The 56,157-nt window shown below is 56.7% G+C and carries 58 protein-coding genes, 1 pseudogene and 1 riboswitch (1 of these 60 only partly in view); of the genes and pseudogenes, 15 read left to right on the top strand and 44 right to left on the bottom strand.

Annotated elements, in window-relative coordinates; translation table 11 throughout:
- Positions 1-488 (top strand): integrase core domain-containing protein (locus MHM85_RS10915; RefSeq protein ID WP_239377730.1); only part of this gene is annotated, 488 nt, incomplete at its 5' end.
- A gap of 70 nt (positions 489-558) precedes the next feature.
- Here the strand turns inward: MHM85_RS10915 and MHM85_RS10920 are convergent.
- The 4 genes and pseudogenes from MHM85_RS10920 to MHM85_RS10935 form a co-directional block, all read right to left on the bottom strand.
- A pseudogene (locus MHM85_RS10920) lies at positions 559-1,308 on the bottom strand (Hpt domain-containing protein); the annotation flags it as partial.
- The gene (locus MHM85_RS10925; protein WP_139528150.1) at positions 1,295-1,687 is read right to left on the bottom strand and encodes a response regulator; all 393 of its coding nucleotides are present in this window, start codon (positions 1,685-1,687) and stop codon (positions 1,295-1,297) included. The pseudogene MHM85_RS10920 and the gene MHM85_RS10925, both read right to left, overlap by 14 nt.
- Positions 1,684-4,866 carry a response regulator gene (locus MHM85_RS18495; RefSeq protein WP_239285924.1) on the bottom strand — a complete coding sequence of 1,061 codons (3,183 nt, stop codon included), beginning with the start codon at positions 4,864-4,866 and terminating at the stop codon, positions 1,684-1,686. The genes MHM85_RS10925 and MHM85_RS18495 overlap by 4 nt, the downstream gene beginning before the upstream one ends.
- Positions 4,853-6,586, bottom strand: coding sequence for a GAF domain-containing protein (locus MHM85_RS10935; protein WP_217352986.1), 1,734 nt, complete (start codon positions 6,584-6,586; stop codon positions 4,853-4,855). Before MHM85_RS10935 ends, MHM85_RS18495 begins: the two co-directional genes overlap by 14 nt.
- 177 nt (positions 6,587-6,763) lie before the next feature.
- Here MHM85_RS10935 and MHM85_RS10940 point away from each other — a divergent pair, with 177 nt between their 5' ends.
- Complete coding sequence (locus MHM85_RS10940) at positions 6,764-7,528, top strand: SDR family oxidoreductase (RefSeq protein WP_239285926.1); 765 nt, start codon at positions 6,764-6,766, stop codon at positions 7,526-7,528.
- A 74-nt stretch (positions 7,529-7,602) separates the two neighbouring features.
- Here MHM85_RS10940 and MHM85_RS10945 read toward each other — a convergent pair whose 3' ends face one another.
- Together MHM85_RS10945 and MHM85_RS10950 are read right to left on the bottom strand one after the other, a co-directional pair.
- Positions 7,603-8,679 carry a 2,3-butanediol dehydrogenase gene (locus MHM85_RS10945; protein ID WP_275443462.1) on the bottom strand — a complete coding sequence of 359 codons (1,077 nt, stop codon included), beginning with the start codon at positions 8,677-8,679 and terminating at the stop codon, positions 7,603-7,605.
- Between the two features lie 31 nt (positions 8,680-8,710).
- A complete protein-coding gene (locus MHM85_RS10950) occupies positions 8,711-10,525 on the bottom strand; it encodes an NAD(P)/FAD-dependent oxidoreductase (protein WP_153843834.1) in 1,815 nt (604 codons plus the stop codon).
- A 287-nt stretch (positions 10,526-10,812) separates the two neighbouring features.
- Between MHM85_RS10950 and MHM85_RS10955 the strand changes: the two genes are divergently transcribed.
- The 3 genes from MHM85_RS10955 (at position 10,813) to MHM85_RS10965 (ending at position 14,913) form a co-directional block, all read left to right on the top strand.
- Positions 10,813-12,786, top strand: a complete 1,974-nt coding sequence (locus MHM85_RS10955) for a sigma-54-dependent Fis family transcriptional regulator (protein ID WP_239285928.1) — start codon at positions 10,813-10,815, stop codon at positions 12,784-12,786.
- Between the two features lie 90 nt (positions 12,787-12,876).
- Positions 12,877-13,731: a MoxR family ATPase gene (locus MHM85_RS10960; RefSeq protein WP_139528155.1), complete on the top strand. Its 855-nt coding sequence runs from the start codon at positions 12,877-12,879 to the stop codon at positions 13,729-13,731.
- Between the two features lie 3 nt (positions 13,732-13,734).
- Positions 13,735-14,913, top strand: coding sequence for a VWA domain-containing protein (locus MHM85_RS10965; RefSeq protein WP_239285930.1), 1,179 nt, complete (start codon positions 13,735-13,737; stop codon positions 14,911-14,913).
- Positions 14,914-14,991: 78 nt separating this feature from the next.
- On the opposite strand, the gene MHM85_RS10970 is transcribed toward MHM85_RS10965, so the two are convergent.
- Complete coding sequence (locus MHM85_RS10970; RefSeq protein WP_239285932.1) at positions 14,992-15,519, bottom strand: cytochrome b; 528 nt, start codon at positions 15,517-15,519, stop codon at positions 14,992-14,994.
- Positions 15,520-15,632: 113 nt separating this feature from the next.
- On the bottom strand, positions 15,633-16,193 hold the full coding sequence (locus MHM85_RS10975) for a hypothetical protein (RefSeq protein WP_159341883.1): 561 nt from the start codon (positions 16,191-16,193) through the stop codon (positions 15,633-15,635).
- A 182-nt stretch (positions 16,194-16,375) separates the two neighbouring features.
- Between MHM85_RS10975 and MHM85_RS10980 the strand changes: the two genes are divergently transcribed.
- The gene (locus MHM85_RS10980; RefSeq protein WP_139528159.1) at positions 16,376-16,762 is read left to right on the top strand and encodes a RidA family protein; all 387 of its coding nucleotides are present in this window, start codon (positions 16,376-16,378) and stop codon (positions 16,760-16,762) included.
- Between the two features lie 83 nt (positions 16,763-16,845).
- On the opposite strand, the gene MHM85_RS10985 is transcribed toward MHM85_RS10980, so the two are convergent.
- From MHM85_RS10985 to MHM85_RS10995, 3 genes are all read right to left on the bottom strand, one after another.
- Positions 16,846-18,789 (bottom strand): tripartite tricarboxylate transporter permease, encoded by a 1,944-nt coding sequence (locus tag MHM85_RS10985; protein WP_239285934.1) that lies wholly within the window; start codon positions 18,787-18,789, stop codon positions 16,846-16,848.
- Between the two features lie 77 nt (positions 18,790-18,866).
- Positions 18,867-19,973: a tricarboxylate transporter gene (locus MHM85_RS10990; protein WP_239285936.1), complete on the bottom strand. Its 1,107-nt coding sequence runs from the start codon at positions 19,971-19,973 to the stop codon at positions 18,867-18,869.
- Positions 19,974-20,025: 52 nt separating this feature from the next.
- Complete coding sequence (locus MHM85_RS10995; protein ID WP_239285938.1) at positions 20,026-21,150, bottom strand: 4-oxalomesaconate tautomerase; 1,125 nt, start codon at positions 21,148-21,150, stop codon at positions 20,026-20,028.
- 148 nt (positions 21,151-21,298) lie between these two features.
- Between MHM85_RS10995 and MHM85_RS11000 the strand changes: the two genes are divergently transcribed.
- Positions 21,299-22,204, top strand: coding sequence for a LysR family transcriptional regulator (locus MHM85_RS11000; RefSeq protein WP_139528162.1), 906 nt, complete (start codon positions 21,299-21,301; stop codon positions 22,202-22,204).
- Here the strand turns inward: MHM85_RS11000 and MHM85_RS11005 are convergent.
- From MHM85_RS11005 to MHM85_RS11020, 4 genes are all read right to left on the bottom strand, one after another.
- The gene (locus tag MHM85_RS11005; RefSeq protein WP_239285940.1) at positions 22,201-23,673 is read right to left on the bottom strand and encodes a cobyric acid synthase; all 1,473 of its coding nucleotides are present in this window, start codon (positions 23,671-23,673) and stop codon (positions 22,201-22,203) included. The genes MHM85_RS11000 and MHM85_RS11005 overlap by 4 nt on opposite strands.
- 10 nt (positions 23,674-23,683) lie before the next feature.
- Positions 23,684-25,876, bottom strand: coding sequence for a S8 family serine peptidase (locus MHM85_RS11010; protein ID WP_239285942.1), 2,193 nt, complete (start codon positions 25,874-25,876; stop codon positions 23,684-23,686).
- Positions 25,877-26,009: 133 nt separating this feature from the next.
- Positions 26,010-26,963 carry an alpha/beta fold hydrolase gene (locus tag MHM85_RS11015; protein ID WP_239285944.1) on the bottom strand — a complete coding sequence of 318 codons (954 nt, stop codon included), beginning with the start codon at positions 26,961-26,963 and terminating at the stop codon, positions 26,010-26,012.
- 14 nt (positions 26,964-26,977) lie between these two features.
- Positions 26,978-28,348 carry a cytochrome P450 gene (locus MHM85_RS11020; protein WP_239285946.1) on the bottom strand — a complete coding sequence of 457 codons (1,371 nt, stop codon included), beginning with the start codon at positions 28,346-28,348 and terminating at the stop codon, positions 26,978-26,980.
- Between the two features lie 216 nt (positions 28,349-28,564).
- Here MHM85_RS11020 and MHM85_RS11025 point away from each other — a divergent pair, with 216 nt between their 5' ends.
- Entirely contained in the window at positions 28,565-29,485 is a 921-nt protein-coding gene (locus MHM85_RS11025; RefSeq protein ID WP_139528167.1) for a glutaminase, read from the top strand.
- Positions 29,486-29,506: 21 nt separating this feature from the next.
- Here the strand turns inward: MHM85_RS11025 and MHM85_RS11030 are convergent, their stop codons facing one another.
- A complete protein-coding gene (locus MHM85_RS11030; RefSeq protein ID WP_239285948.1) occupies positions 29,507-30,361 on the bottom strand; it encodes a methylated-DNA--[protein]-cysteine S-methyltransferase in 855 nt (284 codons plus the stop codon).
- A gap of 166 nt (positions 30,362-30,527) precedes the next feature.
- Between MHM85_RS11030 and MHM85_RS11035 the strand changes: the two genes are divergently transcribed.
- Positions 30,528-31,121: a LysE family translocator gene (locus MHM85_RS11035; protein ID WP_139528169.1), complete on the top strand. Its 594-nt coding sequence runs from the start codon at positions 30,528-30,530 to the stop codon at positions 31,119-31,121.
- Here the strand turns inward: MHM85_RS11035 and MHM85_RS11040 are convergent.
- Together MHM85_RS11040 and MHM85_RS11045 are read right to left on the bottom strand one after the other, a co-directional pair.
- Positions 31,107-31,937, bottom strand: a complete 831-nt coding sequence (locus MHM85_RS11040; RefSeq protein ID WP_239285950.1) for an AraC family transcriptional regulator — start codon at positions 31,935-31,937, stop codon at positions 31,107-31,109. The genes MHM85_RS11035 and MHM85_RS11040 overlap by 15 nt on opposite strands.
- Before the next feature lie 45 nt (positions 31,938-31,982).
- Positions 31,983-32,441 (bottom strand): hypothetical protein, encoded by a 459-nt coding sequence (locus MHM85_RS11045; RefSeq protein WP_239285952.1) that lies wholly within the window; start codon positions 32,439-32,441, stop codon positions 31,983-31,985.
- 201 nt (positions 32,442-32,642) lie between these two features.
- On the opposite strand from MHM85_RS11045, the gene MHM85_RS11050 reads away from it, so the two are divergent.
- Positions 32,643-33,452: a DUF1206 domain-containing protein gene (locus MHM85_RS11050; RefSeq protein ID WP_219863426.1), complete on the top strand. Its 810-nt coding sequence runs from the start codon at positions 32,643-32,645 to the stop codon at positions 33,450-33,452.
- An 11-nt stretch (positions 33,453-33,463) separates the two neighbouring features.
- Positions 33,464-34,066, top strand: a complete 603-nt coding sequence (locus MHM85_RS11055) for a VTT domain-containing protein (protein ID WP_239285954.1) — start codon at positions 33,464-33,466, stop codon at positions 34,064-34,066.
- Positions 34,067-34,118: 52 nt separating this feature from the next.
- On the opposite strand, the gene MHM85_RS11060 is transcribed toward MHM85_RS11055, so the two are convergent.
- Complete coding sequence (locus MHM85_RS11060; RefSeq protein ID WP_153843850.1) at positions 34,119-34,529, bottom strand: DUF4019 domain-containing protein; 411 nt, start codon at positions 34,527-34,529, stop codon at positions 34,119-34,121.
- A gap of 220 nt (positions 34,530-34,749) precedes the next feature.
- On the opposite strand from MHM85_RS11060, the gene MHM85_RS11065 reads away from it, so the two are divergent.
- On the top strand, positions 34,750-35,505 hold the full coding sequence (locus tag MHM85_RS11065) for a class I SAM-dependent methyltransferase (protein ID WP_239285956.1): 756 nt from the start codon (positions 34,750-34,752) through the stop codon (positions 35,503-35,505).
- Here MHM85_RS11065 and MHM85_RS11070 read toward each other — a convergent pair.
- Together MHM85_RS11070 and MHM85_RS11075 are read right to left on the bottom strand one after the other, a co-directional pair.
- The gene (locus MHM85_RS11070) at positions 35,502-35,972 is read right to left on the bottom strand and encodes a DUF1456 family protein (protein WP_219863421.1); all 471 of its coding nucleotides are present in this window, start codon (positions 35,970-35,972) and stop codon (positions 35,502-35,504) included. The two genes, MHM85_RS11065 and MHM85_RS11070, sit on opposite strands and share 4 nt — an antisense overlap.
- 9 nt (positions 35,973-35,981) lie before the next feature.
- Positions 35,982-36,404 carry a tetratricopeptide repeat protein gene (locus MHM85_RS11075; RefSeq protein ID WP_239285958.1) on the bottom strand — a complete coding sequence of 141 codons (423 nt, stop codon included), beginning with the start codon at positions 36,402-36,404 and terminating at the stop codon, positions 35,982-35,984.
- Between the two features lie 215 nt (positions 36,405-36,619).
- On the opposite strand from MHM85_RS11075, the gene MHM85_RS11080 reads away from it, so the two are divergent.
- Positions 36,620-37,819 (top strand): DEAD/DEAH box helicase, encoded by a 1,200-nt coding sequence (locus tag MHM85_RS11080; protein WP_239285960.1) that lies wholly within the window; start codon positions 36,620-36,622, stop codon positions 37,817-37,819.
- Positions 37,820-37,878: 59 nt separating this feature from the next.
- On the opposite strand, the gene rho is transcribed toward MHM85_RS11080, so the two are convergent.
- The 3 genes from rho to MHM85_RS11095 form a co-directional block, all read right to left on the bottom strand.
- A complete protein-coding gene (gene rho / locus MHM85_RS11085) occupies positions 37,879-38,835 on the bottom strand; it encodes a transcription termination factor Rho (RefSeq protein ID WP_239285962.1) in 957 nt (318 codons plus the stop codon).
- Positions 38,836-39,071: 236 nt separating this feature from the next.
- The gene (locus MHM85_RS11090) at positions 39,072-39,335 is read right to left on the bottom strand and encodes a Txe/YoeB family addiction module toxin (RefSeq protein WP_239285964.1); all 264 of its coding nucleotides are present in this window, start codon (positions 39,333-39,335) and stop codon (positions 39,072-39,074) included.
- Positions 39,332-39,574, bottom strand: a complete 243-nt coding sequence (locus MHM85_RS11095) for a type II toxin-antitoxin system Phd/YefM family antitoxin (RefSeq protein WP_239285966.1) — start codon at positions 39,572-39,574, stop codon at positions 39,332-39,334. Before MHM85_RS11095 ends, MHM85_RS11090 begins: the two co-directional genes overlap by 4 nt.
- A 176-nt stretch (positions 39,575-39,750) precedes the next feature.
- On the opposite strand from MHM85_RS11095, the gene MHM85_RS11100 reads away from it, so the two are divergent.
- The gene (locus MHM85_RS11100) at positions 39,751-39,990 is read left to right on the top strand and encodes a type II toxin-antitoxin system ParD family antitoxin (RefSeq protein WP_016914150.1); all 240 of its coding nucleotides are present in this window, start codon (positions 39,751-39,753) and stop codon (positions 39,988-39,990) included.
- Complete coding sequence (locus MHM85_RS11105; protein ID WP_239285968.1) at positions 39,990-40,283, top strand: type II toxin-antitoxin system RelE/ParE family toxin; 294 nt, start codon at positions 39,990-39,992, stop codon at positions 40,281-40,283. The genes MHM85_RS11100 and MHM85_RS11105 overlap by 1 nt, the downstream gene beginning before the upstream one ends.
- 75 nt (positions 40,284-40,358) lie before the next feature.
- Here MHM85_RS11105 and MHM85_RS11110 read toward each other — a convergent pair whose 3' ends face one another.
- The 20 genes from MHM85_RS11110 to cobD all read right to left on the bottom strand — a co-directional run.
- Positions 40,359-42,023, bottom strand: coding sequence for an RNA-directed DNA polymerase (locus tag MHM85_RS11110; protein WP_239285970.1), 1,665 nt, complete (start codon positions 42,021-42,023; stop codon positions 40,359-40,361).
- 65 nt (positions 42,024-42,088) lie between these two features.
- Complete coding sequence (locus tag MHM85_RS11115; protein WP_239285972.1) at positions 42,089-42,436, bottom strand: hypothetical protein; 348 nt, start codon at positions 42,434-42,436, stop codon at positions 42,089-42,091.
- A 1-nt stretch (position 42,437) separates the two neighbouring features.
- Entirely contained in the window at positions 42,438-43,118 is a 681-nt protein-coding gene (locus MHM85_RS11120; RefSeq protein ID WP_239285974.1) for a DUF4062 domain-containing protein, read from the bottom strand.
- Positions 43,119-43,221: 103 nt separating this feature from the next.
- Positions 43,222-43,770 (bottom strand): nucleotide-binding protein, encoded by a 549-nt coding sequence (locus tag MHM85_RS11125; RefSeq protein ID WP_239285976.1) that lies wholly within the window; start codon positions 43,768-43,770, stop codon positions 43,222-43,224.
- Between the two features lie 78 nt (positions 43,771-43,848).
- Positions 43,849-43,980, bottom strand: a complete 132-nt coding sequence (locus tag MHM85_RS18405; protein ID WP_275443467.1) for a hypothetical protein — start codon at positions 43,978-43,980, stop codon at positions 43,849-43,851.
- Between the two features lie 93 nt (positions 43,981-44,073).
- Positions 44,074-44,631, bottom strand: a complete 558-nt coding sequence (locus MHM85_RS11130; RefSeq protein ID WP_239285978.1) for a hypothetical protein — start codon at positions 44,629-44,631, stop codon at positions 44,074-44,076.
- A gap of 107 nt (positions 44,632-44,738) precedes the next feature.
- Positions 44,739-45,041, bottom strand: a complete 303-nt coding sequence (locus tag MHM85_RS11135) for a hypothetical protein (protein ID WP_239285980.1) — start codon at positions 45,039-45,041, stop codon at positions 44,739-44,741.
- The gene (locus MHM85_RS11140; RefSeq protein ID WP_239285982.1) at positions 45,028-45,606 is read right to left on the bottom strand and encodes a hypothetical protein; all 579 of its coding nucleotides are present in this window, start codon (positions 45,604-45,606) and stop codon (positions 45,028-45,030) included. The genes MHM85_RS11135 and MHM85_RS11140 overlap by 14 nt, the downstream gene beginning before the upstream one ends.
- Before the next feature lie 511 nt (positions 45,607-46,117).
- The gene (gene cobO, locus MHM85_RS11145) at positions 46,118-46,729 is read right to left on the bottom strand and encodes a cob(I)yrinic acid a,c-diamide adenosyltransferase (protein WP_239285984.1); all 612 of its coding nucleotides are present in this window, start codon (positions 46,727-46,729) and stop codon (positions 46,118-46,120) included.
- A 40-nt stretch (positions 46,730-46,769) separates the two neighbouring features.
- Positions 46,770-47,210, bottom strand: a complete 441-nt coding sequence (locus MHM85_RS11150) for a YtoQ family protein (protein WP_239285986.1) — start codon at positions 47,208-47,210, stop codon at positions 46,770-46,772.
- Between the two features lie 111 nt (positions 47,211-47,321).
- A complete protein-coding gene (locus MHM85_RS11155) occupies positions 47,322-48,632 on the bottom strand; it encodes a cobyrinate a,c-diamide synthase (RefSeq protein WP_239285988.1) in 1,311 nt (436 codons plus the stop codon).
- Positions 48,633-48,646: 14 nt separating this feature from the next.
- Entirely contained in the window at positions 48,647-49,435 is a 789-nt protein-coding gene (locus MHM85_RS11160) for an ABC transporter ATP-binding protein (protein WP_239285990.1), read from the bottom strand.
- Positions 49,435-50,406 carry an iron ABC transporter permease gene (locus MHM85_RS11165; RefSeq protein ID WP_239285992.1) on the bottom strand — a complete coding sequence of 324 codons (972 nt, stop codon included), beginning with the start codon at positions 50,404-50,406 and terminating at the stop codon, positions 49,435-49,437. The genes MHM85_RS11160 and MHM85_RS11165 overlap by 1 nt, the downstream gene beginning before the upstream one ends.
- Positions 50,406-51,314, bottom strand: a complete 909-nt coding sequence (locus tag MHM85_RS11170) for a cobalamin-binding protein (RefSeq protein WP_239286076.1) — start codon at positions 51,312-51,314, stop codon at positions 50,406-50,408. The genes MHM85_RS11165 and MHM85_RS11170 overlap by 1 nt, the downstream gene beginning before the upstream one ends.
- 4 nt (positions 51,315-51,318) lie before the next feature.
- Positions 51,319-53,127 (bottom strand): TonB-dependent receptor, encoded by a 1,809-nt coding sequence (locus tag MHM85_RS11175; RefSeq protein ID WP_239285994.1) that lies wholly within the window; start codon positions 53,125-53,127, stop codon positions 51,319-51,321.
- A gap of 142 nt (positions 53,128-53,269) precedes the next feature.
- Positions 53,270-53,519: riboswitch (cobalamin riboswitch) on the bottom strand.
- A gap of 20 nt (positions 53,520-53,539) precedes the next feature.
- Positions 53,540-53,983, bottom strand: a complete 444-nt coding sequence (locus MHM85_RS11180) for a bifunctional adenosylcobinamide kinase/adenosylcobinamide-phosphate guanylyltransferase (protein ID WP_139528191.1) — start codon at positions 53,981-53,983, stop codon at positions 53,540-53,542.
- Positions 53,935-54,588 (bottom strand): histidine phosphatase family protein, encoded by a 654-nt coding sequence (locus MHM85_RS11185; RefSeq protein ID WP_239285996.1) that lies wholly within the window; start codon positions 54,586-54,588, stop codon positions 53,935-53,937. The genes MHM85_RS11180 and MHM85_RS11185 overlap by 49 nt, the downstream gene beginning before the upstream one ends.
- The gene (cobS, locus tag MHM85_RS11190) at positions 54,525-55,301 is read right to left on the bottom strand and encodes an adenosylcobinamide-GDP ribazoletransferase (RefSeq protein ID WP_239285998.1); all 777 of its coding nucleotides are present in this window, start codon (positions 55,299-55,301) and stop codon (positions 54,525-54,527) included. The genes MHM85_RS11185 and cobS overlap by 64 nt, the downstream gene beginning before the upstream one ends.
- Complete coding sequence (locus MHM85_RS11195) at positions 55,298-55,861, bottom strand: bifunctional adenosylcobinamide kinase/adenosylcobinamide-phosphate guanylyltransferase (RefSeq protein ID WP_239286000.1); 564 nt, start codon at positions 55,859-55,861, stop codon at positions 55,298-55,300. The genes cobS and MHM85_RS11195 overlap by 4 nt, the downstream gene beginning before the upstream one ends.
- Positions 55,845-56,157: the end of a threonine-phosphate decarboxylase CobD gene (gene cobD / locus MHM85_RS11200; protein WP_239286002.1), read on the bottom strand. 779 nt of this gene lie beyond the right edge of the window; the window shows 313 of its 1,092 coding nt (coding positions 780-1,092); the start codon falls outside the window, past its right edge; its stop codon occupies positions 55,845-55,847. Before cobD ends, MHM85_RS11195 begins: the two co-directional genes overlap by 17 nt.

Here is a 56,157-nt window from a genome sequence, read left to right on the forward strand (position 1 = left end):
TGCGCGAGGGCTGCATCAATCAGCCACTGGTATTGCATGCCGACAACGGCTCCGCCATGAAGGGCTCGACGCTCCAGGCGACGCTGCAGCGGCTGAACATCACCCCGTCGTACAGCCGCCCCCGAGTCTCCAATGACAACGCCTTCTCGGAGTCGCTGTTCCGGACATGCAAGTACCGGCCCGACTACCCGGTGGATGGCTACGAGAACCTGACAGCGGCGCAGCAGTGGGTGACCGGCTTCGTTCACTGGTACAACCACGAGCACCGCCACAGCGCGATACGGTTCGTTACCCCGGGTGAGCGGCATGCTGGCCAGGATGACGAAGTGCTAGCCAGGCGAGACGCCATCTATGCCGAGGCGAAACGACAACATCCCGGTCGGTGGAGCGGTGCCACTCGGAACTGGACACCGCGCCGGACGGTCTGGCTGAACCCGGACCGGGAAGACCCGCTGGTTCAACGCGATCAGCGATTAGAAGCCGCCTGATTCCAGGTTCCAACAAGCTTGACAGGCATCGCGATTGACGCTCTTGAAGAAGCTGCTCCAGACGGTTCACCAATTGCGGTATGTTCAGTGGCTTCAAAAAATAGCCATGCGCATTTAACTGTGCCGCTCGCATACGTGCATCGAAGGAGTCACAGTCGCTGATGAAAAGTAGTGGGCAAGAGAGCGCTTGCAACGGTGCAAGGTGTCCCACGCCTGCCATGGCGTCTACGATCAAAATATCGGGAGACTGATTGGCGATCGCTTGGCACGCCTCTGGCACAGAGTCGAAAAGACGGACGTCATAACTGAAGTTCATCAACTGTTCACGGATATGCTTACCGAGCTCGTCATCTTCTTCGATCAGCCAAATCTTAGCGGATGTGCCGTTGATTTCTTGAGGCCCATCAACGCTAGGCGCCTGCTGCAAACTAGGCACGAGCTCGATTTGCATCGACTGTAATTGGCTACTCACCACGTTGACGAGCTGAAGATCGATGGCTTGATCGCTCTCCTCCAGCCAGCGCTTAAGGCCATTTTCCAACAGCCTTGCTTGGCTGCCGATCGTATCGAAACCAAACGTCCCTGCCGACCCTGCCAGTTTGTGTAGTCGATGGTAGACATCGGTCAACGTATTCCGAGGGGCTTGTGGGTCGCCACTGGACAAGGACTCGGTGGTGACCATTAGCTGAGCACGTAACGTTTGCTGCAAACGCGTGAGCACACTGCACAACGATGCCAATTCGGCTTGCAGATTATGCTGATAGGTTTGTTTGAGCAGTGCCAGTTTGTGCTCTAGCGACTGTTGATCATGATTTGCCACACGCCTGCTCCCAAAGAGTGCGAACTTGATTAGCCAGGGTCATGGGATCGAACGGTTTGGCAATCACGCTTTCGGCACCGAGTGCGATGAGTTGATCCACCTCGTGGGGTTGTACTTTGGCGGTCATGAACGCGATAGGCACTTTCTCGAGACTCGAGCGTTGACGCAACGCCGCTAGAGTCGATGGCCCATCCATACCAGGCATCATGACATCGAGTAGAATCATGTCTGGGGCGAACGCTTCGGCTTCTTCCAATGCCTGCTCCCCTGAAGCACAGACTTTGACGTTAAAACCACCGACGACTTCGAGAGCAAGTGTCGCTACCGTTTGGATATCAGGATCATCTTCTACATACAAAATACGCTCTAAGCTGCTCATTCGTTATCCACCATCTGGACCAGTTGGGTTCGTTGTTGAATTGCCTCGAGCAACTCTGTCGGACTAATACGCGATTTCAAGAACACCGTCTCGACACGATGTTGATCTGCTTCACTGATGGACTGCCCAGATAGGATAATGATTCGCGCGTGGGGCTGCTCTTCACGAATCTGCTCTAGTAAATCCCAACCTTCGCCGTCAGGCAGACCAATATCCAAAATAATGGCATCGTAGCGTCGATAGGCTAAGTGGCGACGTGCCATGGCCACGCTCACCGCGTGATCACACTCTGCATGCTCATCCAGCATGGCGCGTATGACCGCATGGAGGTCGGGGTCATCCTCGATATGCAGCAGCCTCAGGCGCTCTTGATGAGTCTGCATCTGCTCGCTGAGTAGTGCTAGCAGGTGTTCAGTCTGAATGGGTTTTGCCAACCAAGCGATGTCCTCTAAGTGACCTTCCAGAGCGACACCGCCTCGCTCCATGCTCCCCGTCACCACCATGACGGGGGTATGCTTCGACGCCCGCTGCTGTCGCAGCGCATGAATCACATCGAAACCGCTCATGTCGGGTAGTCCAATATCGACGGTGATGGCGTCATAGTGTTGGTTGGCCAGTTTCTCTAGCGCCATGGCACCGTCCAAGCCAGAGTCCACTTCGAAACCGGCTTGAGCCAATGTTTCAAAAAGAACACGCACGACGGAAGGATCATCCTCGATCACCAGCACTCGGCCCGCGTCAGCGCCCCGCGAATCACTATGAGTATCCGAGGGATGAAGAGGCAGGGAGAACCAGAAACAGCTGCCCTTGCCCTCTTCTGAATCGAAGCCCATCTCACCTTCCATGTGCTCGATTAGCTCGCGCGTAATCGCCAAACCCAGCCCCGTTCCCCCTTTCGCCCGCGAGTCGGAGGCATCGACTTGTGCGAACTTACTAAAAATATGGCCTTTGAAGTGGTCAGGAATTCCCGGCCCATCGTCTTTAACGGTCACCATCATCCTATGGTCTTGCTTATCGACACTGATTTGGACTTCCCCACCCTCCGGCGAAAACTTCACGGCATTGGAGAGCAGGTTCGCCATGACCTGACGAAGCCGCTGACCGTCGACACGCACCTGTGTATCGGGATGAGGATTATCCAGCGTCAACGTCACCTGCCGCTCATGGCGATAGTGGCGATTCTCCTCGATGGCACTTTCCAGTAAACGCTGCAGCGGCTGCCACTGCATATCGAACGCCAGTTTACCGGCGGCTATTTTTTCGATATCCAGCAGGTCGTTGATCAAGTGGGTGAGCCGCTGACTATTTTTATGCGCGATGTTGACCATACGCATGACGGTATCCGGCACGCTGCCAAGCGCCCCAGCAGCGACCATACCCAGCGCTCCCGAAATGGACGTAAGCGGCGTACGCAGCTCATGACTCACGGTCGAGACAAACTCGTTTTTCATTTGCTCGACGCGCTTCGATTCAGAAATATCTTCGGCAATGCCCAAGTAACCGGTAATCGTGCCTTGCTGATCTTTAATAGCGGTCACCACCAGCTTGATGGGCACACGATCGCCCGCGCGGGTCAGATAGGTCCACTCGTTGACATCGCGCTTTTCCAGGGCAGCCCGGTGGGTAAACACCTCCAAGGGCGTCAAGGTATGGCCTGCACTCTGGCTCAGTTCGAGGAGCCGCTGTTCGACTTCGTCGGCATCGTGAAACAGCATGGGAGTTTGCAATCCGATGACCTCGCTCGCCTGATATCCCAAAAGGTCTTCAGCACCTTTGTTGAATAGCTTGATCACTCCCTGGGTATCCATGGCGATAATGGCAAAATCCACGGCAGCATCGAGCACCGAGCTCAGCAAATCGTTGCTACTGGCGAGTGCTCTGGTGCGTTGATCGACCTCGCGCTCTAAATTGCTCTGCGTATGGCGAAGGCGTTTGAACGCATCGCTGAGCTCCGCGCTCATCGCACCCAATAAATTAGAAAGCTGCTGGAACTCGACGATGCGACTGTCGGGAAGTTTGGGCGTTTTGCCTTTGGCAATCGAATCGCTCAGCGTCCGCCCTTTTTTGCCGAGACGGGTTAGCGGCTGAGTAATCATACGGCTCAAGAGTTCAGCCGCCACGATGCCAAAGATCAATACTGCCGCTAACATGGCAAACAAAACGGTCCGATAAGCTTCCATGGCACGCACGGTAGGCAATGCCGGCGTCTCTAATAATACGTGATCGACACCTCCTACGCCGCGGGCAGGTAACTGTAGTGTATAAAACCCCTGAGAAAAGCGAACGGCCGGGTTATCCAAATTGCCTGGAAGCCACATACGCATGCGCTCGTCTAGATCGATGAGTTCATCTCCAGATGCCAGCGTTAGTGAGTTGAGATGACCTACCTGTGCCAGCAGCTCACCCTCTGCATCGAGTAGTCCAATATTGACGTTGCTCTCTGCTCTTACTCGGCCAATATGGTAAATGAAACGCTGATCGGCCCCGGGTTCCGACAAACGCCCCACCAGCTCGTTGCCCATGGCATTGAGCGTTTGGTTGACAAAGTTTTCTTGCCCCTGACGCATGGCATGGCCTTCGTACAGAATCAGCGGAATACCCGTCATCAATGTGACCGACAATAGGGCACAAAACAGCAGATGTTTGAGCCTTAATAAAGCCCCTGCCGTCGGCAGCCAAGACCGTTGAGATAGCCCACAAATAATAATGATCGCGCTAGCGATGACCGCGTTGAAAACACCGTTAATGGCTTGTTTTAAATACACCAGCAGCGTTAGCTCTTGGCTCCATCCTAACCACAAAGGCAATAATAGAAAGTCGATCGGGGCGGCGATCGCCGTCCAAAAGATCAGTGCAGCAATGATCAAGTTTTTGACTTTATGGTGGTAAAGCCAAGAGACCACGAGCGCCTCTAGGATGAACACCATGACGGTGACGGGATTTTCCCAAAAGACATAAGTATAAACGCCTGAGGCGACCCCAATCAGTACCGCTGGCCATGTCCCCAGCCAAGCAACGGCTAGCATGACAGCCACCGAGCCAAATACGAAAAAAACGTTAAACAGTACCGAAAGCTGTAGCATATTGCCCGCCACGCCAGCGACGAGCAGACACGCAAACAGAATACCTAGATACCAAGGAGCCCCATTGAAGCGTCCGATTCGTTCAGTGCCGAACACGCGTAGGCACCTCCGCATAAGGGAAAGTTATGTAAAACGTACTACCTTCTCCCTCTGTGGATTGAAAACCGATAGTGCCCCCCATTTGTTCGGTCATCGCCTTACTAATTGAAAGCCCCAAACCCGTTCCTCCTTTAACGCGTCGATCACTCGCATCTGCTTGCGAAAATTTTTGGAAAATCCGTCCCCTAAACGCCTCAGGTATTCCGCACCCGCTATCCTTTACGTTGATGCGTATCTCTTTATCAAACTCGTCACAATATATAACGACGTCACTGTTAAGCCGAGAGAACTTTGCAGCATTAGAGAGTAAGTTGGCCATGACCTGCTGAAAGCGCAATACATCGACGTTAATAAAACGGTCTTTCGATAGCGTTTCCAACCGTAAAGCAACGCCATGCTGATCGGCATAAGGCTGGTTTTCAAGTAGCGCAGCCTTGAGCAGTTCTCCTAGTTCTCTTGGCTGGCAAATAACATTGAGCTGCCCCGCCAAGAGTTTTTCGATATCCAAAAGATCATTGATCAACAGAGACAGCCGCTCGCCGTTTTTCAATGCCATGGAGAGCATCTTGTGGGTGCTCTCGGGTAGCTCTCCAGTAGCACCGCCCAGCACTAGCTTCAACCCGCCGGCCATGGCCGTGAGTGGGGTACGAAGTTCATGGCTCACCGTGGAAACGAACTCGCTCTTCAGTGCATCGACTCGCTGCCGATCTAACGCCGAGCCAATCCAACGGCTCAATAGCTTGATGAAGAGTGTGTCGGTTTCAGCAAAACGGTGCTGGCGAGGATCGGCGGAAGAGAAGCTCACCGTTCCAAAGAGCTGATCACCCAGTTGAATCGACGATCCCATATACGCTTTGAGGCCGAAGGTGTCGTAACACGGATGATGCCTAAGATCGCTCTCGGTCGTATCGTGAACGGCCAATAGACCGCTGGTTTTTAGCGTCATGTCACAGTAGGTATTGGCCAAGGGCAAGCACTGGCCGGCCGCCAGCGTGACATCCTTCGGCGCCGTGACGGCGACGACTTCGAATACCCCTCTATGGATACGGCTAATGATGCCAATTTGAAGATTGAGATAGCGACAGCCCAACGCCAACGCTTCCTGAAATTGCCTATCGATACCTAAATGATTAGAGGTGCTGATATCGTTAAGTGCGGCCAATGCGTCCACCAGTGAACGCTGGCGAGATTCATCGTCAGCCAACTGTCGTTTAACGTCGTTGACCCTGGTAAGCTCATTTTCCAGCCCAATTCGATTGATTTCATCTTCTACGCACGCCGCCAAGTCGGTCAACACCTGACGCTGGGAAGGGCTCAAACGGCGCGGCTCGGGGTGGATGATACACAAGGTGCCTACTCGAAAGCCGTTGGCAGTGGTCAGCGGCACGCCTGCATAGAAGCGAATGCCGCGACGGGCGGTGACCAGCACATTGTCAGCAAAGCGGGAATCTTGGCTGGCATCTTCTATCTCGAAGATGCTCTCTCCTTGAATGGCGTGCGCGCAAAAAGACTCCTTTCTGCAGGTCTGCGTCAGCGAAATGCCCTGACGTGACTTGAACCACTGGCGCTCCTCATCGACCAATGACACTAACGCAATGTCCACGTCAAAAATGGAAGTAGCCAATCGGGTGATCCGATCGAAGCGCTCCTCTGGCGGAGTATCCAAAATGGCTAAACTATGTAACGCCAGCAGCCGCGCTCGTTCACTCTCCACCATGACAGAAACCTCAAAGGTGTCTAACCGCCAATATTATCCATCGGGCATAGCGCCGCTAAGATCGTTTAGTTACTGTCAATGTATGCCTTAATGTGGGTGCTGTCGCTGGCTGTATCGATATTTTACATTTGCACTACTCGCAGCCGGTTACGACTCAACCACTTTGGAAACGCACTCATGACCTCACCCTGCACCTACTACGTTACCGGTGGCGCCCAAGGCATCGGTCTGGGCATTGCCCATACCCTTTTGGCCAAGGGACACCGTGTCGTCATTACCGATATTGATGGCGAAGCCCTCGACGCCGCTGCGCAAAGGCTGCCTCATCCGTCGCAACTGCTGACTCTCACAGCGGATGTCAGCGATGAAGCCCAGGTGATGGCCAGCCTCGAAAAAAGTGTCAACCACTTTGGGCAGCTAAACGGTATCGTGCATAACGCCGGCATTGCCGACCCTTTTCATGGCCCGGTGGAGCAGCTTTCGCTAGAGACATGGCAGGCCTACTTGGACACCAATCTCACCGGTGCCTTTTTGTGTGCCAAACATGGCGCTGTCTACTTACGTCCTCACGGCGGCAGCATGGTGTTGATGGCCTCGTCACGCGCCATCCAATCCGAGCCGGACAGTGAAGCCTACGCCGCCAGCAAAGGCGGCATCGTCGCCTTGACGCATGCGCTGGCGGTCAGCCTGGGGCCTGATGTTCGCGTCAACGCTATCAGCCCCGGTTGGATCGAAGTGGGCGACTGGCAAAAACCCAGCCGACAGCAGTCGGTGGAGCACCGGGATATCGATCGCGAACAACACCCGGCCGGCCGCGTGGGCACCCCCGAAGACATCGCTTCACTCACTCACTTTCTGCTCTCTAAAGAGTCTGGTTTTATTACCGGCCAGAATTTCGTCGTCGACGGCGGCATGACACGCAAAATGATCTATGCCGAATAGCGGCCTGCGCGCGACGTTACCGCATCAAAAAAGGCCATCGAAGGATGGCCTTTGCATGGCAACTCCACGTTGGTTTATGGCGTGACGATGATTTTGACTTGCGCCTTATCGTTCAACAGCGCCTCGAAGCCCTCCTCCACGATATCCGCCAGCGGAATGCGTTGAGTGACCATATCCTCGGCGCGGAAGTAGCCCCGTTGCATCAGCGCCATCACCGCTGGGTACACATGGCGATAGGCAATGATGCCCTTCATGGTGCGCTCTTTGATCACCAAGTCATTAGGCTGAAAGCTGGCCTCTGACTCCCAAATACTCACCACCACCACTTCACCGCCCTCATGGGTGCTGTGCAGCGCTTGATTGAGCACGGCGGGAATGCCGGTCACTTCGAACGCCACGTCCACCCCGCCACTACTCAATGCTTGCAGCTTTTCCACCGCGTTTTCTTGCTGTGGGTCGATGACGATGGCGCCCAGCGCTTCGGCTTTGGCTTTACGCGAAGGCGCGACTTCCACCGCATAGATCTGCGCTGCTCCCGCAGCTTTGAGGGCTTCGATGGTCATTAAGCCAATCGGCCCAGCACCAAACACCACGGCACTATCCCCGGCTTTGAGGCTGCTCTGGCGTACTGCATGCAGCGCGACCGCCGCAGGCTCGACCAGCGCACCTTGCTCGAAGCTAAGGTCATCCGGCAGTTTGTGCACCATATGCTCACCCATCACGGTGAACTCAGAGAATCCGCCGCCACCGCCGGAAAGGCCGTGAAAGCCGAGTAGCGGCGTCAGGTTGTAGCGCTCCATCTGATAAGCGCCATCTTTATTAGGCGAGAGGATCGGCTCAATGGCCACACGGTCGCCTACCTTCACCCGAGTCACTTTCTCACCAACCTCGACCACTTCGCCGGCAAACTCATGGCCCATGATGATCGGTGCCTGCTCGCCGCTGATCGGATGCGGTTTGCCTACCGGAATAAAAATCGGCCCGGCGGCGTATTCGTGTAAATCGCTGCCGCAAATACCGCAGGCGGCGACTTTCACTTTCACCGCATGGGGGTCATCGATGGTCGGCACCGGCACCTGTTCGACGCGCAAATCTTTCGCCGCATACCACACCGCGGCCTGCATCTGTGATTGATCCGTTGACTGGCTCATAGGTTGCCCTTTCTGTTAAGACACATGGCTTTTAAGACACATGGTGAACCGGCTGCAGCCCATAGACGGGGGTATCTAGTCCTTCCATACGCGCCTTCAACTGCAGCGCCAAATAGTGAGAGTAGTGCCGGGACTGGTGCAGGTTGCCACCGTGGAACCACAGCGCCTCTTGTTGGGTGGGCTTCCACATATTGCGCAGCTCCCCTTCCCACGGGCCGGGGTCTTTGGTGGTGTCAGAGCCTAATCCCCAACATTTGCCCACCTTGTCCGCTACCTCTTGAGAAATCAGTCGAGCCGCCCACCCATTCATCGAGCCATAGCCGGTGGCGTAGACGATCAGATCAGCGTCCAATTCGCTGCCGTCGGTGAGCGTGATCGAGCGCGGATTGATCCGCTCGATACCCACACCGCTGCGCAGCTTGATATCGCCATTGGCGACCAGATCGCAGGCCCCCACATCGATGTAATAGCCCGAGCCACGGCGCAGGTACTTCAAAAACAGGCCAGACTCATCGTCACCGAAGTCGAGCATGAAGCCCGCGTCTTCGAGCTTTTGGTAAAATTCAGCATCACGCCGTTTAATGGCATCGAACGCCGGACGTTGAAAATCGGGCAACACCTTGTAAGGAATCGAGGCAAACAGTAGGTCTGCTTTTTCGTGGGTCAATCCGCCCGCGACGGCCTCCTCCGAGTAAAGCGGCCCCAGCACTTCTTCCATCAATGAGTCCGACTTGACGATATGGGTCGAGGAGCGCTGAAGCATGGTGACATCGGCATCATGCTCCCAGAGCGCGGCAGCAATATCGTGAGCCGAGTTATTCGAGCCCACGATCACGCATTTTTTACCAGCGTAGGCATCCGGCCCTGGGTGCTGGCTGGAGTGCTGCTGCTCGCCCTCGAAGCTCTCCGCGCCTGCAAACTTGGGCACGTTGGGCATCCCCGACATCCCGGTAGCCATCACCAGCTGTTTCGGACGTAGCGTGATCTCTTCGCCATTGCGCTTCACGTTCACGATCCACTCACCTGCGGCGTCATCGAAGCGTGCATTCTGACACTCAGTGGAACTCCAATAATTGAGCTCCATCACTTTCGTGTACATTTCCAGCCAATCGCCCACTTTGTCTTTCGGGGCAAACACCGGCCAGTTTTCTGGGAAGGGGATGTAAGGCAGGTGGTCGTACCATACCGGGTCGTGCAAGCAGAGAGATTTATAGCGCTTGCGCCAAGAGTCCCCCGCGCGCTCGTTGCGCTCGATGATGATCGTGGACACGCCCATCTGTTTCAGCCGCGCCCCCAAGCCAATACCGCCCTGGCCACCACCAATGATCACGCAGTAGGGCTGGCGCGTGTAACCAAGCTCGGCTTCCTCACGTTCACGGGCTTCCAGCCAGGTTTCACGCTGTTTGTTGGCACCATGTTCGGCCCCTTTGGGGCGATGGTGATTGCGCGGTTCGGGGAAGTCGTTCAACGCCTGCATGGTAGTGAGCAGTGTCCAACACTTGCCGTTCTTCAAACGCAGGTAGCCTTTGCCGCTGGCAATGGCCGTTTTGAACGTGAACCACGCCTCGATGGTATCGCCGTTTTCGCTGGCCTCCCCATCGAGCTGCCACTGAGAAGGCCGCGTGCGGGCCAGCGTGGCATCGAGCATGGCCTGGATTTCCTCCTTGCCTTCGCACGTTTTTAGGTTCCAGGTAAACGCCAGAAAGTCGCGCCAATAGCACTCGTCGTTGAATAGCGTCAGCACGCGCTGACTATCGCGTGCCTGCAGCGCCTCATCAAACTCCTGTAGCCATGCGTTGACGGTGCTGGTGGCGTGGGATGGGGTTCTTACCTCTGTGTGAGTCATCGCGGGTACTCCAAGGTCGTTGTTATTGTTGAACTGTCGATAAGACACTCAACCCTAAGCACCCGCCGTGCCAAATGTGCAAAATAATCAATAAGCAATTGAAAAATTTAAACAAAAAAGATTTTCGGCTTGCTATCCACCAACGCACCACCTGTACACTTGTCACACCTCGTGTACGGCTAACGTTACAGGTGTAACGCACGACTAACGGCGTAACACAGCCTCGTTGACACGCACGACAAAGCGCATAGTCTGGAGGTACAACAATAATTCTGTATGGATTCGCCATGCCGACGCCATCACTACCACCGACACGCTTGGCCTCCGTGCAGCGCCAGCATATCGAGCACATCTTCCAGCTCGGTGAAGGCGTGGACGCACCGCAGCTACCGGCGCAGGCCACCATCCGCCGCTCTTGGCTGCGCTGTCTGAACGAATACCGGCTCGACCCTACGCAACCACGCCCTGCCCGGGTGGTGCCCCAGCAAACCTTGATCGAGCACCGGGAATCCGTCGATGAGCTGCTGCACGTCGCCCGCGCCGGGGTCGAGCAGCTGTATGGACAAATCGCCCAGCTCGGCTACGTGCTGCTCCTCACCGATCATCGCGGCATTACCGTGGAGTTTCGAGGCAATCCCAATCAAGACCAGCAGCTACGCAAAGCGGGCCTCTATTTAGGAGCCGACTGGGACGAGCGCTTCGCGGGTACCTGCGCCGTAGGCACTTGCCTACACGACCGCCAAGCGATCATTTGCCACCGTCAGGAGCACTTCGACGCCACGCATATTTCGCTTACCTGCACCGCCGCCCCCATCGCCGACCCGCAAGGCAACGTCATGGCCGTGCTGGATATCTCCGCGCTGCAGTCGCCTGCCCAGCATGAGAGCCAGAACTTTAGCCTCTCGCTGGTGACGCTCTACGCCCGCATGATTGAAGACGCCTACTTCCTGCAGCGCTACCGCGACTGCTTGATGGTTCGCCTGGATACCTCGCGAGAGTTCGTCCATGTGAATGGCCGGGGGCTGATCGCGATAGAAGAGAACGGCCAAGTGATTGCCGCCAACGCCGTGGGCCGCGAATTGATAGCGGACCACCAGCGCCGCTGGCCGCCGTGGTCTGCCCAACACGCGCCCATGCTCAGCGAGCTTTTCGAGTGCGAGATTGCCGATGTGCTCAGCATCAACAGCGCGACCAACGACCAGTTGCGGGCATTTCGCGCCCGCGCCAGCAATGCCATCTACTTTATTAGCCTGCTAGAGCCGCGTAGGCCGCGGATCGTATCCCGCGACCAGCCCGCATCGTCCCTGCCGACGCCGCTAGAACGACTGGGCGCCGACGACCCCGCGATACGTAAGCTACAAAAATTGGCTGAACGGCTGCGCAACGAGGCCAGTGTCAACGTGTTGATCAGCGGCGAAACCGGCACCGGCAAAGAGGTGGTTGCCCGCGCACTGCACGATAGCGGCAACCGCGCCAAAGGCCCGTTCATCGCGGTGAACTGTGCGGCGATTCCCGAAGCGCTGATCGAGAGCGAGCTATTCGGCTACGAGCCCGGCGCGTTTACCGGCGGGCGTGCAAAAGGTATGCGCGGGCTGATCCCTCAGGCCCATGGCGGCACGCTGTTTCTAGACGAGATCGGCGATATGCCACTGGCGCTACAAACCCGCCTGCTGCGCGTACTTGCCGAGCGTGAGGTCATGCCACTAGGCGCCAATAAACCGGAAAAAATCGACATCCGAGTGATTACCGCCACCCACCGCCATATCGATACCATGATCGCGCGGGGGGAGTTTCGGGAAGATCTCTACTACCGCTTGAACGGCGCCCAGCTACGCCTACCACCGCTGCGTGAACGCGCCGACAAGCTCTATGTGATTCGCCAAGTTTTCAGCGATGTGGTCAAAGAGCGCGGCGCAAGCTCAGCGCCACGGCTGCGGGCCGATGCTATCAGCGCCCTGCTCGCCTACGCCTGGCCAGGCAATATACGCCAGTTGAAAAACGCCCTAGCGTTTGCCCTGGCCACCGCCGAGAGCAACGAAATCACCGTACATGACCTGCCCGAACAGTGCCTCAGCCAGCGCATTACCCAATCGCCAGCCATCACCGCGCCTGAAAACGAGGCCGCCGATAGCCAACTCCTCATTCAGCTGCAGCAACACCAATGGAACATTAGCGCCGTGGCCCGCGAGCTGGGGGTTTCACGGCCAACGGTATATCGGCAAATGCAGCGCCAGGGCATCGTGCCGCCGAACAAGGCCTGACAGCGGACGGCGCTTGGCCTGGGCAGCCAGCCTCACGTACACTTGTTTGAATCTGATGTTCACCACGCTTTCGACAAGCCGAGGCCCACTATGGCGTTTGACTCCACCTCTTCGTATATCGCAACCCATGCGCTCAAGCAGGCGGTGAATGCTGCCGTGATGCTCGAGCGCCCGCTGCTCATAAAAGGCGAACCCGGCACCGGCAAGACGCTTCTGGCCGAAGAGCTGGCAGACGCCCTCGGCACTCGGCTGATCACTTGGCACATCAAATCCAGCACCAAAGCCGCTCAGGGGCTTTACGAGTACGATGCAGTGAGCCGCCTGCGCGATTCCCAATTGGGCGTAGAGGGCGTCGAGAACGTCGCTAACTACATCAAGCCCGGCAAACTGTGGGAAGCTTTTAGCGCCGATGAGCGGGTAGTCCTGCTGATCGATGAGATCGACAAAGCAGACATCGAATTTCCCAACGACCTGCTCCAAGAGCTGGATCGCATGGAGTTTCACGTTTACGAAACCGGCGAAACCATCCGCGCCGAAAAGCGCCCCATCATCGTCATCACCTCCAACAACGAAAAAGAGCTGCCGGATGCCTTTTTGCGCCGCTGCTTTTTTCACTACATCGAGTTCCCCGATCGCGAAACCATGCAGGCCATCGTCGATGTTCACTTTCCTGACATTGCCCCGAAACTGGTCAGCGAGGCGCTGGAAGTCTTCTTTGACCTGCGCAGCGCACCTGGCCTCAAGAAGAAGCCCTCCACCTCGGAGCTGGTCGATTGGCTCAAACTGCTGATGGCCGACGAGCTAGCCCAGGAAGCGCTCTACCATCGTGACCCCGCCAAGGCACTGCCGCCCATGGCTGGTGCGCTGGTCAAAAACGAGCAGGATACCCACCTGTTGGAACGCTTGGCGTTCATGATGCGTCGCCAAAAGAGCAGCGGGCGCTAAGCCATGTTCATAGGCTTGTTCGAAACCCTCAAACGCGCGGGTGTCCCCGTTTCGCTGCGGGAGCTGTTGGACCTTCACGCCGTGGTCGAGCGCGGCGTGGTATTTGCCGATATGGAGGCGTTTTACCAGGTAGCGCGCACGGTCATGGTCAAAGACGAGCGCCACTTCGACCGTTTCGATCGTGCCTTTGCCGTCTGGTTTAAAGGCATCGAAGACATGGACGCCGCCATCGAAGCGCTGATCCCCGAGGAGTGGCTGCGCCGCGAATTCGAGAAACAGCTCACCGACGAAGAGAAGACCAAGATCGAATCGCTAGGCGGGCTCGAAGAGCTCATCAAGACGTTCAAAAAACGTCTGGAAGAGCAGAAAGAGCGCCACGCAGGCGGCAATAAATGGATTGGTACCGGCGGCACCAGCCCATTTGGCGCATACGGCTACAACCCGGAAGGCATTCGCATCGGGCAAGACGGCTCCCGCCACCGCCGTGCCACCAAGGTGTGGGACGAACGGCGCTTTCGGGATTACGACGACTCGCTGGAGTTGGGCACCCGTAACATCAAAATGGCGCTTCGGCGACTGAGAAAGTTCGCCCGCCAAGGGGCGCGGGACGAGTTCGACGTCAGCGGCACCATTCGCGAAACCGCCCGTGATGCTGGGCTACTCAATATTCAGATGCGCCCTGAACGCCACAATGCGGTCAAGGTGCTGCTGTTTCTGGACGTCGGCGGCTCGATGGACGATCACATTCGCGTTTGTGAAGAGCTCTTTTCGGCGGCCCGCTCGGAGTTCAAGCACCTGGAGCACTACTATTTCCATAACTGCCTGTATGAAGGCGTATGGCGCAACAATCTGCGTCGGGGCAACGAGCGCATTCCGACCATGGACGTGCTGCATACCTACGGCGCGGACTATCAAGTCGTCATCGTCGGTGATGCGGCCATGTCGCCTTATGAGGTCACCCATCCTGGCGGTAGCGTCGAACATTTCAATGACGAAGCCGGCGGCGTGTGGCTCAAACGCTTGACCGAGAAATTTCCCCGTTTAGCCTGGCTTAACCCAATGCCTCCCCGCGCTTGGGAATACACCTACTCGACCACGCTCATTCGCGAGCTCATCGACGACCGTATGTATCCGATGACGCTGGAAGGGCTGGAAACTGCCATGCGCGAGCTCGCCAAATAGCCTCGCACTGCCTAGAGCAGCAACGAAAACGGCGCACCCAATGGGTGCGCCGTTGCGCATATTGCAATGCCTGAATGGCTAAGCCATACGCGTCATGATGCTGTGGTTGGTCAGTTTGCGGTGCAAAACCGCCATCACTACATGGCCTACCACCAGGGCGAATAGCGCCCACCCCAGCTCGCCGTGTAACAAACCGCCTAAGTCAGTCATCCATTCGATGCGCTCACCGCCGCCCGACATGAGAGACAGCCCAAATACATCCAGCGCACGACCCGAGCCGTACTGGCGAATAAGCGCAATCGCTGGCACCACGATCATCAATCCATAAAGCGCCACGTGTCCAAGCTTCGCCATTACGCTCACCGCGGGCGGACGCCGTGACGCATTCATCATCGCCCAAACAGCGCGTACCACAACGAGCGCCATCAACAAGACACCCACTTGGCTATGGCCCCCCCACAGAAAGCCCTCAATCGCCGTATTTTCCAGCCATACCCTGGCAGCGGCACTGCTAAACTGCCACACGAACAGCAGCGCCATTCCCCAGTGCAATGCCCGACTCACCAACCCGTAACGCGAAGAGCTGTCCATCACTGCTAGCGCCATCTATTGTTCCTCTTAACAAACGTTGAACCATGGCACTATCTTACCCAGCACAGCTCACCAGATCATGACAACAGCATGGAAATTGGTTGCAAAAAAAGGAACACGACGTTGCCCTAGAGCGACACGGGAACGCGATTCAACCCAGCTAAAAAGGCCTCTTTGGCTTGGGCGAACGCCACGGGATCGTGTTTGAAGCGGCGCAAAATCAGCGCCTCATCCAGCGCTAACGTAGGCGATAGCGTCTCAATGCTGTTAGCAGGGTGGCGAGTCGACAGCCCGATATGCTGGCCATTTTCCGCTTCTAACCAGCGTTTGAAGCCGCACTGTTGAAAGAACGTTTTAGCTTTTTCATCCTGCGTATCGATGCGCAGCGGAGCCTTCAGACTGAGCTCGCTCAGCAAACGAGCTTTTGCACCTTTTGCAAACTCGCAGGCGTGAGTCACGGTCATGCCCTCGCCCGCTTCATCCAGCACCAATAGCGCCAGCGCTAAAGGGTGTCCTTCGCCATCAACCCCTGCCAACAACCGCGCGCCTTCTTGGGCAAACAGTACATTTTTGGTGCCGGTAAAGATCACCAACGGCGTCAAGCCTGCCTGCTGGCCATACACCTCGGCGCATAGCTTGGCCAAACACGCATCGCGCGGCTCACTCTGACTTACATGGACTACCTTCATGACGCTCTCTCGTTACGTTCGTTCACCCCGCCATGTTTCGTAGCGACAAGCGCTGACGGGTTATGAAAGCCCGCCAGCGTAGAGCAAAGCACGAGGAGACACCAGCCTGTTGTCGATGGAACCCTCTTGATCTAGGGGAGTCGCATTGAAGGCAAGGCGTTTTTTATTGCCAAGGAGAGCATATGACCCAGTTCATCAACGACCCGACCCTGCCAAAGCCGGATTTTCCTGGCAGCCACATGGTAGTTGACGACCACTACATGTTTATTTCTGGCCTCACGGTGGCCGATCTTTCTAACGGAGAGGCGGCGCGGGGCGATATCAAAGAGGAGGCTCGCCTAGTTCTGCGTGAACTAGCCCGCATGCTCGAACAAGAGGGTGGCAGCCTTGATGACGTAGTGCGCGCTGACGTGCACTTAGCGGATCTTAAGCAAATCAGCGCGTTTGACAGCATCTATGCGGATTTTTTCGAACCTGGTCGCTATCCAGCGCGGACCTGCACCGAATCCCCACATATCTGCGGTGGCAGTTTGGTAGAAATCACGTTGATGGCCAAACGCCCCAACTAATATTCAGCACCACATTTTCATGTTTCCAACGCACAAAAAGCCAATTAAATGGCTTTTTGTGCGTCTACTTCTCAAGGGTGGTGTTACAGGCCCGCCAGCATGCCCGTTGGATAGTTAAGCGTCAGCATATGCGCCATTCCCATCAAGAAGAGCGTTGCGCCTGCCGCTAACCCAACAGCAGCCACTGGCTTCATACGCGCGACGACCAATAAGAACCCAAGACAAAAGATCGCTGCAGCAAATAGAAAACCGAGCACCATCACGCCCCCAATCAACGCAAAGAAACCCGCGACCCAAAGCAGCTGTTGGCTCAGCGTTTGAGTTTGCCACTTCATTGGCTTAATGACCGTTCTCACGATCTCCAAAACACAGGCCGCCACAATGATGGCGATCGCCAGTCGGGGCATAATGCCTCCCAGCATGGAAAGATCAGCGAACGTCGACCACATGTAGGCGGCACCGGCTAGTAGACTAGCCAGCAGCACCACGTCGATGGCGCCCAGCGACAGCGGCTCTGCTGACTCTAGAGGCGTATGCGGTGTGGTCGCCTTTCGTTGATGCTGGGCATGCAGGTAGCTGCGTAATGGGGGAATCACCAACGAGGCGGCAATCAGCGCGCCGATGATCAACACACCGGGCCGCATGAAGGCGTCAGCCCCCTGGAACTGGGCAGCCTGATAAAAGTACGCTTCGGCACCGGGCGCAAGCACGAAGCCAATCAGGAAGGCCGGGCGTGACCAGTTGGCCTGCTTGAACAGCACGCCAAACGCACCGATGACACCAAGTGCGAACAGGTCCCCCAGCGAGCGCGTGGCTTGATACGCTGCAAAGAGAATCAAGATAGTGATCAAGGGCGCTAAAATCACGAACGGCACCCGTGTCAGGCTGGCCACCGGACGCGCCAGTCCCAAGCAGAGCGCAGCGCCGAGGATGTTCGCCAGGGCCAACGACCAGATGATGGTGTACGTCAGGTCCAAATTGGTTTCCAGCATGCTCACACCGGGCTGCAGACCGAGTAGCAGCAAGCCGCCCAGGAACACCGCCGCCGTCCCCGAACCGGGAATACCAAACAGCAGAGTGGGCACCATCGCTCCACAGGCACAGGCGTTATTCGCCGATTCCGGCGCAATCACACCGCGAATGTCGCCTTTACCGAACTGTGTTTTATCCTTGGCGCTCTGCACCGCGTGGCCGTAGGTGAGCCAATCGACCACCGAGCCCGCCAAGCCGGGAATCGTGCCCATCAAACTGCCAATACCCGCACAGCGAGCGACGAGTCCAGGGCGTTTGGCGACGTCCCTGACGCCCTCTTTCCACCCCTTGCCCAGCTGGCACGGCTGCTCGGCAATCGCGCCGCGCTTCACCAGCAGATCAATGATTTCGGGCAGTGCGAAAATACCCAACCCCACGACGACGAGCGGCAGACCGTCGTAGAGGTAGTCGATCTCGAACGGCAAGCGGAACTCCCCCGTGGCGGGGGCCATGCCGATGGTGCCCACCAGCAACCCCACTCCGCAGGCCGCAATGCCCTTGAAGACATCCTTGCCAGACAGCACCGCGACCATCGAGAGCCCCAGCAGCGTCAGCATGAACAGCTCAGAGGAGGAGAACGACAGCACGACCGGCCGAGCAATCAGGATAAAGGCCGTCAACACCACCGCGCCCAGCAGGCCACCAATCATCGACGAAAGAAACGCGCTGGAGAGCGCCCGCGCCGCCTGCCCTTTTTTAGCCAGGGCAAAGCCGTCCACCACGGTGGCCTGCGACGCGCTAGAGCCTGGTATGCCAAGCAGTACAGAGGCAAAGGTGTCACCCGTGGGAATGACCGCCACCAGGCCCATGAGCATACCAAGAGCCACAGACGGCTCCATGCCATAGAGAAACGGCAATAGCAGCGACATTCCGGCAATGCCACCAAGCCCGGGAATGATGCCCACGATTAACCCAATCAGGACACCCACCACCATGTACAGCATATGGGGAACAGTAAACAACTGTCCCAAACTGGAGAATAAGACATCGAACATTGTCGTGGCTCTTGTGTTATTGAGTGTGAAGGAGCCGAAAGGCACTGCCTCGACAGTGCCTTTGATGAACCAGCGTGTTAAATGCGGGCACCGTGCTGTTCGAGCAGCCACTCGACGAGCCACTGGCGCGTGTCGTCATCCAGCGACATGGCATCTTGCAAGTGCTGCTCGACGACCTCGCCGACCACCGGCGTATAGGGGCCTAGCTGAGCCATGGCGGCTTCTTTGAACGTTTCGGTGTCCACGAAGCGGCGCGCCGCGTCGCGATACTCTTGGATGAGCGCCTCAGGGGCGTCCTTGGGCAGTAGAATCAGCTTTTGCAGCGTGAATCCTGAAGCGAAGAACTTGCGATACGCCTCGGCGGCAGGGCCGTTTGGGGCTTCCCCATGCAGGTTTTCATACACCTCGTTGAAGGTCGGCAAATCAGGGAAGGCTGGATCACGAACGACCTGGCCACTGTCGTCGAGCACCCCAAGGGAAAACAGCGGAACCGCTCGTCCGCTCTCGACCAGCGGCGCTACGCTACTGAAATACGCCGAGGTGGTTTGAAAATCGATATCGGCTTCACCGCGCTCGAACGCTAGCCGCCCTTCGCCACGGCTGCGCATGCCTGACACGGCCTGCACGTCGACCCCTAACAAGTCCAGCGCAATCAAGACGGGCAGCTCCAATCCGGTATGGCTCTGCACGGCAAATTTGACGCGCTGCTCGGTTACGGCCTGGAGCACGTCCTCGGCGGTATCACCGAGGCTAGGCTGGGCATAGACTACGCCACCGGTGGGTGTGGCCAGAATCGGCGTCCAGTCGTCGTAGTCATAGCGCACACGGCGATCTTGCAGCATGGCCGGATACTGGGTGGACGCCGAGGTGCCTATCCATTGGCTGCCATCCGAATCGGCCCGCATCGCGAACAAGTTGCTACCATTGATAGAGCCGCCGCCGGGCACGTTATCAATCACCAGTGTCGGGTTGCCTCGAATATGGTCGCTCATCCAGGTGGTGAAAAAGCGCGCCCATACGTCGGTTCCTCCGCCTACACCAAAGGGAATGGTCCAGTGGATGGTGTCAGGCACGTTCACATTGTCCGCTTGAGCACTCACACTGATAGCGCCAAGCGTGGAACAAGCAACGACCAGTAGCGCTTTCTTGAATGTCTTTAGCGGAGTGTTTTTCAGGGTGGTCATGGCGATACTCCTGTTATTGATTATTGTCGGTTCATTATAAAGGTCAGGTTATTCAATCAACGGTTTCGGTGGCGTAATGCCCCACTCCCTTGGGAGGGGTCGCGTAAAAAATTTGCCCGCTCATAATTTTGCGAGCCGTTCGAATGAGTGACACCCGCGCTAGGTCAAACGCATTCTGCTGGCGATACTCTGCCGTTAACTCAATAGCACCAGAAGGATGCTCCAATATTATGTGTGAGAGCAGTTGCCCAGCGGAAAGCTTCTCAGTGCCCAGAGCCATATGATGGGCCACCGAGCCGGGCACGTTAATCGCGGCCACCACCGCCATCGCCCCTGTCACGGCAATCGCCTTATGACAGCGGTGCGGTACGAAGTAGCGCACGTTCAGCGTATGCGAGGCTGCTTGTGCCGCTGAAATCAGCACCACCTTGGGCAGTACGCTCTGGCTCACATCCCCCATGCCCATCCGACGCCCTGCTTCACGGCGCAAGTGCTCTAAGCGACTTAATAAAGCAGCATTATTGTCCAGCTCCCCAGGTGACTCGTAGCCGGTCAATCCCACCGACTCAGCGCGCAGCAGCATAATGGGGGTCGCCGCATCAATACAGCTCACCTCCACCCCATCGATCTCATCGCAGGCGTTACCGGTGGGCAAAAGCTGGCCCGTTTTACTGCCCATGATGTCTAAAAAGCTGAGCTGGATACCCGCCGCACTGCCAGGAACGCCGCTGATAGTTACGCTGCCTTCGTACTGCACCTGCTTGCCCGGAGTGGGCACATGGCACTCGATCAGCCGCTGAGTGTTCAGGTTATGCACCCTCACCACGGTGGTACCGTCCTGGGGTTCCACCAGCCCGGTTTCGATAGCATAAGGCCCCACCGCAGAGAGCATGTTGCCGCAGTTCGGGTTGAAATCGACACGCTTGTTGACTACGTCTACTTGAGCAAATAGATAGTCGACGTCGGCATCCGGGTGCGATGAGCGCTCCACAATGGCGACTTTGCTGGTGAGCGGGTCACCGCCCCCAATCCCATCGATCTGTAGCGCATGGCCGGAGCCCATCAAGCTAAGCAGAATATCGGCCTGCTGGGCCTGATCACTGGGCAGGTCTTTCATGCGAATAAAGGGACCTCGTGAGGTGCCGCCCCGCATAATGACACAAGGAATGCTGTTCATATCGCTCCGCCATAGTTCGCGATGACTGTATGAACGGAGCATGTCAGCCAATATTTAATGTCTCAAATGCAAATATAGATTGCTATAAATCCATTTTTTGCATTAATGTGTATTGGTTATCAAACCACCGCTTTAGCGCAAGAATCCCATGCTTCACAGACTCGAATTTCTTGACCTTCAGGCCTTCATTTTGGTCGCGGAATTGGGCACCTTTCATGAGGCGGCTCAGCGCCTGCATTTGTCGCAGCCTGCGCTGACGCGGCGTATCCAAAAACTCGAAGAACTCCTTGAAGTTGAACTACTTGAGCGAACCACACGGCGGACTCGGCTAACGCCCATTGGGGCCGATTTTCTCCCGCGCGCTAGGCGAATGTTAGAAGAGTATGAGTCGTCGATTTTAGGCATTCGAGAGCTCGTCACGCACCAAAAAGGCACGGTGACGATTGCCTGCCTGCCCACGGCGGCCTTCTACTTTTTGCCTAGTGTCATTCGCGTGTTTAGCGAGGCGTGGCCGGGCATTCGCATCCGGATTTTAGATGTCAGCGCCAACGAGGGGTTGGAAAAAGTCATTAATGGCGAGGCGGATTTCGGTATCAATATGATCAGCGCGCAAAGCTCGGAGGTGCGCTTTACGCCGCTGCTACGAGATCCGTTTGTACTGGCACTGCGCTCGGACCATCCGCTGGCCAGCAAAAAGCAGATTGAGTGGAGCGATTTAGAGGATGTGCGGCTCATCACCGTGAGCCGCGATAGTGGCAACCGCACGCTGCTGGATAACGCGCTGTCAGCAGAAGGTATCCACCTCAACAGCTTTTACGAGGTGCAGCACCTCTCTACTTCCTTGGGGCTGGTGGAATCAGGCCTCGGCGTGGCGATTTTGCCGCGCATGACCATGCCCGGCCCCGATCACGACACGCTCTGTTCTCGCGATTTACCCGAGCCACGCATTCAGCGCTCGATTGGCTTGGTGCGCAGCAACTCACACAGCTTATCCAGCACCGCGCAGCTCTTCATTGATCTTCTGTTAGAGCACTGGGGCAAAGAGGCTATTTAGCAGTGCTTGTTAGTAGTACTTGGCGATGCAATGAGTGCCAGGATCGCGTCGATATCCAAGTGCGCTTCCAACGTATCGGCCAAGCGCTCCAGGGCCTGTTCGCGATGGGCGCTATAATCGACGCGGCCTGCCTGGGCTAGACCAAGCATGGTCAGCAGCGCTTGGCAGGCTTCAGGATGATCGAATAAGCCGTGTAGGTAAGTGCCCATTACTTGGCCGTCTTCGCTGATGGCCCCATCCAAGTGGGTGCCTAGATCGAAGAGCGGGCTACTCAAAGCCGGACCTTCGCTCACACCATTATGAATCTCATACCCCTCGACCGTTGCTTCTTCGCCCATTAGCACGCCGCTCACGTTGCGAAGCTGCTTACCCGCCACCATGCGTGTCGTCAGCGGTAACAGACCCAACCCGGCGACTTTCCCGGGCGTGCCTTCTAGCCCGTCGGGGTCATCGACGCACTCCCCCAACATTTGAAAACCGCCGCAAATGCCCAGTACTTTGCCGCCATAGCGCAGGTGACGAGTCATTGCGGCGTCCCAACCTTGGCGCTTTAACCAGGCTAAGTCGCTAGCGGTGCTTTTACTGCCGGGAAGAATGATCACATCAGCGGGGGGGATGGGCTGATCGGGGCCGATAAAGCTAAGCGATACCTGCGGATGCAGGCGCAGCGGATCGAAATCGGTGTGGTTACTGATACGCGGCAGCGCGGGTACGATCACCTTAAGCGTTTGGCTCGCTTTTTCAGCCTGCACGGTGCCAATGCTGTCTTCGGCATCCAGCAGCAGCCCTTGCAGATACGGCAACGTACCCATCACTGGCTTTTGGGTACGTGCTTCCAACCACTCAAGCCCCGGCTCCAGCAGCGCAATATCACCGCGAAAACGGTTGATAATGAAGCCTTTGGTGCGAGCCTGCTCACTCTCACTCAACAGCGCCAGCGTGCCGACTAGCTGGGCAAACACGCCGCCACGGTCGATATCGCCCACTAGCAGCACCGGGCAGTCGGCGGCCTCGGCAAATCCCATGTTGGCTATATCGCCTTGGCGCAGGTTGATTTCCGCCGGGCTGCCGGCCCCTTCAGCAATGATCACATCAAAGCGGCTTTCCAGCGCCTGCCAGGCCGCCATCACGCTCTCTTGGGCGGTGTGCTTGAAGGCGTGGTAATCCAGCGCGTCCATGTGGCCGTACACCTTGCCGCGCAGAATCACTTGGGCACCCCGGTCGGTTTCCGGCTTGAGCAGTACCGGGTTCATATCGCTGTGGGGAATGACGCCCGCCGCCTGAGCCTGTAGCGCGGTGGAACGGCCTATCTCGCCGCCATCGCTGGTCACCGCGCTATTCAGCGCCATGTTTTGAGGCTTGAATGGGGCGACGGAGAAGCCGCACCGTTTAAGAACGCGGCAAAGCCCTGCCACCACGGTACTTTTGCCTGCATCCGAGGTGGTACCTTGAATCATTAAGGTGGTCATTGAGCGCCTATTACCAAGCGTAGGAGTAGTTCACCATGGCCGCTGAATCGCTGGGCGCGTTAGCATCGTGGCCCGGCTCGCGGGTGTGCAGCAGGTTGAACTGCCACTGGCTGCGCTCGCTGGCGGCAAACCCATAGCCCAGTTCGATATCGAGCTGACGGCCTGACGGTTCCAGTGAGGCGCTGCGCGTTTCACGCACCACGCGGCCATCCAAGCGGCGCCCTACGGGCACATCGAAACTGGCCGTGGCGCTGTCGATGCGTAGCGGCTGGCGCAGCGTCAACGCCCAACGTTCGGCGCGCTCGCCTTCTCCCTGCCACTGTAGCCCCAGCGCCATTTGCTGAGCGCGCATGCCATCCACGCGAGTTAGCAGGCCAGTACCTGAGGCACTGCCCTGCCCCTGTTCGAATTCGGCAAAACCGCGAAAGCCATCCATTTGGGCCTGCAGGCTAATGCCCGCAAAGCGCATGCGGTTATCATCGCCCAAACCCAATGCACCGTTGCCGTTAGCGCCCAGCAGGCCCTGCTGCTCGCTCAGTTGGCCGACATAGCTGTCGATACGCAGCCCTGGGGTGATTTGCCATGCCAAACCGACGTCGGAACGCTGCGCTTGATAGTCGCTGGCCGCATCGTTAGCCATATCGCCCACCCAATGGGAGGCCGTCATACTCAACCGTTCACCCATCTCATAGCGGGTTTCTACACCGTCCACACGCTCTAAGGCTTGGGTCAACGCCGACCCCGTTTGAAACGAGATCATTGGCATCACGTCAAGTTCGGCGTAGTTGCCCATGGGGCTAGGCTGGTTTCCAGAGAAACGAAAGGCGCTGAGCTGGGCGTTACCAAAGGTGCCATCGAAACGGCTGGACAGCAGCTCACCGTAGGCCGTACTACGGGTTGAGAAACGATAATTGCCCTCGATCGCCGTCTGAGTGGTGGCGTGCGATGAGGAAGCACTTGCCATCTGTTGCATCTGATTGCGAAGCTGCGAAGCCCGCACGGTGCGGGACTGGGTATTGCGCCCTAAATCGATGGCATAATCTCGGCCCAGCGCGTCGAAGGCCACCACATTCTCCAGCACACCAGACGCTGCGACCGCATCGCCATAAGCGTCTGAAAGCTGTAGATAAGAGACATCGGCTAGCGCACCGCCATCGGCTACTCGCTGGCTCTGGCTAACGATCAGATCGCCTTCCGGGGCCAGCGCTGCCTCAATATCAGCAACACCTTGGCCCAAATAGAAAGCGCCACAGTTCAATGTGCCGCTCGTGCCACAGGTGTTCTGCTGGAACAGCGCGCTCTCCTGGCTGGCTGTGTCGAGTAGCCGCTGGCTGGCCTGCTGTGCCGTGAGATGCGGCCACTGGCCTATGATTCCTGCGGCATATTCCGAAATCCGTGCGGCGGAAATCGAGGTGCCTTGGGCTCCTACATCGCGGTTTGCGAAGTCGGTACCAATAGCGCGCGACTGCAACTGCGCATCGTCGCCGGGATAGCTGCTCGATGGATGAATAGTGCCACTGGGCGTCGTGCCCACGGCAATCAGCATCATCTCGTACAGCCCAGGCTGGCTGGTGTAGATCGGCTTGCCTTGCGTATCGATAGCGCTGCCCGTATTGCCAGCACTCACCACGTAGATCGCGCCTTTGCCGTCGTTGGCATCTACTACGCGCTGATATGACGTCGCCGAGGTCACTCCATTGAAGGTAAGACGAGGGTCGCTGGCTTCCAAACGGCGGGAAAAACTGGCGTTGATGACCCTCGCTCCCCGGTTAGCGGCTTCCCCAATGGCATAATCCAAAGCGTTGTTCAGCGTCGCGCCCTGGCTATCTTCTATTTTCAGAAGGTCCAGACGCGCATTGCCTAAAGTGCCGCCCGTGATGGTGGATGTCACGGCGTTACCGTGCCACTCATCCACACCGCTGACGTCAGCCGTGCCGGTGTAGACGTCCAAACGGTCGATCACCCGCTCGCTGTTGGTGATGGTCGCGACATCGAACGCGCTATCCGTCACCGCCACCCTCACCAATCCCGGCTCGAGCGGTTCGGGGGTCTGGCTGGCCCCCACACCAGGGGAGGAGCCGCTAGGGGTGTACACGCCCTGGCTGCTATCTCCCCCGCCGCCGCCACTGGACCCGCATCCTGATAATGACAGAGTGCCCAGCGCTATCCCTACCGCTAGGAAGAGCGGGCGCCGTTCAAACATCGCGGCTGCCCTGCGTATCGGTATGGCGTTGCATAGAGTGACTCGCTTGCACTAAAGGCGTTAGAAAAAATAAGAAAGGCAACGGCATTAAATACTGAGAAAAGCCCTTATCGCAAGTCGTATAACGCTCATTTCATAGGCCGTGAGTTTCTGCCCAGAGGGCGATACGCTGAGCAGCGGTGGTATTGACGACGATATCTAAATGCGACACTCCCGCAATGAACTCAAACTCTGACTGCGCCGCGTGGGGGTGAATGGTAGGCTCGAATTGCTTAGCGTAAAACGCCTCGTCTCTATCGCCCACTAGTACCAGAATGGGCGCGCGAATATTGGCAAGGTCGGCCTTGTAGTCCGCCGTTCCAAAGCTCTCCATCATGCGGTAGGTGTAGCGCAGGGTTTCCGACCCGGTGCGGTAGGCCAGCGGCAGGTTGAAGTGCAGTACCGGCCAGTGATTGAAGCGAGTCACGTTCATTTGATTCAGCAACGCCAGCGGCAGAATGCGCCATAGATTCGGCTTTGCCCATCCCGCTTTTTTGCGCACGGTGGCCGCGTTGTGAGCTAAAAACGGGGCCAACAGCACGACCCCGGCTAAATGGCTTGCTTGCTTGCCCGCTGCAAAGCGCAGTGCTAACCCTCCGCCCGAAGAGTGCCCACCAATCACCACACGCTCATAGGGCGCATGCTCACGCTTAGCATGCTCGATCAGGTCGGCTACGTCGTCCTCTAATTGACCGATATAGTCCACATCGCCACGTTTGGCTGGGTTTGGTCCATGGCCACGTAAATCCGGCGTGATGACATCGAACCCGGCCGATGTCGCTAGGTACTCTGCCATGGGCGCCAAGTAATGGCTGCTGGCCGATGAGCCATGTAATAGCACCAACAGCGTCGACGGCGCAGCCTGCTGAGTAGCGCGGTGGCTGGCATGGTTGTGGCTGGCATAGTGGTGGCAAGCATAGTAACGGTAACTCAATGTGCCGCCATCTCGCGTGGTATAGCTTTGTAATGACGGAATATCGGCCTCAGCCGGCAAGATATTCACCAGCACATCGAAACGTAAGCCGGTAGTGGGCTGGGCATGTGGCATGGCAGGGTCTCCTGTTAGGCCGTGGTGGCGTCATCGGACGAAAAGCGCTCCAAGCGAAAGCGCAAGTGGAACGGGCTAAGCAACCCCGGCATAGGGGTTTCGCTGCTCAGCTTTCCTGGAGGATGCAGCTCCCAGCGCGCCCGCCGCAGAAGCGCAGCGAGCAAGCGGCTAGTCACCAGCAGTACGATATGTCGACCGGGGCAGATGCCAGGCCCGCCACTGAATGGCACCAGCGGCCATCGCCTCTCGCCGTCCGGGCGAAGCCACATCTCAGGCGTAAACCGATGAGCCGCATGCAAATAGCGTTCATCGCGATGAAAATAAGGCGTATGAATCAGTACAGAGGTATGAGCAGGCATCTCCCCGGGTGTCCACTGCGTGGGTTGCGTCGACTGTCTCAAAATAAGTGGTGTGGTGGGCCACAAGCGCAGCGCCTCCAACACACTTGCCTTGAGGCAATCCATGTCAGGTGGCGGCGTGTCGTTTACGTCATCCAACGCTCTGGCCGCAAACTCTGGGTGCGCGCACAGCAACGCCAACGCTCGAAACGCCGCCATGCCAGCGGGGTCAAAGGCAAACAACCACTGCGGCACTTGCTGAAGCGGTGCTTGGTCGCTGTCGGTCTCTTCGGTCGAATGGTGAAACAGCATCGCCATCAGGCTATGGGGCTCGGCTTGCTGATAGTAAAACGCCAAATGCTGCTCGAACCGCTGCTGCAAGCGTTTGCGTTTGGGGTGCATGAAGCCCCAATTGGCGGCCTTACGAAGCCGCACTAATTCGCGAGTGACGGTGCGGTCATCTCGGGCGCTATCGCCGAGCACCACACGCCGTACGATACGCTCCCACGCCCGTTGAAAGGTCGGCCAGTCCAGCTCATCGAAGCGTGTGTTGGTGCGCGCCACCAATGCGTCGGCCTCTTCCTCCACCACCTGGGTAAATGCATCGGCAAAAAGGTGATGCGGGCAGCCACTCTGTAACACCCGCTCGTTCAGTTGGCGGCGCGTTTGGCGTGCTTCCCCGTGGGACACCAGCGCCATGTCAGGCTCGAAGTGACCGAGTGCGCTGCGCTTCAGCGCTTCGTCCGTCGCGAAAGGCTCCGGAGTGTGCTCCAGCACATGGTTGGCATCAGCGGGATCGAGCACCACTGCCATCTTTTTGCCCGGCACTTTCAACATGAGTGGGCCACGGCCATACTTCTTGCTGAGCGCTTGCAACTGCCGAATGCCTTTCGCATCCAGGCCGAAACGCTCCACCATCCCAACGACGTTTGGACGACGACGAATGACCCCCTTTGCCACGTTGGGGGCCATGACTTGACTGATAATGGCGATGGTTTCACTGAGCGTTGCAGTCGGCAACCCATCAGGGGTGGATCTCCTATCCATTCCTGCTCCTTGAGTGATGCGGCTACCGTGACAGTCTAGAGCCACCTCTACCACACGCAAGGCTTTCACCTATCCCTTCGCGCAACGAGCACTTAAATCAAGCCAAGCATTAACTAAGTTAGCGTTATGGCCCATGCCATCAAGGCAATGCCCGCAGACAGCCTGGCCATTTTCCGCTAGGGTAGCGGCTCCCACCACCCAACGATTACGCCCGACATGCAAGAGATACTCGACGAGATTGCCGCCGAGCTGGCCCTGGAAACCGAACGCGGCACCGTAGCCGACTATATCCCCCAGCTGGCCCATGTGGACCCCAGCCAGTTTGCGATCAGCTTGGCCACGGTCGAAGGCCAGCGTTTCTCGGCGGGCTGCGCGACGACGCCCTTCTCGATTCAGAGCATTTCGAAAGTGTTCACCCTGACCATTGCGCTAGGCAAATGGGGCGATGGGCTTTGGACTAAAGTGGGTCGCGAGCCTTCCGGCGACCCATTCAACTCCATCGTTCAGCTCGAGCATGAGAGCGGTAAACCGCGTAACCCGTTCATCAACGCCGGGGCCATTGCGGTAGTGGATGCCATCATGATGGGCCACGCGCCCAAAGAGACGCTGGCGGAGATATTGAGCTTCGTGCGCTATATCGCCGACGACAACAGCATCTGTTTCGATCATCAGGTCGCCGCGTCGGAAATGGAGCACAAAGATCGCAATGCGTCGCTGGCCCACTTCATGAAGGCCTTTGGGCGGCTGCGACACGATGTCGATAAAGTGCTCGGCACCTACTTTCACCAGTGCGCCATCGCCATGAGCTGCGACCAGCTAGCCCACGCTGGACTCTTCCTGGCCTCCGACGGGGTCAACCGGCCCAGCAATTTGCGGGTGGTGTCGCCCCAGCGTGCGAGGCGGATCAATTCGCTGATGATGATGTGCGGCCACTACGACGCCTCGGGGGAGTTTGCTTTCCGCGTAGGCTTACCGGGCAAGAGCGGCGTGGGCGGCGGCATTCTGGCCATTGCCCCAGGGCGTGGATCGCTGGCGGTGTGGTCGCCGGGGCTGGATCGCTTCGGTAACAGTCTGCTAGGCGCACGGGCGCTGGAGATGTTCGTACAACGCACCGGCTGGTCCGTGTTTGGCCACTAGATTTTAGCCACCAGGCGTGGGTTAGCTCTGAACGCTCTCTTGCGGCTCTAGCTGCCGAGCCGCTTCCCAGGCCTGCACGTTGCGTTTTACCTCCAGCCCCCAGCGGTAGCCACCCAGCGCGCCGCTTTGCTGAATCACCCGGTGGCAGGGAATCCACAGCGCCACCGGATTCGCGCCCACCGCATTCCCCACCGCCCGAGATGCTGTTGGCGCGCCTAGCGACTGGGCAATGTGCGAATAGCTGGCGAGCCGTCCGTTGGGAATTAGCAGCAGCGCGCGCCATACGTTGAGTTGGAAATTGGTGCCGCGTACGTGTAGCGACAGCGCCCCCGGCGCAGCCGTTTTCCCTGGCTCGAACAGCGCATCGACGGCATAGCGGGTCGCCTCTGGCTGGTGGCGCACCGTACTGCGCGGCCACTCAGCGGCGAGCTGAGCCAGCATCCCTGCCTCGGACGTGGCGGCCAGAAACCCCATTCGGCAAATACCCCTTGGCGTCGCTGCCACCAACACCTCGCCAAACGGCGTGGGATGAATGCCATAAACGATCTCCACACCCTCCCCTTGGCGCTTGAACTCGCCGGGTGTCACCGCTTCGAGCGTCACAAAATGGTCGTACAGCCGCGAGCCCCCACTCAGGCCCAGCGCATGAGCGGTGTCGCTAAGACTCTGGGCCGAAGCAATCAGCTGCTTTCCCCGCGCCAGCGTCAGCGCCTGCAAAAAGCGCTTGGGACTAACGCCTGCATAGCGGCAAAACAGCCGCTGAAAATGGAACGCGCTCAAATGCACCTGCGCCGCCACCGTCTCCAAACTCGGCTGCTGGGTGGCGTTGGCCACCATAAAGGCCATGGCTTTTTCTATTCGGGCATAGTCGTTCATCGCGTCGGTCTCTCAGGCATCGTTGCGAACCACCTATCGTGACCCAAGCATAACCAGCGAGCACGCCCAACCCCACCCGAATCTTGCGCACGTCACATATCAATTTTGTGCAATACCCAGATCGCGCCCCGCTTGCACACTATCACCTCCCTTCTGGAGGATCATCATGAGCACATCGCTACTGCTACCCATGTCGGCCTTTGCCCTGGCGGCGTCCATTTCACCGGGGCCGGTCAATATCGTTTGCTTGAGCAGCGGTACCCACTACCCCCTTCATAAAGGGCTCATCTTCGTGACCGGAGCGACGCTTGGGTTCCTTGCGCTGTTTCTGGGCATTGGCGTGGGGCTCTATTCGCTGCTGCATGTCACGCCCTGGCTAGAGGAGGCGCTACGGTGGGCCGGTATCGTGTTCTTACTCTACCTCAGCGTACGTTTATGTCAGCACGATGGACGAGTGAGCGAGCACGACCCCCACAAAGCCCCCGGCTTTATCACCGGCGCGGCCATGCAGTGGCTCAACCCCAAAGCGTGGCTAGCCTCGGCGGCAGGCATTGGCGCGTATACCAACGGCAACGATCCTTACTTGATTGGCCTATTCGCCGCGCTTTATCTACCGATCTGCTGGCTGTCGCTGGCCAGCTGGGTGTACGCGGGGGCGTTTCTCAAACGTTACCTGCAACGGCCTATCGTGCTCCTGACGATCAACCGCTGCTTGGCGGTCGGCTTGGCAGGGAGCGCGCTATTTCTACTTCTTGAATGACGGCGCACGGTATTGGTGGGGCGTCGCTGCGACCAGCCGCTTGAAGGTTCGCTGAAAATGAGGCTGATCGTTGAACCCTGCCGTGAGCGCCGCCTCGACGATGGGCTGACCCTGCCTCAGCACCGCCTGCCCTAACTGAATACGCTGATCGATCAAATAGGCATGGGGCGTCAGGCCGTAGTGCTGCTTGAACGCGCGAATCAAATGCCCCGTGCTGTACCCCGTTTGCTGGGATAACTCTTCCAGCGAAATATCGCGGGCGCAGTGCGTGCGCAAATAGTCTGCCACTTGGGCCAGCAGTTCAGGCGTCGGCGCGGGTGCCAGAGGTGGCTCCTCCGCCAGTTCGCTCATCAGCGTAGTGAGATAGGCGGTGACTGCCTGCCGCTTGCGCTCGATCGCGACGTGCTCATCCAACAAACCGCCGGCCATCTCGCAAAACGAGTGGAAGAGACTCGGCCGGCGGATGACCGCAGTCGCAATGTCTTGCCACTCTGGCGCAGGTAGTAGGCCAAGCCCATAGCGCAACTCGCTCATCCAGCGAGCATCCACATACAGCATGAGGTACGCCCAAGGCTGGTTGGCGATGGGGTTACAGGCATGCACCCAGTGAGGGTTCATCATGACCAGGTCACCGGCACGAATCTGATGTGAGGCATCGCGATAACGAAACGTACTGACCCCGGCGGTCACGGCCCCCAGCGACCAATGCGCATGGCTGTGAGGGGCATAACATACCTGCCGCGCATCCTGAATCTTGCGCAGTTCGACGTGGGGCATACGCTCGTCACGCCAGAAAATAGGCTGTGCTCTATTCATGTTCACCTATCCGTCCACCCTCGTCTTGACCGCTGCTCTTCCCCACTAAACATGGCGATAAATCACCAGAAGACGATGACCCAACCGTTGCTCTAATAGCTCCGCTTGCTGGGGGCTCACCGCGCCCGTTCTGGGGTTAATCGCCGTGAGAGAAAAGCGTGAAAACCCTTGCATAAAGGAGTAGTCGAGTTGGTTCACGCTGGTCACACTTCCACAGCATGGAAGCGTTTGCGGCATTAGCCCAAACCCGCGCACTAAATCGTAATCTTGATCCATCAGAAGATGCCACTGGGGAAGGGTCAGCTCCTGCCCACACAGGTGACAACGAACGTACTCAAAATTACTGCCGCAGTCATGAAACTGCACGTATTCAGACACGGCGGCGGCAAGCGATTCGGCTTCCGGCATCCATTGCCATAACGTCTCCTTAGCACGGGATACCTGCTCCTCCGCGGGCAGGTAATGCGGGTCTGCTGGAATAAAAACGATGTGGTGATCGCTCATAGGGTTCGATCCATGACACATGAAGACGCTTACTGACTACTTCCCAGAACCACTATGGCACTTTTGAGCGGTGCTCTCTATAAAAGTACCGCCATGCCCTAACGCTGCCCGCCGCATGGTCTACGCTGGACAATACCCTTTTCCATGCACAGTATGGGCCGCCGAAAGGATCGGCAACGCCATTCAAGTCAGGAGGACACCATGGCCAGTCAACCCCCGACACATCGGGATGCGGTGAAACTGTTCGCCCGCTTGGGCTACGCCTCGCGGGGGATCGTGTATTTACTGGTAGGCGGCTTAGCCGCGCTCGCCGCGTTAGGCCAGGGCGGCCAAACCGAAGGCAGTCGTGGCGCACTAGAGAGCGTATTGGCCGCCCCATTCGGCAAAGTAATGCTGGGTATCATTGCCCTTGGGCTAGTGGGCTACGCCACTTGGCGCACACTGCAAGCGCTTCAAGACACCGACGGCCATGGCAGTCAACCCAAAGGGTTGGCGATCCGCGCGGGATTGCTGGTCAGTGCCGTGACGCACACGCTGCTGGCTTTTTTTGCGGCTCAGTTGATCGTCAGCTTGGGTGCATCCGGTGGCTCTGGCAGCGGCTCACAGGATGCCGCTGGCTGGCTGATGCAGCAGCCATTAGGTCGCTGGCTGGTCGCTGCGGTAGGCGCAGTCTTGATTGGCGCAGGCATTGCCCATGCCATTAAAGGGTGGAAAGCCAAATTCGACCGCCACTTCTCCATGCCCACTCACGTGCAGCGTTGGGCATACCCCGTCTGTCGCTTTGGCTTGGCGGTGCGGGGTCTCGTCTTTGTGATCGTGGGCAGCCTATTTATCATCGCGGCGTACCAATACAATCCTAGCCAAGCAGGCGGCACGGCGGAAGCCTTGAGCACGCTGAGACACCAAGCCTTCGGCCAGTGGCTGCTTGCGTTCGTTGCCATCGGGCTGTTCGCATTCGGCGTGTATAGCCTCCTCACGGCGATTTATCGCCGCATCAACCCTTCCGTATAGCGACTCGACCCATGGCCTTCACTTCCACGCGAACCAAGCAGTGGTTCGAGCGTATCAACGGCTCGAAAAACATGCTGTGGCTGCTCGCCACGCTCTCTTTCCTAGAGACCATCATTTTGCCGATTCCCATCGAACTCGTGCTGATTCCGCTCATGGCGGTGAATCGTCAACGCATTTGGGCAATGGCCACCGCCACCACGCTGGGCTGTTTAGCGGCGTCCATCGTCGGTTACGGCGTGGGCATGGTGTTGTACCAGTCCGTCGGCACTTGGTTCATCGACTTCATGGGAATGCAGCAAAGCTATCAGGCGTTTCAGAGCTTTTTCGACCAATACGGCTTTGCCGCCATTTTAGCGATTGGCATTTTGCCGATTCCGTTCCAGGTGGCGATGATTACCGCTGGGCTCTCGGGCTACCCGATCGTGCTGTTCGCCCTGGCAGCACTGATGGCTCGCGGGCTGCGCTACTATGGCCTGGCGTGGCTGGTACATCGTTTTGGGCACCGAGTGGAAAGCATGTGGAAACGCCACGCGCTGAAGACCAGCCTAGCGCTGGGCAGTGTGGTGCTTCTGTTGGTGCTGGGGATGCAGGCGCTGGCGGGGCTGATCGTGTAGAAAACACAATAGCCGCCAACGTTGGCGGCTATTGATGGGCGATCGAATCACGTTACTGCACGTAGTAGCCGCTCACTCGCCACGTGCCCTCTTCCAGATGTGGCGTGACGACTTCGACCACGCGCTGGTTGTTCGTGAACTGGGTTTGAAAAGCGAACTCTTTGTAGTCGTTGCGCGGCGCCCCAGGCATCGAGGTGTACTGCGACATGCGGATGCGCCGCCGCGACTCGACGCTGCCCAAATCGTTGCGGGCCAGCGTCACCACGCGCTGCAGCATGGTGGGGGAAAGCGGCGTCTTCAACAGCGGTGACGACTTTTCCCAAGCCTGCTCATATTCACCTTGATCGATCGCTTCCAGCCAAGCGAGCGCGGCCGCTTCCGCCGCCTCGGTGGTAGACGCCTGCACATAAGAAGTCATCGCCAGGAGCAACGCAGAGAGAATGAGAGCAAAGGGTTTTGGCATGGCAGCCTCGTATGGCAATCGAATGTGTCGTGCGACTTTAGTAGTTATCGGACCATCACACGATTTCTTTAATCACATTAACCCTAAAGCGCTAGCCAAACTGTGAAAGAGTGCAAACTTGATCGCCGCTTGGCCAAGCCACTCCTACGCCTTCTCAAACCCCAACCGCTCGTTTACTATGCGCCTCCTCATTTATGTCAGCCCTCACCATTAGGCCACTATGTCCGTCAACGCGCTCTACACCGACCTGTCTGGCTACTACGATTTGATGTGCGTCGACATCGACTACCAGGCCCAGAGCAACGCCATTCGTCGTCTGCATCAGATTTTTGGCAACGAAGGCAAACGCCATCTGGATGTCGCCTGCGGCACCGGCCCCCACGTGCGTCATTTTCTGGATGCTGGCTTCACCAGCAGTGGCTTGGACATCAACCAGCCGATGTTGGATATCGCCGCCCAACGCTGCCCAGAGGCAAGCTTCTCACTGCAGGACATGAGCCGCTTCGAGGTCGATGAGCCGCTGGACCTCATCACCTGCTTTCTCTACTCCATCCACTACAACGATGGCCTGGGCAAGCTCGGCGACTGCATCGCCAGCGCTCACCGCGCCTTGAACGAGGGCGGCGTGTTCTGCTTCAACGCGGTGGATAAACAGCGAATCGATAACGAGCTGTTCGTCAAGCACACGGCCCAGCAGGCGGAGGAGACGTTCTCTTTCCGCTCGGGATGGCACTACAGCGGCCAGGGGGAGCGGCAGTCGCTGCGGCTGAGCATCGAAAAAACCACGGCGGAGACAACGCAAGTGTGGCATGACGAGCACCCCATGGTGGCCGTCAGTTTTAGCGAACTCATCGCCCTGCTGGAGCCTACCTTCGAGGTGCACGTGTTCGAGCACGATTACCAGACCATCACGCCCTGGGATAACGTCTCAGGCAATGCGATCTTCGTATGTGTGAAGCGCGAGCGCCTAGCTTAACCGTTATCGTTGGGGCGAAGCTGCCGCTGGACGCCCATCAAGAAATTACGCAGCATTTGGTCTTTGCACTCGCGGTAATTCTTGTGGCTGGGCTTGCGGAAAAACGCGCTGAGTTCGTGAGGGCTAAGCGGCAGGCCCATCTGATCGAACACCTCTAAAATATCCTCCGCCTTCATGTTCAGCGCGATGCGCAGTTTCTGGAACACCATGTTGTTGTTCAACTGCGCTTCCGGGGCAGGCGGTGGGCCTTCGCGCTTGCCCCGCTTGAAGCTGATGAAACCGTTCAAAAACGCCGCTAGCTCTTTGTTCTTCATGGTCACGAAGGCGTCGTCTTCATCTTTTTTCAGCCATGCCGTCACCTGCTCCTGGGTCACGTTCACGTCCGCCAGGGCGAAGATCTTGACGATGGTGTTATCTTTTAAGTCGAAGGTGTAGCGAATACGGCGAAAAATATCGTTATTGGTCAAAATGGGGTCCTAGGCGTGGGTGAGCGTGGCCAGCAGGTCATCGATTTCTGCTTTCAGCTCGTTATCTTCGATCGTTTGGGCGCTGGCCTGGGCCTGCTGCAAGCGTTCAATGGCCGCCTGGTTGTCGCCCAGCTCCACGTGCAGCGCCGCCATGGAAAGCCCAATCGAAGCGATATGATCGTTCGACTGCTTCACGACCGCTTTATCCAGCGCTTTTTGGTAGATGGGCAGCGCGTCCTCTAGCTCTTCGGTGAAGTCGGCCAGAGTCTCCCACTGCTCCGGGTGGTCTTTCTCGGTGTTCTCGTGCTCGGTGCAGATCGCCTCAAGCTCGGCATACAGCGCTTCAAACGTGGCGCGGTCATCTTTGGCAGCCGCCTTCATCAGCTTTTCGGCGAGCTCGTACACCGCCTTGTAAATTTTGGTGTTAATCATCGACCACGACTCTGTTCATTCGGAATGGATGCAAAACGACCCACATGCATGTGCGTTTAGCGTCATGACAGGATTATACCTGGTTGGGATGGAGGCACGGGCAAAGGTGGAGTGGAAATAAACGCGTATTCGAGCGTCGAACGGCTGATTTTACGCTATGCTGCACCACTTTTTTTATTTTCGACACCCCATACGCCACTCTGTCAGAGCTTCTCATGCCCTTTTCAACCCTAGGCTTGTCCCGCCCGCTCGTTCAGGCGATTACTGAACTCGGTTACCAAACGCCAACGCCCATCCAAGAACAAGCGATTCCTGCCATTCTGTCGGGCAAAGATTTAATCGCCACCGCACAAACCGGCACGGGCAAAACCGCGGCTTTTGTGTTGCCGCTGCTGGAACAGTTCAGCAAAGCCGCAGAACCGCTGCGCGGTAAACGCATTCGCGCACTCATCCTTGTACCCACTCGCGAGCTGGCGGTTCAGGTGGACGCCAGCGTGGCGCAATACGCCAAGCATACCCCGCTCACCTCAATGGCCGCGTACGGCGGTGTGGATACCGCGCCGCAAAAAGAGCGCTTGATCGAAGGGGTGGATATTCTGGTCGCCACACCGGGCAGGCTGCTGGATTTGGCGCACCAGCGCGCGCTGCACTTCGATGAACTGCAAGTCATGGTATTGGACGAAGCAGACAGAATGGTCGATATGGGCTTTGTCGATGATATCCACAAAATCATCGTGCGCCTGCCAGAGAACCGACAGAACCTGCTGTTCACGGCCACCATGACCAACGATGTGCGCGCCATCGCCCACGCGTTTTCAGACAGCAAAATGACCGACATGGCGGCGAACATCTCCATTACGCCCAACGTGCGCGCCGCCGCCACCATCAAACAGTGGCTGATCACGGTCGACAAAGACACCAAGTCCGCCCTGCTAAGCCACTTGATCAACGAGCAAGCGTGGGATCAGGCGCTGATCTTCGTAGAGAAAAAGCACAGTGCCGCCAAGCTGGTGGCCCAGCTGGAAAAGCGCGGTATTCAAGCGGATTCCATCCATGGCGGCAGAAGCCAGGCCATGCGCGAAAAGGTGTTGGGTCAGTTCAAATCGGGCGAACTGAAGTACTTGGTGGCCACCGGCGTCGCCGCTCGGGGGTTGGATATTGGCGAGCTCAGCCGCGTGGTGAATTACGATTTACCCTTCCAGCCAGAAGAGTACATCCACCGCATTGGCCGCACCGGCCGCGCGGGTGCTTCCGGTGAAGTGATCTCGCTGGTCGATATCAGCGACTTTAAAAACCTGTGTGCGATTGAAAGGCGTTTGAAAAACACGATTGAGCGCAAAGAAGTGGAAGGGTTCCCGGTTAAGAAAGCCGTGCCCGCGTCTAACTTGAACCACGTTAAAAAAAGTAGCCGTTAAGCGTTCACCAAGAAGCTCACCTATTAGTTGAATTCAGAAGTCATGGGTGAGCTTCACCTCTACTCAGCGGGCGAAAAAGCATTCAACAGCTCGGCATTCGTCGGGTATTTCTCTAACAGCGCAAGCAGCTTCTGCGCGCCTTCTATAGGCTTAAGCGGCGTTAACGCTCTGCGCAGTGTCCTTACTTTTTCTAACTCCTTCGCATCTATCAACAGCTCTTCTCGGCGGGTACTGCTTTTGGCAATATCAATCGCCGGGAAAATTCGCTGATTGGCCACGTCCCGTGATAGCACCAGCTCCACATTGCCCGTGCCCTTAAACTCCTCGAAAATCACCTGATCCATTCGGCTTCCCGTCTCCACCAGCACGGTGGCTAGAATGGTGAGCGATCCGCCGTTTTCGATCTTCCGCGCCGAGCCAAACAGCTTGCGCGGTATTTCCATCGCTCGGGCATCCAGCCCACCCGACATCGTGCGCCCGTTGCCACGCTGCTCGGCATTATGCACCCGGGAAAGTCGGGTTAACGAGTCGATCACGATCATCACGTCGTTCCCCTCGCCTGCCTGCTGATGCGCTTTATCCAGCAGGTGATCGGCCATCCGCACATGGTGAGCGTAGTTTTCATCGGACGACGAGGCATGTACTTCTGCCGACACGCTGCGCTTAAAATCGGTGACTTCTTCCGGACGCTCATCGATCAACAAGGCATACAGTTTTATCTCCGGGTAAGCCTCTGCCACGGCTTGGCAGATATGCTTTAACAGCGTCGTTTTGCCAGAGCCGGGCGGTGCCACAATCAACCCCCGCTGCCCCATGCCAATGGGCGTAATCAAATCCATCGCCCGCACAGTGCGCGGCTGATCACTGGGCGCTAGATACAGGCGTGGGGAAGGATGGATAGCGGTGCCGTTGAGGAAGCGTGTTATGGGGTCGTTGGGGGTTGGGTCTTCGACTGCGTTGGTAGGTTTGGGCTGTGGAGGTCTTTTGGTTTTTAGCGTGAGGGTTTTGCGGGTCATGGGTTGGGGCCGTCTTGTCAAAGTGGGGATTCGTGGTTGGCCATGTTCGCGATTACTCGACGGCGGATGTAAAACCTAGGCAGGATATTCAACGCTCTCTCTGACGGAACACAGCTTCTTTTCGGGCTGCTGGATATTTACCGACGCTAGCACAATACGGATGGCATAGGGCACTTGGGCTGCCGTCGAAAAGGGCGCAACGGTTGACACGCTGATGCGCTGTTGGTGGTCATGCATTATTCGTAGTGGCTCCAGAGCCTCAGAACTTTCACCACCCGTTTCTCTTCCAGTACTTGGTAAACCAGACGATGTTGAATATTGATGCGGCGTAAATAGGCCCACGCGAGATCCCCTATGAGTTTCTCGTACGGAGGCGGCTCGCGGTAAGGGTCTTCTGCAATTAACGCCAACAATTCCTGGGCTTTTGGTTTGAGGCCGCTGGAGGCGAGTTTCTTTGCATCTTTCTGGGCGTGCTTGGTGTAAACCAACGTCCATGTCACCAGTCCAGCTCCTCATCGCACTCGTCCAAGGGGGTATCCATCCCCTCACGAATAGCCTCCCGCATACCCGGTACGGAGAGCAGGTAAAGTGTTTCCTGAATGGCAGACCAGTCTTCCTCGGAAACCAGGACGGCTTTGTTCCGCTTACCCATGATGACGATGGGCTGGTGAGACTCGGCGGTCTCGTCGATCAACCGATATAGGTTGCTGCGCGCCTCAGTGGCTGTGATTCCGTTCATGACGCACCACTTGTGTGTTCAGCTTTTCACTAAATGTACGCCTTTCGGTACGTACGTCAAGACGTACTTCTTGTACAGCGCTGCAAGCAACGGTGCGGCTTTATCGCGTCGACCTGCCTTGCCTTGTTATGGGTGGTTTGCCATGATATACCAATATTTGGTACAGGAGTCTCCCCATGGCTAGGAATACCAGCATTACACTCGGCCCCCACTTTGACGAGTTTATAGCCACTCAGGTTGAAAAGGGCCGCTATGGCTCGGTGAGCGAGGTGGTACGTGCCGGACTGCGTCTGCTTGAAGAAACGGAAAGTAAGCTTGAACGGCTCCAACGCCTCCTGGATGAAGGCGAGCAGAGTGGAATCGCAGAGTATTCCCTTGAAAGCGTTATTACAGAACTGGACAACGAAGCTCACTGATGCGTCCCTACCTGCTCACTGCCTCTGCCCGAAAAGACGTTGTCGAGATAGGCCGCTTCACCACTGAAAAGTGGGGAAAGCGCCAACGCGATACATACCTCAGGCAGTTTGACGATGCTTTCAAGCGGCTCGCTCGCCAACCTGATATTGGCCGCGATGCGGGTGATATAAAACCAGGGTACAAAAAGTTCAGTCAGGGCAGTCATGTTATCTTTTACAGAGCCGGTACGGAATCCAGGATCGTTGTCATCCGAATTCTCCACAACAGTATGGATGTGGAGCAGCATCTTTAACGCTTTGCTCTGCGGCAAGTTTGGAGCGCAGCGTAAAATTTGTCCGACAGCAGCGCCTTGTTAACATTTGGTGAATCAGAGATCGTCAAATTCGAACTCCTCGTCATCATCGTCGCCACCTGAAGAGTCGAAGTATTCTTCATCCATATCATCAAAATCAAAATGATCTTCAATTCTATCGTTTCTGTCAAAGAAGACTTCTAAATCTATTCCTTCCTGCTCCCCTTCTTTAAATTCAAAAATAGGGTGACACTTTTTTGATTCATCGTAGAAGGACACATTCTCTTTTAGCAACTCACCAAAGAATTCTTCATCCGCAATGTAGTCATGATTTGCGTTCTTTAACCATCCTCTACGGCCTGCTTCATAGGAGAGCATCCAGTCCGAACTAAATAAAGCGTCTTTATTTGAGAATTGCTTTAAATAGTCAACTCTTAAGTTAGTTTTTATAACTCCAGAGTGAAAAAGATCCAAAGATATCAAAGCACAAACTGAGCTGCTCATCCCCTCAATTTCTCTTACCACATCCCTTTTAATGTTTAGACCTAGCTCTTTGCATATCCAAAGCAGCCAAGAAACCTCACTATGATGATCTGAGATTGAGTGAACTTTAATTAAGTTGTTACAGAACCGCTCTATTGCCTTTAAATTTAACTTGTAGCCGTGGTAGTGGTATGTAGAAAGAATATTTGCAATTACTTGCAGTGTATTGGGAAAACTAAATCCGCACTTTAATAGATAAGCTTCAAACACATCCCAGTTAGATAATTTTATGATGTGGGAGGATATCTGTTTCAGGCCATACTTTATCAAACTCTCATCTGAAAACCTACTCTCTAAAGAAAATAGAGCTTCGAAATAATTATGGATATCATCTCTTTGGGCTCGCCTTTCTGATGATAAAGATAGTTTTTTTAGGCTGTATTTCCATGATTCTTCAACCAACCCTTTAACTTCCATTATTCTTGTTTTTGAAGGGTTTATCTGGAGCTCAAAATTGCTAATTGCCTTCGTTAGCTCTGCCAAAGCAATTTCAGCTTCTTCTCTTGTATCAAAGAATAGGTAAAAGTCGTCTACATACCGGAATCCACTAGGCCACTCTCCAAGAGCATCCTTGATTTGTAGATCAATAGCGACACCAATTATTTCCGCAATAATATGCGATGTGTCTGGCCCTATTGGCAGCCCTACCGTCTGCCAGTCCTGCACACCCATGGATCGACTATCTAGAATATTCCCAAAATATGTATCGTTTTTAGCCTTATTTTTCTTCGCTGCCGCTTTAGAATGCAGAGCCCATGGAATTGTATGTGTATATATGCTTGGAAAAAATCCACTAATATCGGTTATTAAAACGTAGCGATATCCTGTAGATCTTGTAACTTTTGCCTCATAGAGTTCGCTAAATTTGCTTATCTTAATTGCTCGAAGATTTGGCTCAATGTGTGGATGGCTCAGAGACATCTTGCTCTTTTTATAGTGCTTTTGTATTTGAGGCCAAAATTTGTCAATTTCTTTAGACAAAAGAAAGAAGCTTATTGGGTTAACTATACTTGTTACCCTACGATAATATGAAGACCTAGCAACAGAGAATTTTTCAGCCCTCGTACTTGGTGCCCTCTTTGACTCCCACGCGCCCTTATATTTTTTGTACTTGGCGGCATAAGATTTAGAAGTAAAGCCAGGAGGCAATTGAACAGGAAAAAAGCCCTTCTCCAATAGTTCTTTTAGTTTATCCATATAGACCTATATTCTTGTAGGAATGCTAACGCCCAAAGCAGCTCCGCGGTACGCGTCAGCTGCCTTTACTTGTTAGATTTTTTTATTGCTCGGAGGCCAACTAAAAGTGAATCCCCCTTCTCGGTTAGACTCCAGTATGTATGTTTATCTTTGACACTTCTATTTTTTGTGCTTTTTTGTATTAATCCTAAAGCTCGAAACTGCACAATTATCGTTTCTAAAATATCGCCTTCTACTACAGCGTACGATTCATAACCAGATAAATCCTTTTGTTTGCTGATAACTTTTTCTTCTAATTTTGATATAGTTTGGTTAAGTTTACCTTGCAGATTACGTTCATCTGACTCATTCGCCATCGAAGGCGCCAATGAAGCAAATAAAGAGTTCCAAGATATTTCACTTCTTAGCTGCACTTCAACATAATCCCCCCCAACCACGTTTCGCTTTTGCGGTATATGGAAACGAAAATATTTCCTCTCCCTGAGCTAAGTCGCCTGGGTCAACTCCAGTATTTGATTGCTTAGAAAGTTCGGCCTGAAGTTTTTCGATTTCGTTTTTTAACTTCAATATCTCCTGCGATGCTCCTTCGTCTGGGACAAGATCCGCTTTTACCCAGCCAATAGCAGGTGATCTTTTCTTAAGCTGAACAATACTTCTTCCTACTACAGCTGATAACTCAGTGGGCGTTTTCCAAAACTTACATAATTTTTTTTGAGCAAGAGATCTGAAGCTTGCAAGCTTTTCTTGCATTTCCTTATCTGATTCAGAAAACTTTGCAGGAATTAATTCTGGCTCTTGATGCAAGAAAGCAATTACCGGCTTCCCAGTATCTATTGCATAGCGGTATTCCATTTCAGTGTAACTCAATCCACTTTCAGAGCAGGAACCATAGCGCCCAGCTAAAATTAGTAAATAGTAGTCACAGTCATCTATGACAGACTTAATGAAACTCCATTGATCTTCATCAGATGCTGGAAAAAGCTCCATTCCAATAGGTATGCAGTCAAGCTCTAATAGAGCTTGCGTAACCTCTTTACGTTCATCCAAAAGATCAATGTAAGTGGAGCTGACGAACACTTGATACTTTTTTTCCATGAACCCACGATTCTCCTATAAATCTAACGCTCGCCATCACCGGTGATAAAACCGCAGCGAAGCGGAGGGTTTTGCATCCGGTGCATGGCTTGGTTATACCTGTTTAACTAGATGCATTAGCCACCTTGTCCGGATTCAATACAAATCCCGACTCTTTAAGGCGGTTTGCTAATCTTGGGACAGTTTCTTTTACGTGGTTATTGAATGGGATATACAGAATGCCATCAGCGTCTGACGGCCTTTCCAAGTGACCTTTTACGAGAATGGCTATATTTCGCCGGCCAATTGAAGAAATTAGCATACCCATTTCCAAAACTACGTTTTGCCGTGCCCTCGGCTGTATAGCATCTGCACCTTTATTTTGAGGGTACCCCATGTCATCGGGTGTCATCAGAACAATACCGAAACTGGTTGCGGTAGAATTCTGACCGATTTTTGCCTCTAGCGCTTCAATGATGGTCAGGCCACCACCGCCGCTATTTGCAAGTATGAAGTGGTCAATTCCCAACTTATGCAAAACGAGCTCAAGTTGTTCTTTGGCTGTCTCATCGTGGCCGTGGACTACAAAAACCTGCTTTGGTTGGGAGACGCTAGCCGCAAGTGTTTCAGGAGACGCATGCTCACTGCCGCCATTGGTCGGCGCTACTGGCACTCCACTGTATTGGTTAAAATCTTCCTCGAACTTTGCCCTTAGCGCTGGATTCCCTTGGACCTGAAGGGTCCCAGTCCTCTAGAGATTGACTGTTTCTCCTTCTGTAGTCTTGATCTGATGCATATTGCCTTTTTCTTCTGAAGACTTGATTTTTCGGCCAATTGCAGTGACTACAATTTCCAGGTCCTGAGGACTTCCTTCAAATTTCATGTACTCTCCTTCTCGGTATAACGCTTGGGCTCAGGGACGAAAATACGGAGCGAGAAACGAGCGCAGCTTTTTCACGTCCCTTGGAGCCCATTGTTATACCCTTCTTGCATATTTAGCCAAAGATGCCTTGTATTGATCAATGGCCTCGTTGAATTCCATAAGTTTCTTCGTGAGAAGAGCCGAATACTTTTCCCCTTCTGCATTTGGACCTATTTCTCGGTACCGCTCTTTGTAAACATGCTGGATGTCTGACAGTTCGTCCCGATATCTTTTTATTTTATCTAGCATCTCATGACTGTCAGGAAAGTATAGCTCTGCAAGCGTAAATAACCTAGCAGAATCAAATGACTCACTTTTGATAGTAATGTCTAAAGCCTGATTATAAGTAAGCTGACCATCCATGACCCGACGGTAGGTTGTGTGATGAATAACAGACTTAGCTGCCCAAATATCTATGAGCTGATAGAGTTCTTCTAAGCGACTTCTGAGCGCTTCTTTTTGATCTTTGTCATCCTGGTGTTGCAGCCTAAGTTTCAACTGCCTTTCTGCCGCCTGATTTGCCAACCGAACTCCCGCCACAGTTGATAAAGCTGTGACTGCTGCGGCACCAACTGCAGCGAAAGGAATGAGGTCATTTACTGTCAGAGGCACATACTTCTCCTTCTAGGTATAACGCCCACAGCACGCGCGGCTTTGCAGTGGAGGCGTAGCCGCAATGGAAAAGCCGTCGCTGTGCCTGCGATTGTTATGTTCTTTGCTCAAAACGGCAAACTCAAACCGGAAGACTGAGCGACGTCAAAAAGACGACGGGCTACGTCATAGTCATTCCACGTCTGATTCGTATAAAACCGATATTCTTTTTGGTCGTTAACATCAAAATAGAAAAAAACAAACTCGCCGTACTCTTCAACTCCATTAAAAGAGTATCTTAATGAAACTGTGAAACGGTCTGTTTGAAGCTGAACATTCGAGTTATCATCATCATAAATCCATGAAAACTCTCCACTCTCAGTTCTTTTTATCAACTCTACAAGAAAGTCTTTGATCTTAGGAGGAAACATACTCACCTCGCTTTGCAGGATTCATTTCTTCAAGGCTCCTTTTTATATCCAAAATATCTTTCTGTATTTTAACTCTTTTCCCTTTGGTCAATGGCGCCTTTGCGCTTGCATGAGTAGCCTGCTGGAGGTCTAGCTCAATATTACCAAGTACAGAATCTATTTCGTTTACCTGGCTCTCAGGGCCAGATATTCGTAGGTAGGTGCGCCTGAAATATTGGAAGCATTTCAAAGACAATACGTAGCGCTCACCCGAAACATGCTCATTAGCTTCATCCAGAACCGCAAGACATTCGCTTACAAACGAAGCACCATTAACATCCTGAGCCTGCCTAAGTATTTTCCTCGCTTCGTCACGAATACTTTTTGAGACACTAACGCTATGCAAGACTTCAAATACCGCCACCACCAACGCAATTAAGGTCGCAACCACCCCAAAGTACGAAAATTCATTGAGGTAGCCATCATTCCCGATAACTTTTTCTTTGAAGATTAAAGATGCAGACAGAACACCCACAGAGATAAGCAGGTATACGATCCTAATCCAATGATTCCTAATAAATTCCATAGCTATCTGCATATCCCCGTAAAACATAAAGTGTAATTATACGCTCTTCCACATAACACTATTGAGCGCGCCAGCATGATTATTGATGTTATATCGCCACTCAAACAATCATAAGCCACTGTTTCTAATAGACTATGCCTGACACTTGACAGCATAACCAAAATTCGCGTGACCGCCGCTTTTTACGATTTAATCATACTCTATTGATAAATTTTGCTTTGGTCACGCAGATTTTTTGAAAAATTGTGCTGGGTCAAGGGATGTGGCTCGTGGGCGGCTGGCGCCGCCTTCGCGGGTGCCTTCCTCGCTCGTTGCTCTCGCTCGGGCGTTACGCCGCGCTACAGGGTTGGCGGCGCTTTGTGGGATGTGGCGGGGTCGGGGCGGCTGGTCGCCGCCTTCGCGGGTGCCTTCTTCGCTCGTTGCTCTCGCTCAGGCGTTACGCCGCGCTACGGGGCTGAACGTCTAACACTCACGAGTCACCAGCCACCCCTCTCCCACTTTTCTCCTCACTTCAAAGCTCGATGCCTTTTTGGGCTTTGATGCCTTGGTCTTTGAAGGCGTGTTTGACGACTTTCATTTCGGTGACGGTGTCGGCGAGGTCGATGAGGGGTTGGGGGGCGTAGCGGCCAGTGACGATGGCGTGTTGCATGGGGGGGCGGGCTTGCAGGTCGTCGAGGACCTGGTCCAAGTCGAGGTACTCGTAGCGCAGGGCGATGTTGAGTTCGTCGAGCAGTACCATGTGGTAGCTGTCGTCTTGCAGCATGCGCTTGGCTTGTTCCCAGGCGGCGTTGGCGGCGGCGACGTCGCGTTCGCGGTCTTGGGTGTCCCAGGTGTAGCCTTCGCCCATCACGTGGTAGTCCACGTTGGGCAGGTTGCGGAAGAAGGCTTCTTCGCCGGTACTAAACGCGCCCTTGATGAACTGCACCACGCCAACCTTCATGCCGTGGCCCAGAGCGCGGGCGAGCATGCCAAAACCGGAGCTGCTTTTGCCCTTGCCGGGGCCGGTGAGTACCAGCAAAATGCCCTGCTCTTTATCGGCGCGGGCGATGCGCTCGTTCATGATTTTTTGCTTGGCCGCCATGCGCTGGGCATGGCGTTCCGGGGTTTTGGCATTGTCGCGCATGGGGTCTCCTTGGGGTGTTCTATCTTTTACGATCTAAGTTTTATGCTTTCAGCACGTAGCGCAGAGTTTCCACGACCTGATCGGTGGTGGTGCACCAGGCTTGCGCTTGGGCGTCGACTTCTTTCAGCGGGTGAACAATGTCTTCGCTGTGCAGCGTGATGTAGGGCTTGGCGAGTGCCGCGCAGTAGCCTGCGTCAAAGGCGGCGTTCCACTGTTTGTACTTGTCGCCAAAGCGCACCACCACTAAATCTGCCTGCTCAATCATCGTGCGGGTGCGGATGGCGTTCACTTTGGAAGACTGGTGGTCGCGCCAGAAGCCGTTGTCCGGTTTGCCCAGATGGTCGCCTGCGGCATCAGAGGCGTCGTGGTCGGTCACCGGGGCGGTGAAGACGACGTCCAGGCCCGCCGCTTCTGCGCCGCGCTGAATCTCTTCACGCCAGTCGGTGTGAATCTCGCCGGAAAGGTAGACGTAAAAGCTCATGGTAGCTCCTTTAGGGTTGGGGAGTGTCTCGCCGCTCTATGATAGCCCACTGCTGCTTTATGGAAAAACCTTCCATATTTTTCGGCTAATAGCTGCGCGCTCCCCTGCCCGTTACTCCGCGAGGTGAATTGGTTGGCCGGTGAAAATATCCGCCACCAGCCTGGGCGCTGAGGGGAAGTAGCCATGGAAGTAGCTGGCTACCAGCGCGCCATCACGGTAGATAGGTTCGGCTTCGCTACCGGCCAATTTGCGGGTGCGGGCCAACGGCTGTATGGCGGTTTCCAGCAGCGAGTGGTGGTAGGTGTGGCCGCGTAGTTCGCCGCGTTGGCTGTGTAGGCTTTGTAGGCCTAGCGCTGTCAGCTTACCGGCCATTTTGGCGGTGCCGGGCAGTAGCCCTAGCATGGTGTGGGCGTTGCCTTCGCCATCGATTAATTGCTCTACACAGCTCATGAGCCCGCCGCACTCGGCGAGAATGGGTTTGCCTGCCCGGTGGTGAGCGCTGATCGCCTCTAGCATGGGCTGGTTGGCGCTGAAGCGGGCGGCGTGCAGTTCTGGGTAGCCGCCGGGCAGCCAGAGGGCGTCGCATTCTGGCAGTGCTGCATCATTAAGTGGCGAGAAGAAGTGCAGCGTCGCGCCCATCTCTTCTAATACTTCGAGATTCGCGCGGTAGATAAACGCAAAGGCGTCGTCTTTAGCAATGGCAATACGCACGCCGCGCAAATAGTCCGGTGCAGGCGTGGGGGCGTCAGCGCTTAGCGTTACCTCTTTAGGCAAGCGGCCTAACCCAGCTTCTTCTAACACCTTGGCGGCGGCGTCTAGCTGGGCATCCAGGCCGCTCAGCTCACTGGCTTGCACCAGGCCCAAGTGGCGGTCGGGGATTTTCATCGCGTCATGACGGGGAATTGCGCCTAGCAGCGCAATGCCTTCCGGCATGCTCTCATTCAGCAGCTTGCCGTGGCCGGGGCTGCCGATGCGGTTGGCGATCACTTCGTGAATGTCGAGGTCGGGGTGGTAGTTGGCCAGGCCTTGGGCCACCGCGCCAAACGTTTGCGCCATGCCCCAGGCATCGATCACCGGCAGCGCGGGGATGCCCGCCAGGATGGCTAAGTCAGCGCTGGAGGGCGAGCCATCGAATAGCCCCATGGAGCCCTCCACCAAAATCACGTCGGCTTCTTGGGCGGCTTTGGCTAAGCGCCAGCGGCACTCATGCTCTCCGGTCATCCAGGGGTGAAGCTGATACACCGGCTGGCCGGAAGCGACTTCTTGCACCATGGGGTCTAGGTAATCGGGGCCGTGTTTGAAGACCCGCACGGTGCGCCCGGCGTTGCGGTGCAGCCGTGCCAGCGCCGCCGTGACCATGGATTTGCCCTGGCCCGAACCGGGGGCGCTGATGAGCGCTGCGTGTGCTTTACCTTGCAACATGTCTCTTCCTTAAATCACTCATGGTCGGTAAGGGGTGCCTGGATGGGCACAAACACCGGCGCACCACCCACATCTACCGTGGCCAGCCGCTGTTGGTAGAGCCGTTCTAGGGCGCTGGGCACCAGCATGGTGTCTCGTGGGCCCCAGCAGGCTTCACCGCTGGGGTAAAGCAGCAGAATGTGGTCGCACCAGCGGGCGGCTAAATTCAAATCGTGCAGGCACATCATCACCGCGCTGCCTTGGGCGGCCTGCTCGGCCATCAGCGCCATCACCGCGCTTTGGTGGTGTAAATCCAGGTGGTTGGTGGGTTCGTCCGCCAGCCAGATGTTGGGCGCTTGCGTGAGTACCGTCGCCATGGCTACCCGCTGGCGTTCACCGCCGGAAAGCGTGCTGACCAAGCGGTGGCGAAGATGGGCCACATCCAGCGCCTCCAGGGCGGCCTCGGCGCGGGCGTAGTCGTCGGCCCCTTCCATCTGCCACAGGGAAAGGTAGGGGTGGCGGCCTATCAGCGCGGTCTCCAGCACCGTGGCGGGAAAGCCGTCTAGCCGCTCTTGAAACACCAGCCCTAACTGCTGCGCCACTTGCCGCCTGCGCAGTTGGCCAAGCGGTTTGTCGCCGATCAGCACCTGACCGGACCGGGGGGCGTGGAGCCCTGCCAGGGTGTGCAGCAGCGTGGTCTTGCCCGCGCCGTTGGGGCCAAGCACGCCCCACACCTGCCCTGGTTCGAGGGTGAGATTCAACGCCGTGCCTGCGCTGCGCCTCGGCACGTCGATGATCAGGTCTTGGGTCGCCAAGCGGATCATCAGCGGCTCCGGTAGAGCAAAAAGAGGAAGGTGGGCACGCCCAGCAGCGCGGTGATCACCCCGACGGGGAGCTGCTCGGGGGCAATCATCGTCCGCGCTAGGGTGTCGGCGAGTACCAGGAGCGTGCCGCCTGCCAGCGCGCAGGCGGGTAGAATCAAGCGCTGGTCGTTGCCGAGCAGCAGGCGCAGCATGTGGGGAACTACCAACCCCACAAACCCGATGCTGCCTGCGGTGGTCACGGCAGCGGCGGTCAAGAGGCTGGCGGCAATGTAGATGCCCCACTCCAGCGGGCGAACATCCACACCCAGAGCGGCGGCCTGCTGGGGGCCACGGGCCAGCACGTTGAGGCTGCGCCCTAGCGGTATCAGCAATACACAGGTGGCGATTAATAGCAGCAGCGGCGGCCACGGCGTGCGGGCGTAAGATAAATCTCCCATCAGCCAGTAGAGCATGCCCGGCAGCCGCTCGGCGGGGCTTAGCGCGAGCATCAGGGTAATCACCGCGCCCCACCCCGCAGCCACGACCACGCCAGTGAGCAACAGCCGTGAAGGCGTCCAGCCGCCGCTACCGTGGGCTAGGCCAAATACTAAAAACGTGGAGAACAGCGCGCCTAAAAACGCCGAACCCGAAATAAGCACACCGCCCATTCCGGCCAGCATGGCCGCCAGCGCACCGATGGATGCCCCGCCGGATAGCCCCAGCACGTAGGGGTCGGCCAGCGGGTTACGTAGCAGCACCTGCATTAGCGCACCGGCCACCGCCAACAGCCCGCCCACCGCAAAGGCGGAAAGCGCCCGTGGCAAGCGAAGCTCGATCACCATGGTGCGCGCCAGCGCATCGCCCTGGCCCTGCACCACCGCCCAGAGCTGCGCTACCGAAAGCTGCGCGCTGCCCACCGCCAGAGAAAACAGCATGGCGGCCACGGCGATCAGCGCCAGCAGGCCAAGGGGTTGCCACAGGCGCATTACCATCAAGACCCCCTGCACTTTTGGCGGGTGTGTTCGAGCTTTTCACACAGAATCTGTGCGCCTTCCAGCAGGCGCGGCGTGGGCCGCTGAATTAAGGAAGGCGGCACGAAATAGAGGTTACCGGCGTCCACGGCGGCAAGGTTGGGGTACTGCTCCCAGTGGGTGAGCCAGTCGCGGTTCTCCTCCCCCATGCCTCCGGCAATGATGGCGTCGGGGTTGGCCGCAAGCACGGCTTCATCGTCTAAACGCGGTACTAATCGGTGCTGATCGCCAAAGACGTTTTCGCCGCCGCACAATTGCACCACTTGCCCAATCAGGTGGTCGTCATTGACGCTCATCAACGGCTCGTCCCACACCTGATAAAACGTCGCCACAGGGTCACGCTCGCTATAGCGGGCGGTAAGCGCGGCCATGCCCTCTCTGAACTCATTGGCCGCCTGTTTGCCTACCGGTTCGGTACCGGCCAGGCGGGCAAGCCGCTCGATGGTGTCAGCCACCGCCTCGACGCTGCGCGGCTCGATATAAAATACCGGCATGCCCAGCGCTTCGAGGGTATCCATTTGCTCGGCGGGGTTCCCCGTTACCCAGCCGATGACTAAATCCGGGGCAAGCCCTACCAGGGCTTCCAAATCGATTCGGGTGTGGCTACCCACCGAGGCCACGTCCTTTGCTTCCGGCGGGTAGTCGCTATAACTCACCACGGCCACCACCTGATCCCCAGCGCCAGCGGCGTAGGTCAGTTCCGTGGCACCGGGTGAAAGCGTGGCGATGCGGTTGGCCGAGGCATGTAAGCACACTTCCCGACCACGGTCATCGACCGCGCAGCGGCTGGGGTTGTCGGCATGAAGCGGGGTGGCAATGCCGCTACCCAGCCATAGGAAAGCGGCGCCCAAGGCGCCGCCGAACTGCATGAATTTATTGGCCAAAGTGAACACTCAAGAATCCTGCTCGGCCCGCGTTGATGTAGTCGGCACCGTCAAACGAGCGCGTGGTGACATAGTCTTGATCCAGCACGTTCTCTAACGTTACCCGAGCGCTCCACAGCGGCGCAAACTGCCAGCCTGCACGCAGGTTCACCAAACCGTACCCGCTCAGGCGATCTTCGTTGGCCGCATCACGGTAGCGATGGTTTTGCGCGACCCAAGAGCCGCCCAGGGACCAATCACCCAGCTCGCGGTCGACGTCCAGGCGCAAGCTTTGCGAGGCACGGTTTTGCAGGCGTTTGCCGGTCAAGCGGTTTTCGGGGTCGGTGTAGGTGAGCGCCGCCGCCAGCGTCCACTCGTTCACGTCGACACCCGCGCTAAGCTCTGCTCCACGAATGCGCGTTTCCGGCACGTTGAACTGTAACCCTTGGCCCGCAATCAAGTTGTCGATATCGGTTTGGTAAAGCGCCGCATCCCAGAACCAGCGGGCATACTGGCCGCGCACGCCAACTTCGATCGACTCGGAGGTTTCCGACGCCAAGTCCGGGTTACCAAAACCAGGGAAATAAAGCTGGTTGTAGGTCGGTGCGTTGAACGCCGTGCCGTAGTTGGCGCGCAGCGTGTGGTGGCCATCCACGTCATACCCGATCCCGACGCTGCCCGTCACCTCGTCGCCGTAGGACTCGTTGTCATCAAAGCGAAGGCTGCCTTGAAGCGTGAAGGGCGAGAAATCCAGCAGCGCCTGGGTGAAAACGGCCGCATTGCTGCGACTGGTTTCGTCGTAGGCGGTGGTGCTGTCTACCCGGTCTTCGCTGTACTCGGCCCCGGCGACCACTTCGTGGGCACCCACGGTCACGGTGTTTTCCCAGCGCGCCGTGCGTATTTTGGTATTGAACGAGGTATCGCCAAAATCAGCGACGTTATCACTTTCGTCCCGCGATTCGCTGATCGTCAAGCGGCTGCGCCAGCTGTCGGTCATCGGCAGCTCGCCATACACGCCCGCGACCTGCTGAACGAAGTCATTTTCCCCGCCGTCATACTCGTTATACCCACGGGCACGCAGCGCCAATACGCCTGCTTCGGCACCGTTCGCGAAGGTGTGCGACACGCGCGCCAGCGCGGAGGTGTTGTCGTAGCCTTTGTCGTCGCCATTACGACGCACTGGCTGGCCGTCGGTATTGAAGTGGCTGCCAGAAAAGCTGTAACGCGTGCCGCCCTCTTTACCGCTGACGCCTGCGCTCAGCCGCTGGGTGTTGAACGAGCCGCCGCCTGCGGAAATACGCGGCTGCGGACCTTCGTCTTCACCCTGTGGAGTAAACAACTGTATGACGCCGCCCATGGCGTCGGCACCGTAAAGGCTGCCGCGAGGACCGCGCACGATTTCGGCACGCTCGAACATGCGTGGCTCCAAATATTGCCAAGCGGCCCCGCCGCTAGTAGCCGAGCGCAAACGGATACCATCGATCATCAGGACATTCTGCGCGCTGCCCGTGCCGCGAATGAAGACGCTGCTATTCTTGCCGAAGCTACCGTTACTGGAAACGTCCACGCCCGGCTGGCCACGCAGCAGGTCGGTGATACTGACGGGGTCTTGGCGGCGCAGCGCGGCCTCGTCGATTACCGTGACCGAAGAGAGGCTTTCATTAGCGGTGCGCGGAGCGAGTGCGGCCGTGACCACGACGGGATTCAGCGTGTTGGAGGCCGTCGCGGTGGCCGATGCGCTTTGCGCCTGAACGGCCAGCGGTAGCGCGGCCATGGTAAACGCCGCAAGCGTTGCGGGGGTATGAAAACGATTGAACATGGTGGGTCCCTTGCTCGCTGTGCTCACCCGCACAGCGTACTTTTTAGTGACCGGGCAGGGGCACACAAGGGAAATCCGTGGCAGAGCGCCACGTAACGTCACCCTGTACATGCCCTCCGCATGCCGGTAATCCGTGGCTTTCTTCAAGCCATCACTCTTAGGCCGGTCTCCGGGCTGACGAGCGAAAGAGGGGCGCTTTACCTAAGCGCCGACCCTTTTCCGAACGACCACCTTCCCATGCCAAGGCACAGTGGCGTCTCTAGCCGTTCTTGTCTCGATCACCGTTGCGGGGGCAGCGTTGGATTGACACAGCCATGACATGACCATGTTCACCAACTTCCCGTTTAACTGATGGCGGTTACGCCACCAGCACCTGAGAGTGTGCGTAAACTAGCAACTTGTTAGGGGGTGGTCAATTTGCTGACGCGCCTTTCAGCGCTTGTACCAAGCCGTGGCGCACGTACCACACCTGCTCGGCGTGAGCGGCGGCGTCCTGGGTGAACCAGCCGCTCAAATCCCGCAGGCGGCGCTGGTGGCGGGCCACTGGGACGAGGCCACGCCCCAACTCATTGGCAATGATCACCAGCGCGACGTTCTCTGCAGCGGCGGCTTGCTCGAGGCGCTGTAAATCTTCCCGCCACTGGGCGCGCCACTCGTCGCTGCTGATGTCGGAGTCCAGCACCGCGGTCAGCCATTCAAATAAGCCATGTAACACCAGTGGCGTGTTGGGCAACATGACGTGAGAGACCTCGTGAAGACGCTGGCCAGGGGCTAGACGCCACCACACCGCGCCGGGAAAGCGTTGTTTTACTGCGTCGCGCTTACCTGCGCTGGCACCGCCAATGAACAGTTGCATTGCCATTCTCCTTTTCCGTCCTCACCTGCTTGATACGCGAGCTGCCAGCGCCGTCCCTGGGCTTGATGCACGATTCCCTGCCAAAAATCGAGGGTTTCGAAACGGCGGCGTAGTTCACGAATCACGCCGCCGTGGGTCACTACCAACACTTTTCGATAGCCGTGTTGCCGAGTATGTTCCGCAACATCGTCGAGCCAGGCATCCAGCCGTTCGCGCAGTTGGCCAGAGGATTCGCCACCGGGAATTTGTAACTCTCCGGCGCTATCGATCCAGGCGCGATAGTGCGGCAGTTCTTTTAATTCATCGTAAACCTTGCCTTCGTACTCGCCGAAATCGAGTTCCCGTAAGCGCGGTTCGGCGTAGACGGGAACCCCCGGCTTGGCCGCCTGGGACCAGGCCAGGGTTTCTTGGCAGCGGCCTAGGTCGCTGGCGTAAATGGCGTCGAAACGCTCATCGGCCAGGGCCGCGCGCAACGCTAACAGCCCCTCCTCCGCCTCAGGAAACAGCAGCGGAATATCCCGCTGGCCCTGGTAACGGCGCTCTAGATTCCAGGCGGTGATACCGTGACGAACTGCCACCAGCTCCACATTAAGATCAGTAGCCAAAGCTCTCCTCCTTCGATGGTGGCGCCGACCATATCGCCGTTGATGCCGTTAAACGAGCGCAGCAGTGCTCTGCGTACCAGCGCTACCCAACATGCCAGCGCTGCCAGCCACAGCGCGGCTAACGGCCAGAGCATGGCGAGCGGGAACAGCGGCAGGAGCGCCACGCCTACATCGCGGCGTCCCAACGACTGCTGCCAGCTCCAAGCCAGGCCGCGCGAGTGGGCGCATGGGGTCAGCACGAGCAGCGCGACGCCCGCCCAGCGCCCCAGTGCGGGTACTACCGCGAGCCACCACAGCGGCGCGTGATACTGCAGCAGCGCCCAGAGCAGCACGCCCTTCCAGGCCAGCAAAAACAGCAGCGCCAGCATGCCGAAGCTGCCGATTTGCGGGTCTTTCATGATATCCCAGCGCCGCTGCAACGGCTGGTTGCTGCCCAGCGCATCGGCCAGGTCCATCACGCCATCCAGGTGTAGTCCACCCGTGAGCCCCACCCACACGCTGAGCAGTACCAGCGCACTGATCGGCGTGGGCGTTTGTACGTGCTCTAACAGTAACGCGGCCAGCGCGAGCAAACCGCCGATCAGCAGGCCGACGAGCGGATAGGCACGAATGGCCCAACGGCGGGTGGCGGGCGTCCAGGGGCACGCCACCGGTATGGGTAACCGAGTCAAAAATTGCAGGGCCAGCAGCCCACCATAAAGGACGTTGTTCACGTATTGGCGCCCGCTTTCCACTCGATGCCCTGGCCTGCGACCACCTCGATCACGCTATCGGACTCGACGGCTAGCCAGCGGTGCAGCATTTGTAAAAACTCGACATAACGCTGCGTATGGGTGTCGTTAGGCAATGGCGCTTCGTTGAGATCATTGGAGACGACGACGAGGGTAATGTGTCGCGCCCGGGCATCTTGCAAACAGCGCACCAATAGCGAAAACCCTTCGGTGGTAGAGAGCGGTGCGTGCGCGTCGTCGGCGTCGAACATCACTTGGCTGGCCCAGAGTGTAAGACAATCGAGCAAGGCGGCATGCCCGTTGGGCACTCGAGCGATGGCTTGATCGATGGCCAGCGGTGCCTCCAGCGTTACCCACGAATCAGGCACACCCTGGGCATCCCGACCGGCTCGATGGAGGGCAACCCGCTCAGCCATTTCGTCGTCGTATACGTTAGCGGTCGCCACGTAAAAACACGGTTGACCGTTGGCAGCTTGCAGCACGTACTGTTCAGCAACGTGACTCTTACCGGAGCGCGCGCCCCCACTAACGAACACAATCATGTAACACCTTTAACAATCGATCATTTGCCGAACCATCGCGCACTGCCAGCCGCAACCAATCACCGTCGAGCGCTGCAAAGCTGTAGGTATGTCGCGCCAGCATACCGTGATGCAGCAAGCGTTCAAGCAGCAGCGCGCTGGAAAGCCCGCGCTGGCACAACGCTGGACCCGGCCGCACCAGATAAAAGCAGCTTTGGCTGGGCACGACATCTAGCCCCGCGTGTGTCAGCGCTTGGCCCAAACGCGGCTGTTCCCGCGCCAACCACTGCCGCGTGCGCTGGGCAAAGGCCGTATCC

The sequence above is a fragment of the Halomonas sp. McD50-4 genome (genome assembly GCF_022348135.1).
In the GTDB taxonomy this organism is placed as follows: Bacteria; Pseudomonadota; Gammaproteobacteria; order Pseudomonadales; family Halomonadaceae; genus Vreelandella; species Vreelandella piezotolerans.

Bases quoted from the DNA above. Each gene is read 5' to 3' on its own strand.
- MHM85_RS10925 (WP_139528150.1), bottom strand. From the start codon at position 1,687: ATGAGCAGCTTAGAGCGTATTTTGTATGTAGAAGATGATCCTGATATC.
- MHM85_RS10935 (WP_217352986.1), bottom strand. From the start codon at position 6,586: ATGGTGGAGAGTGAACGAGCGCGGCTGCTGGCGTTACATAGTTTAGCC.
- MHM85_RS10940 (WP_239285926.1), top strand. From the start codon at position 6,764: ATGACCTCACCCTGCACCTACTACGTTACCGGTGGCGCCCAAGGCATC.
- MHM85_RS10945 (WP_275443462.1), bottom strand. From the start codon at position 8,679: ATGAGCCAGTCAACGGATCAATCACAGATGCAGGCCGCGGTGTGGTAT.
- MHM85_RS10950 (WP_153843834.1), bottom strand. From the start codon at position 10,525: ATGACTCACACAGAGGTAAGAACCCCATCCCACGCCACCAGCACCGTC.
- MHM85_RS10955 (WP_239285928.1), top strand. From the start codon at position 10,813: ATGCCGACGCCATCACTACCACCGACACGCTTGGCCTCCGTGCAGCGC.
- MHM85_RS10960 (WP_139528155.1), top strand. From the start codon at position 12,877: ATGGCGTTTGACTCCACCTCTTCGTATATCGCAACCCATGCGCTCAAG.
- MHM85_RS10965 (WP_239285930.1), top strand. From the start codon at position 13,735: ATGTTCATAGGCTTGTTCGAAACCCTCAAACGCGCGGGTGTCCCCGTT.
- MHM85_RS10970 (WP_239285932.1), bottom strand. From the start codon at position 15,519: ATGGCGCTAGCAGTGATGGACAGCTCTTCGCGTTACGGGTTGGTGAGT.
- MHM85_RS10975 (WP_159341883.1), bottom strand. From the start codon at position 16,193: ATGAAGGTAGTCCATGTAAGTCAGAGTGAGCCGCGCGATGCGTGTTTG.
- MHM85_RS10980 (WP_139528159.1), top strand. From the start codon at position 16,376: ATGACCCAGTTCATCAACGACCCGACCCTGCCAAAGCCGGATTTTCCT.
- MHM85_RS10985 (WP_239285934.1), bottom strand. From the start codon at position 18,789: ATGTTCGATGTCTTATTCTCCAGTTTGGGACAGTTGTTTACTGTTCCC.
- MHM85_RS10990 (WP_239285936.1), bottom strand. From the start codon at position 19,973: ATGACCACCCTGAAAAACACTCCGCTAAAGACATTCAAGAAAGCGCTA.
- MHM85_RS10995 (WP_239285938.1), bottom strand. From the start codon at position 21,150: ATGAACAGCATTCCTTGTGTCATTATGCGGGGCGGCACCTCACGAGGT.
- MHM85_RS11000 (WP_139528162.1), top strand. From the start codon at position 21,299: ATGCTTCACAGACTCGAATTTCTTGACCTTCAGGCCTTCATTTTGGTC.
- MHM85_RS11005 (WP_239285940.1), bottom strand. From the start codon at position 23,673: ATGACCACCTTAATGATTCAAGGTACCACCTCGGATGCAGGCAAAAGT.
- MHM85_RS11010 (WP_239285942.1), bottom strand. From the start codon at position 25,876: ATGTTTGAACGGCGCCCGCTCTTCCTAGCGGTAGGGATAGCGCTGGGC.
- MHM85_RS11015 (WP_239285944.1), bottom strand. From the start codon at position 26,963: ATGCCACATGCCCAGCCCACTACCGGCTTACGTTTCGATGTGCTGGTG.
- MHM85_RS11020 (WP_239285946.1), bottom strand. From the start codon at position 28,348: ATGGATAGGAGATCCACCCCTGATGGGTTGCCGACTGCAACGCTCAGT.
- MHM85_RS11025 (WP_139528167.1), top strand. From the start codon at position 28,565: ATGCAAGAGATACTCGACGAGATTGCCGCCGAGCTGGCCCTGGAAACC.
- MHM85_RS11030 (WP_239285948.1), bottom strand. From the start codon at position 30,361: ATGAACGACTATGCCCGAATAGAAAAAGCCATGGCCTTTATGGTGGCC.
- MHM85_RS11035 (WP_139528169.1), top strand. From the start codon at position 30,528: ATGAGCACATCGCTACTGCTACCCATGTCGGCCTTTGCCCTGGCGGCG.
- MHM85_RS11040 (WP_239285950.1), bottom strand. From the start codon at position 31,937: ATGAATAGAGCACAGCCTATTTTCTGGCGTGACGAGCGTATGCCCCAC.
- MHM85_RS11045 (WP_239285952.1), bottom strand. From the start codon at position 32,441: ATGAGCGATCACCACATCGTTTTTATTCCAGCAGACCCGCATTACCTG.
- MHM85_RS11050 (WP_219863426.1), top strand. From the start codon at position 32,643: ATGGCCAGTCAACCCCCGACACATCGGGATGCGGTGAAACTGTTCGCC.
- MHM85_RS11055 (WP_239285954.1), top strand. From the start codon at position 33,464: ATGGCCTTCACTTCCACGCGAACCAAGCAGTGGTTCGAGCGTATCAAC.
- MHM85_RS11060 (WP_153843850.1), bottom strand. From the start codon at position 34,529: ATGCCAAAACCCTTTGCTCTCATTCTCTCTGCGTTGCTCCTGGCGATG.
- MHM85_RS11065 (WP_239285956.1), top strand. From the start codon at position 34,750: ATGTCCGTCAACGCGCTCTACACCGACCTGTCTGGCTACTACGATTTG.
- MHM85_RS11075 (WP_239285958.1), bottom strand. From the start codon at position 36,404: ATGATTAACACCAAAATTTACAAGGCGGTGTACGAGCTCGCCGAAAAG.
- MHM85_RS11080 (WP_239285960.1), top strand. From the start codon at position 36,620: ATGCCCTTTTCAACCCTAGGCTTGTCCCGCCCGCTCGTTCAGGCGATT.
- rho (WP_239285962.1), bottom strand. From the start codon at position 38,835: ATGACCCGCAAAACCCTCACGCTAAAAACCAAAAGACCTCCACAGCCC.
- MHM85_RS11095 (WP_239285966.1), bottom strand. From the start codon at position 39,574: ATGAACGGAATCACAGCCACTGAGGCGCGCAGCAACCTATATCGGTTG.
- MHM85_RS11100 (WP_016914150.1), top strand. From the start codon at position 39,751: ATGGCTAGGAATACCAGCATTACACTCGGCCCCCACTTTGACGAGTTT.
- MHM85_RS11105 (WP_239285968.1), top strand. From the start codon at position 39,990: ATGCGTCCCTACCTGCTCACTGCCTCTGCCCGAAAAGACGTTGTCGAG.
- MHM85_RS11110 (WP_239285970.1), bottom strand. From the start codon at position 42,023: ATGGATAAACTAAAAGAACTATTGGAGAAGGGCTTTTTTCCTGTTCAA.
- MHM85_RS11120 (WP_239285974.1), bottom strand. From the start codon at position 43,118: ATGGAAAAAAAGTATCAAGTGTTCGTCAGCTCCACTTACATTGATCTT.
- MHM85_RS18405 (WP_275443467.1), bottom strand. From the start codon at position 43,980: ATGAAATTTGAAGGAAGTCCTCAGGACCTGGAAATTGTAGTCACTGCA.
- MHM85_RS11135 (WP_239285980.1), bottom strand. From the start codon at position 45,041: ATGTTTCCTCCTAAGATCAAAGACTTTCTTGTAGAGTTGATAAAAAGA.
- MHM85_RS11140 (WP_239285982.1), bottom strand. From the start codon at position 45,606: ATGGAATTTATTAGGAATCATTGGATTAGGATCGTATACCTGCTTATC.
- cobO (WP_239285984.1), bottom strand. From the start codon at position 46,729: ATGCGCGACAATGCCAAAACCCCGGAACGCCATGCCCAGCGCATGGCG.
- MHM85_RS11150 (WP_239285986.1), bottom strand. From the start codon at position 47,210: ATGAGCTTTTACGTCTACCTTTCCGGCGAGATTCACACCGACTGGCGT.
- MHM85_RS11155 (WP_239285988.1), bottom strand. From the start codon at position 48,632: ATGTTGCAAGGTAAAGCACACGCAGCGCTCATCAGCGCCCCCGGTTCG.
- MHM85_RS11160 (WP_239285990.1), bottom strand. From the start codon at position 49,435: ATGATCCGCTTGGCGACCCAAGACCTGATCATCGACGTGCCGAGGCGC.
- MHM85_RS11165 (WP_239285992.1), bottom strand. From the start codon at position 50,406: ATGGTAATGCGCCTGTGGCAACCCCTTGGCCTGCTGGCGCTGATCGCC.
- MHM85_RS11170 (WP_239286076.1), bottom strand. From the start codon at position 51,314: ATGCAGTTCGGCGGCGCCTTGGGCGCCGCTTTCCTATGGCTGGGTAGC.
- MHM85_RS11175 (WP_239285994.1), bottom strand. From the start codon at position 53,127: ATGTTCAATCGTTTTCATACCCCCGCAACGCTTGCGGCGTTTACCATG.
- MHM85_RS11180 (WP_139528191.1), bottom strand. From the start codon at position 53,983: ATGCAACTGTTCATTGGCGGTGCCAGCGCAGGTAAGCGCGACGCAGTA.
- MHM85_RS11195 (WP_239286000.1), bottom strand. From the start codon at position 55,861: ATGATTGTGTTCGTTAGTGGGGGCGCGCGCTCCGGTAAGAGTCACGTT.